The organism is Kitasatospora sp. NPDC048407 (assembly GCF_043200475.1).
Classification (GTDB): domain Bacteria; phylum Actinomycetota; class Actinomycetes; order Streptomycetales; family Streptomycetaceae; genus Kitasatospora.
Genome location: NZ_JBICXW010000025.1, coordinates 57,672 through 100,908, shown reverse-complemented (window position 1 = coordinate 100,908; position 43,237 = coordinate 57,672). Strand labels below are relative to the sequence as shown.

37 protein-coding genes, 1 rRNA gene and 1 pseudogene (1 of these 39 running past the window's edge) are annotated in these 43,237 nt (G+C 73.8%); 29 read left to right on the top strand and 10 right to left on the bottom strand.

The window, feature by feature from the left end; genetic code table 11:
• From rrf to ACGFWJ_RS31730, 3 genes and pseudogenes are all read left to right on the top strand, one after another.
• Positions 1–87 (top strand): 5S ribosomal RNA (rrf, locus tag ACGFWJ_RS31740); the annotation flags it as partial.
• A 267-nt stretch (positions 88–354) separates the two neighbouring features.
• A pseudogene (locus ACGFWJ_RS31735) lies at positions 355–1,734 on the top strand (hypothetical protein); the annotation flags it as partial.
• Positions 1,735–1,767: 33 nt separating this feature from the next.
• Positions 1,768–2,640, top strand: coding sequence for a tetratricopeptide repeat protein (locus ACGFWJ_RS31730; RefSeq protein WP_387636896.1), 873 nt, complete (start codon positions 1,768–1,770; stop codon positions 2,638–2,640).
• Between the two features lie 74 nt (positions 2,641–2,714).
• On the opposite strand, the gene ACGFWJ_RS31725 is transcribed toward ACGFWJ_RS31730, so the two are convergent.
• Positions 2,715–4,070, bottom strand: coding sequence for a DUF1015 family protein (locus ACGFWJ_RS31725; protein WP_392955619.1), 1,356 nt, complete (start codon positions 4,068–4,070; stop codon positions 2,715–2,717).
• A gap of 41 nt (positions 4,071–4,111) precedes the next feature.
• Between ACGFWJ_RS31725 and ACGFWJ_RS31720 the strand changes: the two genes are divergently transcribed.
• The 4 genes from ACGFWJ_RS31720 to ACGFWJ_RS31705 all read left to right on the top strand — a co-directional run bounded on the left by ACGFWJ_RS31720 (position 4,112) and on the right by ACGFWJ_RS31705 (position 7,127).
• Complete coding sequence (locus tag ACGFWJ_RS31720; RefSeq protein ID WP_387636746.1) at positions 4,112–4,684, top strand: tetratricopeptide repeat protein; 573 nt, start codon at positions 4,112–4,114, stop codon at positions 4,682–4,684.
• A gap of 42 nt (positions 4,685–4,726) precedes the next feature.
• Complete coding sequence (locus tag ACGFWJ_RS31715) at positions 4,727–5,740, top strand: HAD-IIA family hydrolase (RefSeq protein WP_392955617.1); 1,014 nt, start codon at positions 4,727–4,729, stop codon at positions 5,738–5,740.
• Positions 5,741–5,800: 60 nt separating this feature from the next.
• Entirely contained in the window at positions 5,801–6,412 is a 612-nt protein-coding gene (locus tag ACGFWJ_RS31710) for a hypothetical protein (RefSeq protein ID WP_392955615.1), read from the top strand.
• A 226-nt stretch (positions 6,413–6,638) separates the two neighbouring features.
• Positions 6,639–7,127 (top strand): hypothetical protein, encoded by a 489-nt coding sequence (locus tag ACGFWJ_RS31705; RefSeq protein WP_392955613.1) that lies wholly within the window; start codon positions 6,639–6,641, stop codon positions 7,125–7,127.
• Between the two features lie 9 nt (positions 7,128–7,136).
• Here ACGFWJ_RS31705 and ACGFWJ_RS31700 read toward each other — a convergent pair whose 3' ends face one another.
• Positions 7,137–7,484, bottom strand: coding sequence for an SCP2 sterol-binding domain-containing protein (locus ACGFWJ_RS31700; RefSeq protein ID WP_392955611.1), 348 nt, complete (start codon positions 7,482–7,484; stop codon positions 7,137–7,139).
• A gap of 187 nt (positions 7,485–7,671) precedes the next feature.
• Between ACGFWJ_RS31700 and ACGFWJ_RS31695 the strand changes: the two genes are divergently transcribed.
• The 4 genes from ACGFWJ_RS31695 to ACGFWJ_RS31680 all read left to right on the top strand — a co-directional run bounded on the left by ACGFWJ_RS31695 (position 7,672) and on the right by ACGFWJ_RS31680 (position 10,577).
• Positions 7,672–8,592, top strand: a complete 921-nt coding sequence (locus ACGFWJ_RS31695; RefSeq protein ID WP_392955609.1) for a hypothetical protein — start codon at positions 7,672–7,674, stop codon at positions 8,590–8,592.
• Positions 8,585–8,740 (top strand): hypothetical protein, encoded by a 156-nt coding sequence (locus ACGFWJ_RS31690; RefSeq protein ID WP_387868380.1) that lies wholly within the window; start codon positions 8,585–8,587, stop codon positions 8,738–8,740. The genes ACGFWJ_RS31695 and ACGFWJ_RS31690 overlap by 8 nt, the downstream gene beginning before the upstream one ends.
• Positions 8,741–8,776: 36 nt before the next feature.
• Entirely contained in the window at positions 8,777–9,583 is an 807-nt protein-coding gene (locus tag ACGFWJ_RS31685) for a TlyA family RNA methyltransferase (protein ID WP_392955606.1), read from the top strand.
• Between the two features lie 91 nt (positions 9,584–9,674).
• Positions 9,675–10,577, top strand: a complete 903-nt coding sequence (locus ACGFWJ_RS31680; protein WP_100586040.1) for an NAD kinase — start codon at positions 9,675–9,677, stop codon at positions 10,575–10,577.
• Between the two features lie 226 nt (positions 10,578–10,803).
• Here the strand turns inward: ACGFWJ_RS31680 and ACGFWJ_RS31675 are convergent, their stop codons facing one another.
• Positions 10,804–12,279 carry a PLP-dependent aminotransferase family protein gene (locus tag ACGFWJ_RS31675; RefSeq protein WP_392955604.1) on the bottom strand — a complete coding sequence of 492 codons (1,476 nt, stop codon included), beginning with the start codon at positions 12,277–12,279 and terminating at the stop codon, positions 10,804–10,806.
• A gap of 113 nt (positions 12,280–12,392) precedes the next feature.
• Here ACGFWJ_RS31675 and ACGFWJ_RS31670 point away from each other — a divergent pair, with 113 nt between their 5' ends.
• From ACGFWJ_RS31670 to ACGFWJ_RS31660, 3 genes are all read left to right on the top strand, one after another.
• On the top strand, positions 12,393–13,025 hold the full coding sequence (locus tag ACGFWJ_RS31670; protein WP_387636722.1) for a YitT family protein: 633 nt from the start codon (positions 12,393–12,395) through the stop codon (positions 13,023–13,025).
• 64 nt (positions 13,026–13,089) lie between these two features.
• Positions 13,090–14,820, top strand: coding sequence for a DNA repair protein RecN (gene recN, locus ACGFWJ_RS31665; RefSeq protein ID WP_392955628.1), 1,731 nt, complete (start codon positions 13,090–13,092; stop codon positions 14,818–14,820).
• 140 nt (positions 14,821–14,960) lie between these two features.
• Positions 14,961–16,121 (top strand): glycosyltransferase family 4 protein, encoded by a 1,161-nt coding sequence (locus tag ACGFWJ_RS31660; protein WP_392955602.1) that lies wholly within the window; start codon positions 14,961–14,963, stop codon positions 16,119–16,121.
• Positions 16,122–16,128: 7 nt separating this feature from the next.
• Here ACGFWJ_RS31660 and ACGFWJ_RS31655 read toward each other — a convergent pair whose 3' ends face one another.
• On the bottom strand, positions 16,129–18,057 hold the full coding sequence (locus tag ACGFWJ_RS31655) for a glycoside hydrolase family 15 protein (protein WP_392955600.1): 1,929 nt from the start codon (positions 18,055–18,057) through the stop codon (positions 16,129–16,131).
• Positions 18,058–18,409: 352 nt separating this feature from the next.
• On the opposite strand from ACGFWJ_RS31655, the gene ACGFWJ_RS31650 reads away from it, so the two are divergent.
• The 10 genes from ACGFWJ_RS31650 (at position 18,410) to ACGFWJ_RS31605 (ending at position 30,964) form a co-directional block, all read left to right on the top strand.
• On the top strand, positions 18,410–20,080 hold the full coding sequence (locus tag ACGFWJ_RS31650; protein ID WP_392955598.1) for a CTP synthase: 1,671 nt from the start codon (positions 18,410–18,412) through the stop codon (positions 20,078–20,080).
• 149 nt (positions 20,081–20,229) lie between these two features.
• Positions 20,230–20,844 (top strand): NUDIX domain-containing protein, encoded by a 615-nt coding sequence (locus ACGFWJ_RS31645; RefSeq protein ID WP_387636891.1) that lies wholly within the window; start codon positions 20,230–20,232, stop codon positions 20,842–20,844.
• A gap of 749 nt (positions 20,845–21,593) precedes the next feature.
• Positions 21,594–23,480 carry a tetratricopeptide repeat protein gene (locus ACGFWJ_RS31640; RefSeq protein WP_392955596.1) on the top strand — a complete coding sequence of 629 codons (1,887 nt, stop codon included), beginning with the start codon at positions 21,594–21,596 and terminating at the stop codon, positions 23,478–23,480.
• Positions 23,481–23,722: 242 nt separating this feature from the next.
• Positions 23,723–24,838, top strand: a complete 1,116-nt coding sequence (gene ald / locus ACGFWJ_RS31635; protein ID WP_100586047.1) for an alanine dehydrogenase — start codon at positions 23,723–23,725, stop codon at positions 24,836–24,838.
• A 480-nt stretch (positions 24,839–25,318) separates the two neighbouring features.
• Positions 25,319–26,380: a ParA family protein gene (locus ACGFWJ_RS31630; RefSeq protein WP_387636889.1), complete on the top strand. Its 1,062-nt coding sequence runs from the start codon at positions 25,319–25,321 to the stop codon at positions 26,378–26,380.
• A 41-nt stretch (positions 26,381–26,421) separates the two neighbouring features.
• Entirely contained in the window at positions 26,422–26,895 is a 474-nt protein-coding gene (locus tag ACGFWJ_RS31625; protein ID WP_392955594.1) for a hypothetical protein, read from the top strand.
• A 166-nt stretch (positions 26,896–27,061) separates the two neighbouring features.
• Positions 27,062–27,856 carry a segregation and condensation protein A gene (locus ACGFWJ_RS31620; RefSeq protein WP_392955592.1) on the top strand — a complete coding sequence of 265 codons (795 nt, stop codon included), beginning with the start codon at positions 27,062–27,064 and terminating at the stop codon, positions 27,854–27,856.
• Entirely contained in the window at positions 27,853–28,590 is a 738-nt protein-coding gene (gene scpB, locus ACGFWJ_RS31615; protein ID WP_392955590.1) for an SMC-Scp complex subunit ScpB, read from the top strand. The genes ACGFWJ_RS31620 and scpB overlap by 4 nt, the downstream gene beginning before the upstream one ends.
• Positions 28,583–29,779 carry a pseudouridine synthase gene (locus ACGFWJ_RS31610; protein ID WP_392955588.1) on the top strand — a complete coding sequence of 399 codons (1,197 nt, stop codon included), beginning with the start codon at positions 28,583–28,585 and terminating at the stop codon, positions 29,777–29,779. Before scpB ends, ACGFWJ_RS31610 begins: the two co-directional genes overlap by 8 nt.
• Positions 29,780–29,986: 207 nt before the next feature.
• Positions 29,987–30,964, top strand: coding sequence for a helix-turn-helix domain-containing protein (locus ACGFWJ_RS31605; RefSeq protein ID WP_387636700.1), 978 nt, complete (start codon positions 29,987–29,989; stop codon positions 30,962–30,964).
• A 202-nt stretch (positions 30,965–31,166) separates the two neighbouring features.
• Here the strand turns inward: ACGFWJ_RS31605 and ACGFWJ_RS31600 are convergent, their stop codons facing one another.
• The 3 genes from ACGFWJ_RS31600 to ACGFWJ_RS31590 are packed head-to-tail and all read right to left on the bottom strand — an operon-like array spanning position 31,167 to position 35,198.
• Complete coding sequence (locus tag ACGFWJ_RS31600) at positions 31,167–31,529, bottom strand: DUF952 domain-containing protein (RefSeq protein ID WP_392955586.1); 363 nt, start codon at positions 31,527–31,529, stop codon at positions 31,167–31,169.
• Positions 31,530–31,572: 43 nt separating this feature from the next.
• Positions 31,573–33,150, bottom strand: coding sequence for a mucoidy inhibitor MuiA family protein (locus ACGFWJ_RS31595; RefSeq protein WP_392955584.1), 1,578 nt, complete (start codon positions 33,148–33,150; stop codon positions 31,573–31,575).
• Positions 33,147–35,198 carry a DUF4139 domain-containing protein gene (locus ACGFWJ_RS31590; RefSeq protein ID WP_392955582.1) on the bottom strand — a complete coding sequence of 684 codons (2,052 nt, stop codon included), beginning with the start codon at positions 35,196–35,198 and terminating at the stop codon, positions 33,147–33,149. The genes ACGFWJ_RS31595 and ACGFWJ_RS31590 overlap by 4 nt, the downstream gene beginning before the upstream one ends.
• A 171-nt stretch (positions 35,199–35,369) precedes the next feature.
• Here ACGFWJ_RS31590 and ACGFWJ_RS31585 point away from each other — a divergent pair, with 171 nt between their 5' ends.
• The 4 genes from ACGFWJ_RS31585 (at position 35,370) to der (ending at position 39,782) form a co-directional block, all read left to right on the top strand.
• On the top strand, positions 35,370–36,455 hold the full coding sequence (locus ACGFWJ_RS31585) for a prephenate dehydrogenase (protein ID WP_387636691.1): 1,086 nt from the start codon (positions 35,370–35,372) through the stop codon (positions 36,453–36,455).
• Positions 36,456–36,603: 148 nt separating this feature from the next.
• Entirely contained in the window at positions 36,604–37,395 is a 792-nt protein-coding gene (locus ACGFWJ_RS31580; protein WP_392955580.1) for a DUF899 family protein, read from the top strand.
• Between the two features lie 95 nt (positions 37,396–37,490).
• Entirely contained in the window at positions 37,491–38,207 is a 717-nt protein-coding gene (cmk, locus tag ACGFWJ_RS31575; protein WP_387636687.1) for a (d)CMP kinase, read from the top strand.
• Between the two features lie 123 nt (positions 38,208–38,330).
• Positions 38,331–39,782, top strand: coding sequence for a ribosome biogenesis GTPase Der (gene der / locus ACGFWJ_RS31570; protein ID WP_392955578.1), 1,452 nt, complete (start codon positions 38,331–38,333; stop codon positions 39,780–39,782).
• 81 nt (positions 39,783–39,863) lie between these two features.
• Here the strand turns inward: der and ACGFWJ_RS31565 are convergent, their stop codons facing one another.
• Together ACGFWJ_RS31565 and ACGFWJ_RS31560 are read right to left on the bottom strand one after the other, a co-directional pair.
• Positions 39,864–40,640: a hypothetical protein gene (locus ACGFWJ_RS31565; RefSeq protein ID WP_392955576.1), complete on the bottom strand. Its 777-nt coding sequence runs from the start codon at positions 40,638–40,640 to the stop codon at positions 39,864–39,866.
• A gap of 14 nt (positions 40,641–40,654) precedes the next feature.
• Positions 40,655–41,587 carry a hypothetical protein gene (locus tag ACGFWJ_RS31560; RefSeq protein WP_392955625.1) on the bottom strand — a complete coding sequence of 311 codons (933 nt, stop codon included), beginning with the start codon at positions 41,585–41,587 and terminating at the stop codon, positions 40,655–40,657.
• 632 nt (positions 41,588–42,219) lie between these two features.
• Here ACGFWJ_RS31560 and ACGFWJ_RS31555 point away from each other — a divergent pair.
• Positions 42,220–42,996 carry a transglycosylase family protein gene (locus ACGFWJ_RS31555; protein ID WP_392955574.1) on the top strand — a complete coding sequence of 259 codons (777 nt, stop codon included), beginning with the start codon at positions 42,220–42,222 and terminating at the stop codon, positions 42,994–42,996.
• Positions 42,997–43,110: 114 nt separating this feature from the next.
• Here ACGFWJ_RS31555 and ACGFWJ_RS31550 read toward each other — a convergent pair whose 3' ends face one another.
• On the bottom strand, positions 43,111–43,237 hold the 3' end of the coding sequence (locus ACGFWJ_RS31550; RefSeq protein ID WP_387636675.1) for an MBL fold metallo-hydrolase. It continues 677 nt past the right edge of the window; the window shows 127 of its 804 coding nt (coding positions 678–804); the start codon falls outside the window, past its right edge — the gene reads right to left on this strand; its stop codon occupies positions 43,111–43,113.

The following is a 43,237-nucleotide window of genomic DNA, read 5'->3' as shown; positions in this document are numbered from 1 at the left end:
GGTTACATTCCGAACCCGGAAGCTAAGCCTCACAGCGCCGATGGTACTGCAGGGGGGACCCTGTGGGAGAGTAGGACGCCGCCGAACAATTCTTCAAAAGGCCGAGGCCCCAGCGATGAGCTGGGGCCTCGGCCTTTTTTTGTTGGGCTTTTTCAGCCGAACACAGACGGCCGGCAGACGGCGGTCGGGCACCCGGACGCGGTGCTCGCTCGTGTGCCGGACAATGGACAAGACGGATGTAACGGACGGACCGGGCCCTGGTGGGGTTCGGGGGTCGTCCGGATCGCGCGCTGGTGTCGATGGATCGGCAGTGGCGCCTCTAGAGCCAGCAGTGTGCAGACAGGAGTCACCAGCATGTCGAACCCGCCCCAGGACCGGCCCGAGCGCCGTAACGACGGCGGCCGGGGCTACGAGCCCAGGTCGCGCGGGGGCTGGTCGAACGACCGCGGCCCGCGTCGTGACGACCGTGGCGAAGGCGGCGGCTACCGCGGTCGTGACGACCGCGGCGACCGTGGCGCCGACCGCGGTGGTTACCGCAGCGACCGTGGCGACCGCCCGTCGTACGGCGACCGCCCCCAGGGCGGCGGCTTCCGTCGTGACGACCGTGGCGACCGTCCCCAGGGCGGCGGCTTCCGCCGTGACGACCGTGGTGACCGTCCCCAGGGTGGCGGTTACCGCAGTGACCGTGGCGACCGTCCGTCGTATGGCGACCGTCCGCAGGGCGGCTTCCGTCGTGACGACCGTGGCGACCGCCCCCAGGGCGGCGGCTTCCGCGGCCGTGACGAGCGTCCGCAGGGCGACCGTGGCGGCTTCCGTCGGGATGACCGTCCGCAGGGTGGCTTCCGCCGTGATGACCGTGGTGACCGTCCCCAGGGTGGCGGCTACCGCAGCGACCGTGGCGACCGTCCGTCGTACGGCGACCGCCCGCAGGGTGGCTTCCGGCGCGATGACCGTGGCGACCGTCCCCAGGGCGGCGGTTACCGCAGCGACCGTGGCGACCGTCCGTCGTACGGCGACCGTCCGCAGGGTGGCTTCCGTCGTGACGACCGTGGGGACCGCCCGCAGGGTGGGTTCCGTCCGCGTGAGGACCGTCCGTCGTACGGGCGGGACCGGGACGAGCGTGGCGGCTACGACCGTCCGCAGCGCACCGGCGGGTTCGAACGCCGTGACGACCGTGGCGACCGTCCGCAGGGCGGGTTCCGTCGTGACGACCGTGGTGACCGTCCGCAGGGTGGCTTCCGTCGTGACGACCGTGGCGACCGTCCCCAGGGCGGCGGCTACCGCAGCGACCGTGGCGACCGTCCGTCGTACGGCGACCGTCCGCAGGGTGGCTTCCGCCGTGACGACCGCGGCGACCGTCCCCAGGGTGGGTTCCGTCCGCGTGAGGACCGTCCGTCGTACGGGCGGGACCGGGACGAGCGTGGCGGCTACGACCGTCCGCAGCGCACCGGTGGGTTCGAGCGCCGTGACGACCGTGGCGACCGTCCGCAGGGCGGGTTCCGTCGCGACGACCGTGGCGACCGCCCCCAGGGCGGCTTCCGCCGTGACGACCGTGGCGACCGCCCCCAGGGCGGCTTCCGCCGTGACGACCGTGGCGACCGCCCGCAGGGCGACCGTGGCGGCTTCCGTCGGGACGACCGCGGTGACCGTGGCGGGTTCCGTTCCCGTGACGACCGCGGCGACCGCGGTGGCTACCGGGGTGGCCGGGACGACCGTGGCGGGTTCAACCGCGACCAGGACGAGCGTCGGATGGAGCCGGTGCGCCGGCTGCCGATCCCGGACGACGTGACCGGGTTCGAGATCGACGCGGATGTCCGTCAGGACCTGAAGAGCCTGCCGAAGACCCTCGCCGACGACGTGGCGCGCAACCTGGTGATGGTCGCGCGGCTGCTCGACAGTGAGCCGGAGGAGGCCTACAACTACTCGCGCGTCGCGCTGCGGCTGGCGTCGCGTGTGGCGAGCGTCCGTGAGGCGGCCGGTTTCGCGTCGTACATGACGCAGCGGTACTCCGAGGCGCTGACCGAGTTCCGTGCGGCGCGGCGGATGACCGGCCGGGTGGACCTGTGGCCGGTGATGGCGGACTGCGAGCGTGGTCTGGGCCGTCCGGAGCGGGCGCTGGCGATGGCCGGCGAGCCCGAGACGAAGCAGCTGGACAAGGCCGGTCAGGTCGAGATGCGCCTGGTCGCGGCGGGTGCCCGCGCGGACCTGGAGCAGTTCGACGCGGCCGTGGTGACGCTGCAGAGCCCGGAGCTGGCGTCCTCGGCGATCCACCCGTGGACGGCGCGCCTGCGCTACGCGTACGCCGACGCGCTGATCGCGGCGGGTCGGGCCGACGAGGCCCGCGAGTGGTTCGTGAAGGCCGTGGAGGCCGACTCGGACGGTTCGACCAACGCGTCCGAGCGGCTGGCGGAGATCGACGGCGTGGAGTTCACCGACGCGCTGGACGAGGACGCCGAGGCCGAGGCCGTGGAGTCCGAGGAGCCGGCCCGCAAGCCGGTCAACAAGGACGACATCGGCGACGACCGGATGATCTTCGAGGACGAGGAGGACGTCGAGGAGTTCTACGACGACGACGACCTCGAGATCGACGAGGAGTACGACGAGGACTCCTTCGAGGAGAAGAAGCCGAAGCAGGCCTGATTCTCAACTGGCAGTCAGACGGCCCCCGTTCCGGGTAGGAGCGGGGGCCGTTCTGCGTGCTGCGCGGGTTCGGGTCAGCCGAGTTCGAGGGAGCGCAGAACCAGTCCGGTGGCCGGTTTGGGGCCGAAGGAGGTGGACTTGCGGGGCATCGTGACGCCCTGCTCGGCGAGGCGGCGGACCACGCGTTCCTCGACGGGGTGGAGCAGTACGGCGGTGCCACCGGTGCGGGCGGCCTCGCGGACGGCGGCCTCGGGGGAGTGCAGGTAGCCGATGTGCTCGGGGCTGTCGGGGACGTGCCAGGTGCGGTCGAGCAGGGTGGCGTGCAGGACGGTGGCGTCGAGGTGGCGCCATTCCTCGGGGCGGTCGGTGCGGACGGTGGCGTCGAGGGTGCGTTCGTCGGGGCCGGTGAGCAGCAGGTAGCGGTCGTCGCCGGCGGTGAGGACGAAGGCGTTGCGGGCGTCCGTGCGGGCCTCACCGAGGGCCTTGAGGGCGTCGTCGAGGGAGCCGGGGAGTTCGGTGAGCTGCCAGACGTCGGGGTCGAGGGCGGCGATCGCGGCGTGCAGCGGCAGGCGGTGCAGGACGCGGTGGATGGCGCGGACCCGCAGCGGGTAGCGGTCGGTGTCGACGAGCAGGACCAGGCCGCGGTCCCAGGGGCTGCGGGGCAGGTGGCGGTGTTCGCGCTGGAGCCGCAGGTACATCTCCCAGCGGTGGTGGCCGTCGGCGATGAGGGCGCGGCAGGTGGCGAGGTCGCGGCTGACGGCGGCCAGGTCGGCGGGGGCGGTGACGGCCCACAGCCGGTGGTGGGTGCCGTCGCTGGTGGTGACGTGCAGCAGTGGTTCGCCGGCGGCGGTGCGTTCGACGACCTCGGCGGCGCGGCCGTGGCCGCGGTAGGTGAGCAGCAGGGGCTCGAGGTTGGCGCGGGTGGTGCGCATCAGGCCGACCCGGTCGGCGACGGGCTTGGGCATGACGTCCTCGTGGGGGAGGACGACGCCCGCTTCGGCGCCGCTGACGGCGAGGGCGCCGATCAGGCCGCGTTGCAGGTCGCCGGTGGGGGAGTGCTGCTCGTAGACGTACAGGGCGGGCCGGGGGTCGGCGGTGAGGATGCCCTGTTCGCGCCAGTCGCGCAGCAGGCGGGCTGCGTGCCGGTAGCGGGTGTCGCGGTCGGGGCGGAGGCCGGAGTCCTCCGGTTCGGGGCGCGGCAGGATGAGTCGGACGATGTTGTGCGGGTCCGAGGTCTCCAGGTCCTGGCGCCGTCCGGGGTCCACCACGTCATAGGGGGGTGAGGTCACCGCGGCCAGGTCGCCGACCTTCTGGGGGTCGTAGCGCAGGCCGCGGAACGGGGACAGGGACAGCCCTGCGGTGGCGACGTGCCCGGGGTCTCCGGGGCCGCCCGAGGGCTCGTTGCCGATTTCGGCACGAGGGGCGCTCATCCTGGGCATGTTAGCCGGGTACTCCTTGTTGGGAGATCGCGATGCACGCGGCCGTTCCGGTTGCGGGCGGGGCGGTGGGCGCCGACCAGGAGAGCGGGGAGTTGCGGATGAGCTACGGGAGCCACGACGGCGACGGCGCGGAGGCCTCTTCGGGAAGTGCGGCGGGGGCGCCCGGCGGCGGGGTGTACGACTGGTTCCGGCGCGGGGTGCGGCTGTTGGAGGAGCGGCACCCGGCGGCGGCGGTGCAGCTGCTGGCGCGGGCGGCGGAGGCGGAGCCCGGGTCGCGGTCGATCCGGGAGGCGCTGGCGCGGGCGCAGTTCGACGCCGGGCAGTACGCGGCGGCGCTGGCGAGTTTCCGGACGGTGGCGGAGGCGGACCCGTCGGACGACTACGCGCAGTTCGGGTGGGGCGTGGCGGCGGCCCGGCTGGGGGACTTCGAGTCCTCGGCGGAGCACCTGGCGCTGGCGGTCGCGATGCAGCCCGGCAACAAGCACTACCGGGCGGCGCTGCGGCAGACCCGGGCGACGCTGGCGGCCCGGGCGGGGGCGTTCGGTCCGCTGCGGCCGGGGGCACCGGGGTACTTGGCGCCGCCTGAGGAGCCGGACGGGTCCTAAGGTTGCGGGTGTTCGATCGTTCGAGGTGAGTGGAGAGCTGTGATGGTGCGGAGCGTGCCGCACGGTAGCGCGGTGGCGTTGACGGAGGCGTACGACACGGCGCTGCTGGACCTCGACGGGGTGGTGTACGCCGGGCCGCACGCGATCGTGCACGCGGTGGAGTCCCTGGAGCGGGCGCGGGCGGCCGGGATGCGGCTGGCGTACGTGACGAACAACGCCTCGCGGCCGCCGCGGGTGGTGGCGGAGCACCTGTCGGAGCTGGGGGTGCCGGCCGAGCCCGCCGATGTGATCAACTCGGCGCAGGCGGCGGCGCGGCTGGTGTCGGAGAAGGTTCCGGCGGGTTCGCGGGTGCTGGTGATCGGCGGAGCCGGGCTGGTGGAGGCGCTGGAGGAGCGCGGGCTGGTGCCGGTGCGTTCCCTGGACGACGACCCGGCGGCGGTGGTGCAGGGCTACGACCCGTCGGTCGGCTGGGCGGACCTCGCGGAGGCCTCGTACGCGGTGGGCCGGGGCCTGCCGTGGGTGGCGTCGAACACCGACATGTCGATTCCGACCGCGCGCGGCATCGCACCCGGCAACGGGACGCTGGTGGCGGCCGTGTCGGCGGCGACGGGCGTGACGCCGGAGGTGGCGGGCAAGCCGCTGCCGCCGATGCACCGGGAGACGGTGCTGCGGACGGGCGCGACGCGTCCGCTGGTGGTCGGCGACCGCCTCGACACCGACATCGAGGGCGCGTTCAACGGCGGCGTGGACTCGCTGCTGGTCTTCACCGGCGTCACCACCCCCGAACTGCTGCTCGCCGCCCCCGTGCAGCACCGCCCGACCTACCTGTCGGACGACCTGCGCGGCCTGCTGGAGCCGCAGCCCGAGGTGTCGGAGCCGGTCGACGGCCGGTTCGCCTGCGGCGGCTGGGAGGCGGGCGTGGACGGCGGCGCGCTGACCCTGGACGGCGGCGGCGAGCGGATCGACGCGCTGCGGGCGCTGTGCGCGGCGGCGTGGACGTGGGCGGACGCGAACGGGGCGGCCCCCGATACGTCAAAGGCGTTGGCAGCGCTGTGAGTTGACGATCAGCCGGGCGGGTATCCCGGGAGCACTGCTTCGGATCGTCCAGGGGGGATGATGCGCGGACGTGCGGTCAGGGGTGTCGGGCTGGCGGTGCTCGCGCTGGCGGTGCTGCTGGCGGGGTACACGAACCGAGTGGTCGACTGGGCACCGGACGGGAAATGGGCCCCGCCGGTGAAGATCGGCCCGTCGGTGTGGGGCCTGACCGAGCGGGACTTGGTGGCGGGTTCGTTCCGGGAAGTCGGGCGGACGGAGCAGATGCTGGTCTTCGTCTGGTTGCTGCCGAACAGCAGGTGGGGCGCCGGAGTGGCGGACCCGTCCGGCAACAGCCTGATGCAAGTGGACTTCAACCCCCGCGGGCCGAAAGCGGCCCCGCCTGCCGCCGAGGTCAAGGGCAGCGGGACGTGGTCGATCTGGACGGCGCTGTTCACCGTCGAGGGCGAGGAGCCCCTGGATCTGCGCTGCGGGAGTTGGGCGGCGGGGCTGTTCTACCTCGGCGAAGCGGACGGGGAGCGCGGGCCGTACCGGATCTACCTGGCGGCGGCCGACTACATGCCGCCGGGTGACCCGCAGTTGCGGGTGCAGCGGCCGACGGGGATGGCCGTCGAGCAGCTGTCGGGGTGGGGGAGCGCGCCGGGGCCGAATCCGCAGGACTGCTCGGCGAGCTGAGGAGCCATCAACTCGGTTGTGGCCACGGCCGGTTGCGGGATCGCCACAGCGGGTAACCCTACGGCTTCGAGTCGGCCAAGGGGAGACGATGCGTAGACGTGCTGTCGGGGTCGCCGGGCTGGTGACGGCCGCGTCGGCATTGGCGGGGTGCACGGGAGGGCCGGCCCCCAAGCCACCGGACGGGGTCGGGACGCCGACCGGGCTGCCGTCGGCGGTGCTTGTCCAGATGGTGCAGGAGCGGTTCCTGGGCGGGCGGGAGCCGGTGGCGGGTTCGTTCCAGGAGGTCGGGCGGACGGAACAGGCGGTGGCCTACCGCTGGTCGGAGCAGGGCGGGAAGTGGTGCGTCACCGTGGCCGGGCTGGACGCCACCGGCGGGTGGAGCCCGTGCTTCGCCCCCCAGGACCGGACGCCGCTCGCGGACCCGCCGGCTGCCAAGGTGCTGACGCGGAGCTGGCTGGAGACGGGCGGCTGGGCGGCCGTGCTCACCGCCGAGGGCGAGCGGCCGCTGGAGTTGCAGTGCGGGTCCTGGGCGGCGCGGCTGATCGACGTCGGCACCGCGGAGGTGCCGGGCGGGACGCGCCGGTGCTACCTGGCGCTGGCGAAGGAGATGCCGCAGGGCACCCCGCAGCTGCGGGTGGAGCGGGCGGCGGGGGCGACCGCCGAGCCGCTGCCGGTGGCGACGTCGACGACGGGGCCGCAGCAGTCCTGCGGGTGAGCGCAGGCGTCAGAGCAGGCTGCGCAGGCGCAGCAGGTCGAGGAAGCTCGCGTCCAGCTTGAGGCGGCCGGTGGCCCAGGCGGTGGGGAACGCCAGCTTGCCGTCGACCAGGGCGACCAGGTCGTCGCCGGTGGTGGTGAGCCGGATGTCGGCCTTGGCGGTGGGGGCTCCGGGGTTTTCGGTGATGCCGGTGAGCTGCCCGTCGGTGAGCCGCCCGGTGAAGGTCAGGCCGAGGTCGGTGAGGTGGCAGCTGAGCGACCGGTCGAGGGCGGTGGCCTTGCGGACGTCGCCGTTCGCGCCGGCGAGGTTGCGGCTGAGCTGCTCCAGTGCGCGGCGGCACTCCTCGATGGTGACCATGGGTGCGGCGTACTCCTGTCTCGGTGATAGGTGGGGCGTTCCACGCTAACGCGCCGGGCGGGCGGGGCGGCCGGGCGGGGGTGACCGGGGGCCGACCGTGGGGCGGGTGGTGCGGGCGGGTACGGGCCGGCGTAGGACGGGGTAGCGTCAGTGCGGGCAGTCGGTGCCCGCGGAGGAGGCGGTTCGGATGCTGCGGGATGCGGTGCGGGGTGTGGTGGTGGTCGCGACGGAGCTCGCCGAGGAGGCGAGCCGTCGGGTGCTGGGCGCGGCCGAGGGGCTGATCCAGCGGACCGGTGAACTGCCGCCCGGGGTCGAGCAGTTGCGGGTGCTGGCCGAGGAGACGGTGACGGCCGGGCGGGCCGGGGTGGACCTGGTCGCGGGCGTCGTCAAGAACGAGGCCGAGCGGGTGTTCGAGAAGGTCGGCGACCAGGTGGTGAAGGTCGGCGTGGTGCTGAGCTTCATCGAGTCGAAGCTGCGCGAGGTCGACGAGCCGGCCGTACCCGAGCCCGAGGAGAAGCCGGAGGAGCCGACGGTCCGCCCGGCCGCCCGGGCCCAGGGCCTGTTCGGCGCCGGGTGGGACGCGGAGCCCGCGCCCGCCGACGAGGCGTCGGACGGGGCGGCCGGGCAGCCGACGAACACGGCACCGGCCGCCACCCCGGCGCCCCGCAAGGCGACCGCCCGCAAGGGCGCGGCGGCCAAGCAGGCCGCGGCGAAGCGCTCGGTGCCGCGAAAGGCCCCGACGGAGGGCGGCGCGGCCGTGACGCCGAAGACGGTGGCGAAGAAGGCCGCCGCGAAGAAGACGGCCGCGAAGAAGACCGTGACCAAGAAGGCCACCGCCGACAGCCCGTCGGCCCCGCTGCCCGCCGCGGCGAACAAGGCCGCGGCGAACAAGGCCGCCGTGAAGAAGGCCGCCGCGAAGAAGACCGCCGCGAAGAAGGCCGCCGCGAAGAAGGCCGCCGCGAAGAAGACCGCCGCGAAGAAGGCCGCACCGGCCAAGAAGACCGCGACCGAGAAGAAGGCCGCACCCGGCAACGCCACGACCGCGAAGAAGGCGCCCGCGCGGAAGCCCGCCGCGAAGCCGGAGCCAGGGAGCACCGACGGTGAGTGAGGTGCGGTGGACGGGCGAGTCCGAGGTGGACGAGGCGCTGGCCCGGCTGGGGGAGACGGACGGGGTGGGGGCAGGGGAGCTGGTCGAGGTGTACGAAGATGTTCATGCGCGGCTCGCCGCGACCCTCGCGGCGCTGGACCGCGAGTGACGATTGCGGAATGTGGGAGCTGACGTAGTAGTGGCAGTGGCACGACGCCGTCTGGATGCGGAGCTGGTGCGGCGGAAGCTGGCCCGGTCGCGGGAGCATGCGAGCGAACTGATCGCGGCGGGCCGGGTGACGGTGGGCGGCACGGTGGCGACGAAGCCGGCCACGCAGGTGGAGACGGCGGCGGCCGTGGTGGTCGCGAAGGACGACGCGGACCCGGACTACGTGTCGCGGGGCGGCCACAAGCTGGCGGGCGCGTTCGCCGCGTTCGTCCCGCAGGGCCTGGTGGTGGAGGGCCGGCTCGCGCTGGACGCGGGGGCGTCCACCGGCGGCTTCACCGATGTGCTGCTGCGCGCGGGCGCGGCCCGCGTGCTGGCGGTGGACGTCGGCTACGGGCAGCTCGCGTGGTCGCTGCAGAGCGACGAGCGGGTGACGGTGATGGACCGCACCAACGTGCGGGAGCTGACGCCGGAGCTGATCGGCGGGACGCTCGTCGACCTGGTGGTGGGCGACCTGTCGTTCATCTCGCTGGGCCTGGTGCTGCCGGCGCTGGCCGGCTGCGCGGCGCCGGACGCGGACCTGGTGCTGATGGTGAAGCCGCAGTTCGAGATCGGCAAGGACCGGCTGGGCTCGGGCGGCGTGGTGCGTTCGCCGGAGCTCCGGGCCGAGACGATCCGCCAGGTGGCGTCGCAGGCCTGGCAGTTGGGCCTGGGCGTGCGGGCGGTGACGGCGTCGCCGCTGCCCGGGCCGTCGGGGAACGTGGAGTATTTCCTGTGGCTGCGCCGGGATGCGGAGCAGCTGGATCCGGCCGACGCGGACCGGGCCGTGGCGGAGGGCCCCAAGTAGGGTACTTGGCAGGCGTCCGAGCGTTGCGCAGACTGGCATGCCACGACCGGGCCAGCAAGGTCCGGCGGGCGTAGGGAGAGGGCAGCGGGCAATGAGCGATCGTCGTACGGTCTTCCTGATCGCGCACACCGGCCGGGAGGCCGCCCTGCGCAGTGTGGAAGGGCTGGTGGACGGCCTGCTGAAGGCGGGGATCCGGATCCGGCTGCTGGAGGCGGAGGCGGTGGGCCTGGATCTGCCGGACGGGGTGGAGCTGGTGCCGGGCGGCCCGGGCGCGGCCGACGGCTGCGAGTTGATCCTGGTCGCGGGCGGGGACGGCACGCTGCTGCGGGGGGCGGAACTGGCCCGCGAATCCGGGCTGCCGATGCTCGGCATCAACCTCGGCCGGGTCGGCTTCCTCGCCGAGGCCGAGCGCGACGACCTGGCGACGGTGGTCGACCGGGTGGTGGACGCCGACTACGCCGTCGAGGAGCGGATGACCATCGACGTCCTCGTCCGCACCAACGGCGATGTGCTGCACGAGGACTGGGCACTCAACGAGGCCTCGGTGGAGAAGGCGGCACGCGAGCGGATGCTGGAGGTCGTCACCGAGGTGGACGGCCGCCCGGTGTCGAACTTCGGCTGCGACGGCGTGGTGCTTTCGACGCCCACCGGCTCCACGGCGTACGCGTTCTCCGGTGGCGGGCCGGTGGTGTGGCCGGAGGTGGAGGCGCTGCTGATGGTGCCGATCAGTGCGCACGCGCTGTTCGCCCGTCCGCTGGTGACGTCGCCGGACTCGGTGCTGGCCGTCGAGGTGCAGCCGAAAACGCCTCACGGGGTGCTGTGGTGCGACGGGCGGCGCTCGGTCGAACTCCCGGCCGGCGCACGGGTGGAGGTCCGCAGGGGCAAGACGCCGGTCCGCTTGGCGCGGCTGCACCGGGCGCCGTTCACGGACCGGCTGGTCGCGAAGTTCGCGCTGCCGGTGACAGGCTGGCGCGGGCGCTCGGGAACGAGCTGAGGCGAGCACAACCAGGGGCGCGGGGAGAGCTGCGCGAGCTGGCGGGTGAGCAACCAGGGGCGCGGGGAACTGCGCGACAAGCGCAAAGCCTGGCCGTAAGGTCGCGAGCACGTGCAAGTCATTGTCCTGCGCCGCGATCTTGCGGTTGGGTGCCTTCCGCTTCGCGCAGTTCCCCGCGCCCCTGTTTTCGCGCCCGCCTGCGTTTCGCGCCCTTTACCCGCTGGGTTCAGAGGCTGCACGGCTCCGGATCCGCTGTCGCGAAGCGCTCCTTGCGGGCGAGTTCGGCGGCCTGGGTGATGCGGTGGAGGGCGTCGGGGACGTGGGTGGCGGGGAGGGTGAGGGGGAGGCGGAGGTACTCCTCGAACGCGCCGTCGATGCCGAAGCGGGCGCCGGAGGCGATGCGGACGCCGAGGCGTTCGCCGGCTCGGGCGAGGGCGGTGGCGGGGAGGCCGGGGGTGGCCACCCAGAGGGCGAGGCCGCCGGGTGGGAGGGTGAAGCGCCAGTGGGGGAAGTGCCGGGGCAGGGCGGCGGCGAAGGCTTCGGCGGTGGCGCGCAGGCCGGCGTGCCGGTCGGCGCGGACGGCGGGGAGGTGGTGGGTCAGCAGGCGGGTGGTGATCAGCTGGTCGAGGACCGGGGTGCCGAGGTCGAACAGGGCCCGGTCGGTGGCGAGTTGACGGACCAGGGACGGTTGGGCGCGCAGCCAGCCGATCCGTAGGCCGGGCCAGAGCAGTTTGCCGGCCGAGCCGACGGTGATCACCCGGGCGTCGCGGTCGAGTGCGGCGAGCGGGCGGGGCAGGTCGGAGTCGGCGACGCCCCAGCCGAGTTCGGCGCAGGTCTCGTCGGCGAGGACGGCGGTGCCGGCGGCGCGGGCGTGGGCGAGCAGGGCGCGGCGCTGGTCCTCGTCGATCAGGGCGCCGGTGGGGTTCTGGAAGTCGGGGATGGTGTAGGCGAGTTTGGGGGCGGCGCCGCGGAGAACGCGTTGCCACTGGGGGAGGTCCCAACCCGCTTGCCCGGCATGGTCGGTGGCGAACGGGACGGGTACCAGGCGGGCGCCGTGGCGGTCCAGGGCGCGCAGCGTGTTGGGGTAGCTGGGTGCTTCGACGGCGACCCGGTCGCCGCGGGTGAGCAGTGTGTGGTGGGCGAGGTGGAGGGCGCTCATCGCGCCGGTGGTGATCAGGATCTGGTCGGGGCCGGTGGGCAGGCCGCGTTCGGTGAAGCGGCGGGCGACGGCTTCACGCAGGACGGGCAGGCCGGTCGGGTAGGTGCCATGGCCGCAGGTGTAGGCGGGCAGCCGCTCGAGGGCGTGGGCGGCGGCCTCGGCGAGCTGGGGCGGGGCGATGGGCGCGGCGAGGCCGAGGTCGAGTTCGCTGCCTGGCCGGTCGGGGCCGAGCGGGTGCAGGGCGTCGGCGGGCGGCCGGGTGCCTTCGGGCAGGGCCGTCCAGGAGCCGGCGCCGCGCCGGGAGCGCAGGAAGCCGTCGGCGCGCAGTGCCTCGTACGCGGCGGCGACGGTGGTGCGGCTGAGCCGGAGTTCGGCGGCGAGTTCGCGTTCGGCGGGCAGCCGGGTGCCGGCCGGGAGGCGACCGTCGGCGACCAGCCGGGAGACCCGGTCGGCGAGTGCCCGGTAGGCGGGGTGGCGGCCGTCCGCCGGGGGCAGTTGGCGGGCGAGGGCGTGCGGGGTCAGGGTGCTGTGCCACTCGGCCATCGGAAATCAGTCCACTCGGATCGGATTGGCCCTGTCGGGTGCCCTTTTGGACTGCCCATAGTGGCGTTCAGTGCCGAGGAACGGCAAGCACCGTACGAGAAGAGGTCCACCCGATGGCGGTCTCCCTGCCTTTGTTCGCCCGCTCCACCGACCTGCCCCGCCGGGTTGTCCAGCTCGCCGCGGGCCTGGTGCTGTACGGCGTCTCGATGGCCCTGGTGCTGCGCTCCTCGCTGGGCGGCAACCCGTGGGACGTGTTCCACCAGGGCCTGGCCCGGCACCTCGGCCTGAGCGTCGGCACCTGGGTGACGCTGGTCGGCGTGCTGGTGCTGCTGCTGTGGATACCGCTGCGGCAGAAACCGGGCGTCGGCACGGTCGGCAACGTGGCGGTCCTCGGCGTCGCGATGGACGCCACGCTGGCGCTGCTGCCGCACCCGCACGCGCTCGCCGCCCGGATCCCGCTGCTGGTGGCAGGCATCGTGCTGAACGCCGTGGCGACCGGCCTGTACATCGGGGCGCGGCTCGGCCCCGGCCCGCGGGACGGCCTGATGACCGGCCTGCACCGGCGCACCGGCCGTTCCGTGCGGCTGATCCGCACCGGCATCGAGTTGACCGTACTGGCCGCCGGCATCGCCCTCGGCGGGACGTTCGGCGTCGGCACGGTCGCCTACGCACTGGCCATCGGCCCGCTGGTGCAGTTCTTCCTGCCGCGCCTCACGGTGCCCGTTCCGGCCGCCACCTCCGGGTGAACCGGGGGGCGGTCGTCGCGCGCCGACGGTGGAACCTCGTAAGGTCGTCTCCGTGTTGGACGAGATGCGGATACGGGATCTGGGTGTCATCGACGACGCGGTGGTCGAACTCGCCCCCGGCTTCACCGCCGTCACCGGCGAGACCGGCGCCGGCAAGACCATGGTGGTGACCAGCCTCGGGCTGCTGCTCGGCGGCCGGGCCGACCCGGCGCTGGTGCGCAACGGCTCCGAGCGGGCCGTCGTCGAGGGCCGGCTGGCGCTCGACCCGGCCTCGCCGGTGGTGGCCCGGGCCCAGGAGGCGGGCGCCGAACTCGACGACGGCGAACTGCTGATCAGCCGTACCGTCTCCGCCGAGGGCCGCTCGCGGGCGCACGTCGGCGGCCGCTCGGTGCCGGTCGGGCTGCTCGCCGAGCTCGGCGAGGACCTGATCGCCGTGCACGGCCAGACCGACCAGCAGCGGCTGCTGCGCCCGTCCCGGCAGCGCGGCGCGCTCGACCGGTACGCGGGCGAGGCCGTCGCGGAGCCGCTGGCCCGCTACCGCGAGGTGTACCGCACCCTGCGCGAGGTGTCCGCGACGCTGGAGGAGCTGACCACCCGGGCCCGGGAACGCGCCCAGGAGGCCGACCTGCTGCGCTTCGGCCTGGAGGAGATCGCCGCCGCCGAACCCGTCGCCGGGGAGGACGCCGAACTGGCCGTGGAGGCGGAGCGCCTCGGCCACGCCGACGCGCTGTCCTCCGCCGCGACGCTCGCGCACGCCGCGCTGGCGGGCGACCCCGCCGACCCGGAGGCCGTGGACGCCGGCACCCTGCTCGCCCAGGCCCGCCGCGCCGTGGACGCCGTCCGGCACCACGACGAGCGCCTCGCGCAGCTCGCCGACCGCCTCGGCGAGGTCGGCTACCTGCTCGCCGACGTGGCCGGCGACCTTGCCGGGTACGCCGACGACCTGGACGCCGACCCGGTGCGCCTGGCCGCCGTCGAGGACCGCCGCGCCGTCCTCGCCCACCTGGTCCGCAAGTACTCCGGCACCGAGGGCACCCTCGCCGAGGTGGTCGCCTGGGCCGAGGCCGGTTCGGTGCGGCTGCTGGAACTCGACGGCGACGACGAGCGGATCGACGAACTCGGCGCGCAGGAGACCGAGTTGCGCGCCCAGCTGGCCGACCTGGCGGCCGAGGTGTCGCACGCCCGGCACGCCGCCGCCGACAAGTTCGCCGCCGCCGTCTCCGGCGAGCTCGCCGAACTCGCCATGCCGCACGCCCGGGTGACGTTCGCGATCAGCCAGGTCGACGACCTGTCCGGCATCGAGATCGAGGGCCGCACCGTCTCCTACGGCGCGCACGGCGTGGACGAGGTCGAGGTGCTGCTCGCCCCGCACCCCGGCGCGCAGCCCCGCCCGATCGCCAAGGGCGCCTCCGGCGGCGAGCTGTCCCGCGTCATGCTGGCCGTCGAGGTGGTGTTCGCCGGCGCCGACCCGGTGCCGACCTACCTGTTCGACGAGGTCGACGCGGGCGTCGGCGGCAAGGCCGCCGTGGAGATCGGCCGCCGCCTGGCCAAGCTCGCCCGCAGCGCCCAGGTGGTGGTGGTGACCCACCTGCCGCAGGTCGCCGCGTTCGCCGACCGGCACCTGGTGGTGGAGAAGACCAACGACGGCACCGTCACCCGCAGCGGCGTGAAGACCCTCAACGACGAGGAACGGGTGCGCGAGCTGTCCCGGATGCTGGCCGGCCTGGAGGACTCCGAGCTCGGCCGGGCACACGCCGAGGAACTGCTGGCGGCCGCCCGCACCGCCCGGGGCTGACCCCGCCCCGCCCCCGCACGCGTCGCCCGGCCCGTACGGCCGGGCGACGCGCCGCAGCGGTGCCGACTGTCCAAGAGGGCGAGAGACCTGGCATCGTGGCGAGCGGAAACCAGCTGACTACGAGTCGGAGCGAAGACGACGTGGACCATTCCGCCGCCCGGGCCACCGCGGCCCCCCAGTTGCATGTGGTGCTCGTCCTGGCCGCCGCGACGGGCGGGATCGGCGCGCACGTACGCTCCCTGACGCAGGGTCTGGTCGCCCACGGGGTGACGGTCACGGTCTGCGCGCCCGAGGGCGCCGACCGCCGCTACGGGTTCTCCGCGGCCGGCGCCCGCCTGCACACCGTGGACATCACCCCCACCTCCGGGGCCCGCTCCGACACCGTCGCGATCGGCGAGCTGCGCCGCGCCTTCACCGGCGCCGACGTCGTCCACGCGCACGGCCTGCGGGCCGGCCTGCTGTCCGACCTGGCGCTGCGCACCGCGGGCCGGTTCCCCGGCATCCGCCCGGAGACCCCGCTGGTGGTCACCTCGCACCACGCTCTGCTCTCCACCGGCCTGGACCGCCGGCTGCAACGCCTGATGGAACGCCGTGTGGTGCGGGCCGCCGACCTGGTGCTCGGCGCCTCCTCCGACCTGGTCGCCCGGGCCCGTGAACTCGGCGCCACCGACGCCCGGCTCGGCCCGGTCGCCGCCCCGCCGCTGCCGCCCGCCGACCTCGACCGCGCCGCGGCCCGGGCCGCGCTGCCCGGCATCGACGACGGGCGCCCCGTGGTGCTGGCGATCGGCCGCCTGGTCCCGCAGAAGTGCTTCTCGCTGCTGCTGGACGCCGTCCCGCACTTCGCCGCCCCCGGCGAACCGATGCCGCACGTGCTGCTGGCCGGCGACGGCCCCGAACGGCAGGCGCTGGCCGAGCGGGTGCGCGCCGAGAAGCTGCCCGTGGAGGTGCTCGGCCACCGCACCGACATCCCCGACCTGCTGGCCGCCGCCGACCTGGTGGTGCTCTCCTCCCGCTGGGAGGCCCGTTCGCTGGTCGCCCAGGAGGCGATGCGGGCCGGCGTCCCGGTGGTCGCCACCGCCGTCGGCGGCATCCCCGAACTCGTCGGCGACGCCGCCGTGCTGGTCCCGTTCGCCGACCCGCAGGCGCTCGGCGGCGCCGTCCGTGAGCTGCTCGCCGACGACAAGCGGTGCGCCGAACTCGCGGACGCCGGCCATGCCCAGGCCCGCACCTGGCCGGACGAGGCGGCCACCGTCGCCCAGGTGCTGTCCATCTACGACGAACTGGTGCAGCGTCAGCAATGACGGGGCGTCAGTGCGACGACAGGTCCAGCCCGCCCGCGGCGGTCAGTCGCAGCGCCGTGTCGATCAGCGGTACGTGGCTGAACGCCTGCGGGAAGTTGCCGACCTGACGGCGCGTCCGCGAATCCCATTCCTCGGCGAGCAGTCCCAGGTCGTTGCGCAGCGCCAGCAGCCGTTCGAACAGCTCGCGGGCCTCGCCGACCCGGCCGATCATCGCCAGGTCGTCGGCCAGCCAGAACGAGCAGGCCAGGAACGCCCCTTCGTGTCCGGACAGGCCATCGACGTTGTTGCCCTGTTCGTCGTGTGTCGGGTAGCGCAGCACGAAGCCGTCCTCGGTGGACAGTTCGCGCTGGATCGCCTCGATGGTGCCGATCACCCGCTTGTCGTCCGGCGGCAGGAAGCCGACCTGCGGGATCAGCAGCAGTGAGGCGTCCAGCTCCTTGCCGCCGTAGTACTGGGTGAAGGTGTTGCGGTCCGGGTCGTAGCCCTTGGCGCACACGTCCGCGTGGATCTCGGCGCGCAGCTTCTGCCAGCGCTCCGCCAGGCCCGGCGGCACGTTCTCCAGCTGCTCCAGCAGCTTGAGGGTGCGGTCGACGGCGACCCAGGCCATCACCTTGGAGTGCACGAAGTGCCGGCGCGGGCCGCGGACCTCCCAGATGCCCTCGTCGGGGTTGCGCCAGTGGTCCTCGAGGTACTCGATCAGGCGCAGCTGGAGCTGGTGGGCGTGGTCGTGCCGGGCCAGGCCCGACATGGTGGCCAGGTGCAGTGCCTCGACGACCTCGCCGTACACGTCGAGCTGGAGCTGCCCGGCGGCGCCGTTGCCGACCCGGACCGGGCGGGAGTCCTCGTAGCCGGGCAGCCAGTCGAGCGAGGACTCGGTGAGTTCGCGCTCCCCGGCGATGCCGTACATGATCTGCAGGTTCTCCGGGTCGCCGGCCACCGCGCGCAGCAGCCACTCGCGCCAGGCCCGGGCCTCCTCGCGGTAGCCGGTGCGCAGCAGCGAGGACAGCGTGATCGCGGCGTCCCGCAGCCAGGTGTAGCGGTAGTCCCAGTTGCGTTCGCCGCCGAGGTCCTCGGGCAGCGAGGTGGTGGGGGCGGCGACGATGCCGCCGGTCGGGGCGTAGGTGAGCGCCTTCAGGGTGATCAGCGAGCGGACCACGGCCTCCCGGTAGGGGCCCCGGTAGCGGCACTGCTCGACCCACTCGCGCCAGAACCGTTCGGTGGACTTCAGCGCGTCCTCGGCGTCCGGCGGCGTCGGGGCCGGCTCGTGCGAGGCCTTCCAGGTCAGCCCGAAGGCGATCCGCTCACCCTCGGTGACGGTGAAGTCGGCGTACGTGGTCAGGTCGCGGCCGTAGGTCTCGGCCCGGCCGTCCAGCCACACCGAGTCGGGGCCGGCCACCGCGACGGTGCGGTGCCCGCCGCCGGGCTGCTCCACCCGGTGCACCCAGGGCACGATCCGGCCGTAGCTGAACCGCATCCGCACCGCCGAGCGCATCCGGACGGTGCCGGCCAGGCCCTCCACGATGCGGATCATCTGCGGCACGTCGGGGGTGCCGAGCAGGTGGCGCGGCGGCATGAAATCGATCACCCGGACGGTGCCGCCCTGGGTGTCCCACTCCTGCTCCAGGATCAGCGAGTCGCCCCGGTAGCGGCGCCGGTCGCAGGGCAGCGCGGGTGCGGCGGCGGTCACCGGCGGGACGGGCGGCTCGGCGGCGTCCAGCAGGCCCCGGCTCGGCGGGGTGGCGGCGGGCGGCGGCTCGACGGGCAGCGCCGGGCCGATCCGCCAGAACCCGTGCTCGTCGGTGCCGAGCAGCCCCGCGAACACCGCGGGCGAGTCGAACCGCGGCAGGCACAGCCAGTCGACGGCGCCGTCGTGGCGGACCAGCGCGGCCGTCTGCATGTCCCCGATGAGCGCGTAGTCCTCGATGCGACCGGCCATGGCTCTCCGTTCCCAGCGGCCCAGCGTGCCCCGGCGGCGGCGGTGCGCATGGGTCGGGGGTCGGGCGAGGATGTCGACGTTTGAGCAGAATACGATGATTCGGGTGTTTCGGGCGCGTCCGGATTCCCCCGCCCGCCTGCCCGCACCCCGTGCGCCGCATGCCCTCCAGGCCCTTTCCCGCCCCCCCGGACGACCCGTCCGGACGACCCGCCGGGGCCCCGCCCACCCGGACGCGGGCGAGCACTCGCCGGGGCACTGATACGCTGGTATCCCGTGGAACTGGTGGGAACGAGGGCCGGGTAGCCCCTCCACCGGCGTCACTCTCCGACACGACACCCACGGGAGCCCCCTCTTGGCACAGCCCCATTCCGGCAAGTCGGCCAACGGCCGCGCCGTGACGACCAAGCACCTCTTCGTCACCGGGGGTGTCGCCTCTTCGCTCGGCAAGGGCCTCACCGCCTCGAGCCTCGGCGCGCTTCTCAAGGCCCGCGGCCTGCGCGTGACGATGCAGAAGCTCGACCCCTACCTCAACGTGGACCCGGGCACCATGAACCCGTTCCAGCACGGTGAGGTCTTCGTCACCGACGACGGCGCCGAGACCGACCTCGACATCGGTCACTACGAGCGCTTCCTCGACACCAACCTGCACGGCTCGGCGAACGTCACCACCGGCCAGGTCTACTCCACCGTGATCGCCAAGGAGCGGCGCGGCGAGTACCTCGGCGACACCGTCCAGGTCATCCCGCACATCACCAACGAGATCAAGTCCCGGATCCGCCGCATGGCGACCGAGGACGTCGACGTGGTCATCACCGAGGTCGGCGGCACCGTCGGCGACATCGAGTCGCTGCCGTTCCTGGAGGCCGTCCGCCAGGTCCGCCACGAGGTCGGCCGCGACAACGTCTTCTTCGTGCACGTGTCGCTGCTGCCCTACATCGGCCCGTCCGGCGAGCTCAAGACCAAGCCCACCCAGCACTCGGTGGCCGCGCTGCGCAACATCGGCATCCAGCCCGACGCGATCGTGCTGCGCGCCGACCGCGAGGTGCCGCAGGCCATCAAGCGCAAGATCTCGCTGATGTGCGACGTCGACGAAGAGGCCGTGGTCGCCGCGATCGACGCCAAGTCGATCTACGACATCCCCAAGGTGCTGCACGCCGAGAACCTGGACGCCTACGTGGTGCGCCGCCTCGACCTGCCGTTCCGCGACGTCGACTGGACCACCTGGGACGACCTGCTGCGCCGCGTCCACGAGCCGCAGCACGTGGTCAAGGTCGCCCTGGTCGGCAAGTACATCGACCTGCCGGACGCCTACCTGTCGGTGACCGAGGCGCTGCGCGCCGGCGGCTTCGCCAACAACGCCCGGGTCGAGATCAAGTGGGTCACCTCCGACGACTGCGAGACCCCCGAGGGTGCGCAGCAGCAGCTCGGTGACGTCGACGCGATCTGCATCCCCGGCGGGTTCGGCGACCGCGGTGTCACCGGCAAGGTCGGCGCGATCACCTTCGCCCGCGAGAACAAGATCCCGCTGCTCGGCCTCTGCCTGGGCCTGCAGTGCGTGGTCATCGAGGCCGCCCGCAACCTGGCCGGCCTGCCCGAGGCGAACTCCACCGAGTTCGACCCGGCCGCCAAGCACCCGGTCGTCTCCACCATGGCCGAGCAGCTCGCCATCGTCGACGGCAAGGGCGACCTGGGCGGCACCATGCGCCTGGGCCTGTACCCGGCGAAGCTCGCCGAGGGCTCCATCGTGCGCGAGGTGTACGGCGGCGAGCAGTACGTCGAGGAGCGCCACCGCCACCGCTACGAGGTCAACAACGCCTACCGCGCGGACCTGGAGAAGACCGGCCTGCAGTTCTCCGGCCTCTCCCCGAAGGGCGACCTGGTCGAGTACGTCGAGTACCCGCGCGAGGTCCACCCCTACCTGGTCGCCACCCAGGCCCACCCCGAGCTGAAGTCCCGCCCGACCCGGCCGCACCCGCTGTTCGCGGGTCTGGTCGCCGCGGCGATCGACCGCAAGGTCGGCTGACGCTCTCTCGGTTTTCGAGGCCGTGCTGTTCTGAGGCCGCCCGTCCCGGAGTTCGCTCCGGGACGGGCGGCCTCGGCGTGTCGGGGCCTCGGCTCCGCTAGATTGGTCCTTTGTGTCTGACTGACGAGAAGGGGTGCCCGGTGACCGGAATGCGCGACGTGGCCGAGGAATGGGACGTCCGGGACGGGCACACGCCCTTCCAGGGCCGGATGACGGGCATGCGCTCCGAGCAGGTGCGGATGCCCGACGGCAAATGGGCCCAGCGCGACTACCAGCTCCACCCCGGCTCGGTGGCCGTCCTCGCCGTCGACGAACAGGCCCGCGTCCTCGTCCTGCGCCAGTACCGGCACCCCGTCCGGCACCGGCTCTGGGAACTCCCCGCCGGGCTGCTGGACGTTCCCGGCGAGAACCCGCTGCACGCGGCGCAGCGGGAGCTGTTCGAGGAGGCGTACTGCAAGGCGGGGAACTGGCGGCTACTGGTCGACTTCTACACCTCGCCCGGCGGCAGCAACGAGGCGCTGCGGCTGTTCCTCGCCACCGACCTCTCCGAGGCCGAAGGGGACCGCTACGCGGCCCACGGCGAGGAGCTGGAACTCGAGTCCGCGTGGGTCCCGCTGGAGCAGCTGCTCGACCTGGTCCTGGCCGGCGAACTTCACAACCCGACCCTGGTCACCGGCACCCTCGCCCTCCACACGGCCCTGACGCGCGGCGGCATCGACGCCCTCCGTCCGGCGGATGCGCCCTGGCCGGCTCGGCCGTTCTGAGACGCCGCTTCGCGAGGGTGGGGGCTTCAAGGGGATGTCGGGTCGCCCTCCTGCGCCCGCCCCGCTTCGCGGGCCCACCCGGCACCCGGCAGAACTAAAGGGGTGCGGGGTCGCTTGCCGGTGCCCTGGGCCCTGTCGGCGCCCGGCAGGACCCCGCGGGGCGGGGGCGCTTGCCGGTGCCCTGGGCCCTGTCGGCGCCCGGCAGAACCCCACGATGCGGGGTCGCTTGCCGGCGCCCTGGGCCCTGTCGGCGCCCGGCAGAACTAAAGGGGTGCGGGGTCGCTTGCCGGCGTCCCGGGCCCTGTCGGCACCCGGCAGGACCCCGCGGGGCGGGGTCGCTTGCCGGTGCCCTGGGCCCTGTCGGTGCCCGGCAGAACTAAAGGGGTGCGGGGTCGCTTGCCGGCGTCCCGGGCCCTGTCGGCGCCCGGCAGGACCTCACGATGCGGGGGCGCTTGCCGGCGCCCTGGGCCCTGTCGGCACCCGGCAGAACCCCACGATGCGGGGCGTTCTGAGTGCGCGCCCCGGGCCAGCCGGCACCCGGCAGGACCCCACGGGGCGGGGGTCGGGAGCGTGTCCACACTGCCCGTTGCGTTCTGTGCGGCTTGTGTGGGCGGGTTGGGCCGGGGGGGTGGTGTGGGGGTTGGTGGGACCGGGGTGTCCGGGTAGGGCGGGGTGGTCGAACTACGCTTCGCGGACAGGGCCCGGTGTGCGGGTCCGGGGGGCTGGGCGACGGGTCGGGAGTGGCGCGGGTGGCGAGGGATGCGGCGGCGGTGGCCGAGGCGACCGGAATCTTCGACGCGTTGCCTGCGGGCGCCCGGCCGTTCGGGGGGCGTACGGCGGAACTCGCGGCGCTGAGGGTGGCCGCGGGCCGGCCCGCGTCGGGGCGGGGGCGGTTGCTGGTGCTGGCGGGGCGGCCGGGGTCGGGCCGGACCGCGTTGGCCGTGGAGTGGGCGCGAAGCGTGGCGGGGGAGTACCCGGACGGGTTGCTCTACGCGCGGATGTCGGCGCCGGACGGGACGCGGGTGGGGGCGGGGCGGGCCGCGAGAAGGCTGCTGGAGCAGCTCGGTGAGCGGCCGGGTCTGGCGTTGCTGCCGGGGGCGGCCGAGGAGGATCCGGCGTGCGAGGCGCTGCGCGAGGCGCTGACGTCGCGGCGGGCGTTGCTGTTGCTGGACGACGTGCGGGACACCGGGCAGGTGTGGCCGCTGCTCGCGGAGAAGACCGAGTCGGTGGTGCTGGCCACCACCTCGGGGCCGTTGACCGGTATCGAGGGTATCGATCCGGTGATCCTGGGCGGCCTGGAGCACCGGGTCACGCTCGAGTTGCTGTCCGAGCTGGTCGGCGGTACCCGGATCTCCTGCGACCCGGTGGGCGCGGCCGATCTCGCGGAGGCGTGTGCGAATCGTCCGGCCGCGCTGCGGCTGGCCGCGGGCTGGTTGCGGACGGAGCCGAGGCTGGCCGTCACGGAGGCGGCGGCCCGGTTGCGTCGTCCGCCGGAGCAGGTGCGGGAGCGCTCCCGCGCGGACGGGGCGGAGCAGTCGGACACCGTGCCGGTGGTGGAGGGCGATCCGCTGCGGGGGGCGTTCGAGCCCGCGTACCGGCGCCTTCCGGCTGCCCGGGCCAGGCTGTTGCGGCTGTGCACGCTGGCGCCCGGCCAGCAGGTCGATCTGCGGACCGCGTCGGCGTTGGTGGGCTGCCCGGCGCCGGAGGCCGGGACGCATCTGGCGGCGCTGGCCGAGCTGGAACTGATGGAGCGGGAGCCGGCGGCCGCGGACGGCACGGAGCGCTACCGCGTGCCGGGGCGGCTGTACGGGCGGCTGGTGGAGCTGCGGACCGAGATCGATCGGCCGTCCGAGCTGGAGCTGGCCCGGGCCCGGCTGCTGGAGCGGCTGGTGCGGCTGGTCGATTCGGCGCGGCTGCTGCTGGATCCGGCGGCCGGGCCGAACCCGGACCCGCTGCCGGGGCCGCTGCGGCTGCGTTCGGCCGCGCACGCCGGGCAGTGGCTGCTGGGGGAGCGTGAGCAACTTCTCACCGCCGTCGCGGACGCCGTCGGCCAGGGCGACCTGGACGGCAGCGCGGGCCGGCTGGTGGCGGCGCTGCTGCGCGCGCTGCCGCTGACCGGGGAGGCCGCGCCGGCCGATCTGCACGCGCTGCACGAGTCGGTGCTGAAGGTCGCCGAGCGGCAGCGTGCCCCGCGCCGGGCCGCCGCCGCGCTGCTCAACCTCGCCGAGCTGCAGGCGGAGGCGGACCGCTGGGAGCAGGCCGCGGAGCGCTACCGCCGGGCCGTGGAGCTGTCCCGGGGCGCCGGGGACGAGGACGGCTGTGCCCGCGCGCTGGAGGGCGTCGGCCACTGCCACCGGGCGCTCGGCGATCCGCTGCGGGCCGCCGACGCGTACGGGCGGGCGCTGGTGCTGCGGCAGGCGGTCGGCGACCCGGTCGCGGAGGCGCGGCTGCTGGTGCGGCTGGCGGAGGCGCACACCGCGCTGCGGCGCTTCGAGGAGGCGCTGCGCGAGTACCGCTCGGCGGCGGCGGTGCTGCGCCGGACCGGCGACGCGCAGGGCGAGGAGCGGGTCGCGGCGCTGGCCGATCGCCTGCGGCGGCACCTGGGCCGGGAGGGGTTTCGTCCGCTTTCGGAGTAGTGTCTTGAGTGCGGAGTTCATCCCGCAATGTGGCCCCAGAAGGCACGGAAGCCTACGAATCTGCCAACGAGTCGAGCTGATTTGTTCGCTTTGGAAGGCTGACACGCTGCCTGGGCTTCATTACACTCGAACTCAGTCGCGCATGGATCTATGCACCGGTTGCCCCCGTTGTGCTCATCGTGTGCGGCAACCCGCCGGTCTTCCCCCGGTAGGAATCCCCATGCAAGAGGACGTGTTAGCCCGTGAAGGTCGGCATCCCCCGCGAGGTCAAGAACCACGAGTACCGCGTGGCCATCACGCCTGCCGGTGTGCATGAGCTGGTCCGCAACGGACACGAGGTCGTCATCGAGGACAACGCCGGTGTCGGCTCCTCGATCCCCAACGAGGAGTACGTGGCCGCCGGTGCGACCATCCTCCCCACCGCCGACGAGGTGTGGGCCGCGGCCGACATGATCCTCAAGGTGAAGGAGCCCATCGCGTCGGAGTACCACCGACTGCGCAAGGGCCAGACCCTCTTCACCTACCTGCACCTGGCGGCCGACCGCCCGGGCACGGACGCGCTGCTCGCCTCCGGCACCACCGCCATCGCGTACGAGACCGTGCAGCTGGCGAACGGCGCCCTGCCGCTGCTGGCCCCGATGTCCGAGGTCGCGGGCCGCCTGGCCCCGCAGGTCGGCTCGTACCACCTGATGCGTCCGGCCGGCGGCCGCGGCACCCTGCCCGGTGGCGTGCCCGGCACCCACTCGGCCAAGGCCGTCGTCATCGGCGGTGGCGTCTCCGGCTGGCACGCGGCCACCATCGCCATCGGCATGGGCTACGACGTGACCCTGCTGGACCGCGACATCAACAAGCTGCGCGAGGCCGACAAGATCTTCGGCAACAAGATCAAGGCCATCGTCTCCAACTCGTTCGAGCTGGAGAAGGCCGTCGTCGAGGCCGACCTGGTCATCGGCGCCGTGCTGATCCCGGGCGCCAAGGCCCCGAAGCTGGTCACCAACGAGCTGGTCTCCCGCATGAAGCCGGGCTCCGTGCTCGTCGACATCGCCATCGACCAGGGCGGCTGCTTCGAGGACTCGCACGCCACCACGCACGCCGAGCCGACCTTCCAGGTCCACAACTCGGTCTTCTACTGCGTGGCGAACATGCCGGGCGCCGTCCCGAACACCTCCACCTACGCCCTCACCAACGCCACCCTGCCGTACGTGGTGGAGCTGGCGAACCGTGGCTGGAAGGACGCGCTGCGCCGCGACGCCGCGCTCGCCAAGGGCCTGAACGTGCACGAGGGCCAGATCACCTTCCCGGCCGTCGCCGAGGCCTTCGGCCTGGAGTCGGTCTCGCTGGAGAGCGTCCTCGCCTGACGTCCCGCACCTGCTGTCGCCCCCGGCCGTTCTTCCTTTCGGTCCGGGGGCTTCGGCATGCCCGCGGCCGGCCCGGGGGGTTCCGCCGAGGTGTTCGGCGGTGTCCAGAGGTGTCCGGGCGTGTCCACGGTCGGTCAATTCCGGTGCGGTTTGTCACCCGCTCTGTCGACAAGACCACCTGACGGCCCCTCATGGCCCCCCGCCTGCGCGGAAACGTTAGGCTCGTCTCTTGACACGGGGTGGGTGGGTGGCCGACACAACGTGCCCACTACCGTGGATTGTGTTGCTGCGAATGCCCGAAACGGCCTAGAGTCGCAAACCGTTGGCATGCTGCCACGCTGACGAATCGACATAGAGTCCTGGATGGCCAAGGAGGTAAGACGACTTGTGAATGAGTCGACATTTGCTCCCGGGGGTGGTCAGCCAGGACTGGCGGAGCTCTCCGCCGGGCAGCCGAACGAGGAAGCCCGGCACGCCACGGTGGGTGCGCAGGAGGTCGGCTCGGTCGCGGTCCGCACCTTCGAGGCCCGCCAGAGCGCGGCGACTGCCGTCACCGACTACGACGCCGACTTCGCGGCGTACGGACTCGCGTACAACGAGCTCGGCTACGGGCCCTACGACGACCCCGACGCCGAGTACGAGCCCGACCCCGAGTACGCGGCCACCCTGGCCCCCGACGCGGCCCGCCAGCGCCGCGAGCGGGTCGGACCGACCGGCCGCCCGCTGCCGTACTTCCCGATCCCCGCGCCGGTCGCCGAGCACGGCCCCGCGCAGATCATCGCGATGTGCAACCAGAAGGGCGGAGTCGGCAAGACCACCTCCACCATCAACCTGGGCGCCGCACTCGCCGAGTACGGCCGCCGGGTCCTGTTGGTGGACTTCGACCCGCAGGGCGCGCTCTCCGTCGGCCTCGGCGTCAACCCGATGGAACTCGACGTCACGGTCTACAACCTGCTCATGGAGCGGGGCCTGACGGCCGATGAGGTCCTGCTGAAGACCGCCATCCCCGGCATGGACCTGCTGCCGTCCAACATCGACCTGTCCGCCGCCGAGGTGCAGCTGGTCAGCGAGGTCGCCCGCGAGTCCGCGCTGGCCCGCGCGCTCAAGCCGCTGCTGCCCGACTACGACTACGTCATCATCGACTGCCAGCCCTCGCTGGGCCTGCTGACGGTCAATGCCCTGACGGCCGCTCACAGCGTCATCGTGCCGCTGGAGTGCGAGTTCTTCGCGCTGCGCGGCGTCGCGCTGCTCACCGAGACCATCGAGAAGGTCTGCGAGCGGCTCAACCCCGAACTGCGCCTGGACGGCATCCTCGCCACCATGTACGACTCCCGCACCGTGCACTCGCGCGAGGTGCTGGCCCGGGTCGTCGAGGCGTTCGGCGAGCACGTCTTCCACACCGTCATCGGACGGACCGTCAGGTTCCCCGAGACCACCGTGGCCGGTGAGCCGATCACCACCTACGCCACCAACTCGGTCGGCGCGGCCGCGTACCGTCAGCTCGCCAGGGAGGTGCTCGACCGGTGCCGCCCCGTCGAGTGAGCCTCCCGGGGGCCGACGAACTGTTCCGGTCCACGGGCGGAATGGCCCTGTCGCCCTCGCTCGCGCGGAACGGTTCCGGCGGCGGGCCTGCCAACGGCGGGCCCTCCAAGGGCGGGCCTGCCGGGGCGCAGGAGCCCTCGAAGGACGGTCAGGGCGCTCCCGGGGCGGGCCGCACCGCGGACGTCCCGGGCGCCCGGCCGGAGCCCCCTGCCGGCCCTGCGGGGCGCGCGGAGGACCCCGCCGAGGCGGCGCGGCGGGCGGCGACCACGACGGTGCGCGGACGCGGACGGGCCCGGCGCCCGTCCGGGCGGGAACGGCACGACGAGAAGATCACCGTGTACGTCTCCGCCGAGGAACTGATGGACCTGGAGCACGCGCGACTGGTGCTGCGCGGCGAGCACGGCCTGGCGGTCGATCGCGGACGGGTGGTGCGCGAGGCGATTTCGGTGGTGCTCGCGGATCTGGAGCAGCGGGGCGAGGCGTCGATTCTGGTTCGGCGGCTTCGGGGGCGTTAGCTGCCGCTCGGGGCGCGTCCACGTGCAGGTCATTTGTCGTGGGACGCGATCTTGCCGGTGGGCGCCTTCCGATTCGCGCAGTTCCCCGCGCCCCGGTTTTGCACTCGCTCGCCCGCCCGGTTTCACGCTCGGATGCCTCAAAGGCTTTCTGCCAGAATGGGACGTTATGTTCCAGGTCCGGTTGGAGAACTTCGAGGGGCCGTTCGACCTGCTGCTCGGGCTGATCGCGAAGCACAGGATGGACGTCACCGAGGTGGCGTTGTCGAAGGTCACGGACGAGTTCGTGGCGCACATCCGGGCGATGGGGCCGGAGTGGGACCTGGATGCGGCGACCGAGTTCCTGGTGGTGGCGTCGACGCTGCTGGATCTGAAGGCGGCGCGGTTGTTGCCGGCGGCGGAGGTCGAGGACGAGGAGGACCTGGCGCTGCTGGAGGCGCGGGACCTGCTGTTCGCGCGGCTGTTGCAGTACCGGGCGTACAAGGAAGTGGCGGGGCTGTTCGCGGAGCGGTGGGCGGCGGAGGCGTCGCGGCGGCCGCGGGCGGTGGGGCTGGAGCCGCACCATGCGCAGCTGTTGCCCGAGGTGGTGCTGACGGTCGGGCTGGAGCGGTTCGCGCAGCTGGCCGCGAAGGCGTTCCTGCCGAAGCCGAAGCCGGTGGTGTACGTGGATCACATCCACATGCCGCCGGTGAGCGTGCGGGAGCAGGCGGCGCTGGTGGTGGAGCGGCTGAGCGCGCTGGGGGAGGCGACGTTCGGGCGGCTGGTCGAGGACGCGGACAACGAGCTGGTGGTGGTGGCCCGGTTCCTGGCGCTGCTGGAGCTGTACCGGGAGAAGGTGCTGGCGTTCGAGCAGCCGCAGGCTCTGGAGGAGCTGGTGGTGCGCTGGGTCGCCGAGGGGGACCGGACGGTCGAGGTGACCGACGAGTTCGACCGCCCGGCGGGCGGGGAAGGCGGCGTTCGATGACGGAGCGGCGGCCGCGGCGGGCGCTCGGCCTGCCCGGGCAGGCCCGGCCGGGCGAGTGGCAGGAGCCGGTGCACCGGGACGGCGGGCCCGCGGCCGGGGTGCCGTTGCGGGCCGCGCTGGAGGCGGTGCTGATGGTCGCCGACGAGCCGGTGGCGGAGGCGCACCTGGCCTCGGTTCTGGACGCGTCCAGCGGTGAAGTGGCCGCTGTGCTGCGGGAGTTGGCGGCAGAGTACACGGTACAGGGGCGCGGTTTCGAGCTGCGGCAGGTGGCCGGCGGGTGGCGGTTCTACAGCCGTGCGGAGTGCGCGGCGGCGGTGGACCGGTTCGTTCTGGACGGGCAGCAGGCCCGGCTGACGCAGGCCGCGCTGGAGACGCTGGCGGTGGTGGCGTACCGGCAGCCGGTGTCGCGCGGGCGGGTTTCCGCGGTCCGTGGTGTGAACTGCGACGGCGTGATGCGTACCCTGGTACAGCGAGGACTGGTCGAAGAAGCCGGCACCGAGCCCGAAACCGGAGCGATCCTGTATCGGACGACGAACTACTTCCTGGAACGGATGGGGCTGCGCGGCCTGGACGAGCTGCCGGAGCTCGCGCCCTTCCTGCCCGAGGTCGACGACGTGGAAGCGGAGTCCCTGGAGGGCACGATGATCGCGCAGGCGGTCGCCGCCGCACAGGAGGGGCCGAACCAGGCCGACCGGACCCAGACGGATACGACGTACGGACATTTTGATGCGTAGCAGTGGCAACGGCAGGAACAGCGGCGGCGGTCAGGGCCGGGGCGGACAGGGCGGCCGGGGCGGCCAGCAGGGCGGCGGCCGCGGCGGGTCGTCCTACGGCCAGGGCGGCGGCCAGGGCCGCGGCGGGCAGTCCCGCGGCGGCTCGGGCTCCTACGGTGGCGGCTCGGGCTCGTACGGGGGCTCGTCGCGCGGTGGCAGCGGGCGCGAGGAGCGTCGCTACCCGGACCGGCCGCTGCGGCCGGAGGAGCGCAAGTACGACCGCCCCGAGTACGGCGGCGGCCCGAACGCGACGCCCTCGTACAGCGCCTACGGTTCGCGCAAGCCCGGGGCGGCGCCCCGGCCGCGCCGGGACGGGCAGGGCGCGCCCGGCGACCCGCGGCGTCAGCCGCAGCGTTCGCGCGAGCTGCAGGGCCGGATCGAGGACCGGGTGCTGGCCCGGCACGAGGGCCCCGGCAAGCAGGTCGGCGAAGAGGGCGAGCGCCTGCAGAAGGTGCTGGCGCGGGCCGGGATGGGCAGCCGTCGGGCCTGCGAGGAGCTGATCGCGCAGGGCCGGGTCGAGGTCAACGGCAAGCTCGTCGTCGAGCAGGGCCTGCGGGTCGACCCGATGAAGGACGAGATCAAGGTCGACGGCCTGACCGTCGCCACCCAGTCCTACCTGTTCTTCGCGCTGAACAAGCCGGCCGGCGTCGTCTCCACCATGGAGGACCCGGAGGGCCGGCAGTGCCTGGGCGACTACGTGACCAACCGGGAGACCCGGCTGTTCCACGTCGGCCGCCTGGACACCGAGACCGAGGGCCTCATCCTGCTCACCAACCACGGTGAGCTGGCCCACCGCCTGACCCACCCCAAGTACGGCGTCACCAAGACGTACCTGGCGGCCATCCAGGGCCCGATCCCGCGCGACCTGGGCAAGCAGCTCGCCAAGGGTGTGGAGCTGGAGGACGGCTGGGCGCGGGCCGACAGCTTCAAGGTGATCTCCAACGTCGGCAAGAACTACCTGGTCGAGGTGACCCTGCACGAGGGCCGCAAGCACATCGTGCGTCGCCTGCTGGCCGAGGTCGGCTTCCCGGTGGAGAAGCTGGTGCGCACCGCCTTCGGGCCGATCTCGCTCGGCGACCAGAAGTCGGGCTGGCTGCGCCGGCTGACCAACCCCGAGGTGGGTGCCCTGATGAACGAGGTCGGGCTGTAGCAGCTCGCTCCGGGAGCCCGTTCGCCGTACGGCGGGCGGGCTCCCGGCGTGTGCGGAGGGCTTTGCCGGGTCTTGACCGGTGAGGCGGGCCGTGCAGCCTTGCTATCGTTCGACCCGTTGGCAGAAGATTGCCACCGAAGTTCGCCCCGACGCGTGGCGGAAGTGCGCCACCGCGTCAGGGGACGGGGCGGCGGGGGAAGGAAGCACATGCTCGACGCATTCACCGTGCTGGGCCTCGGGCGGCCCGACGGTCAGGTGTACGCCGCGCTGGTCGTCGCGCCGCAGTCGACCGCCCAGGAGTTGGCCGAACACTGCGGCCTGACCCTGGACCAGTGCCGGCAGGCGCTGGACCGGCTGGCCGAACAGGGCATGGCGACCCGCGCCCCGGTCGACCGGGAGCGCTACCTGGCGGTCGCCCCGGACGTCGCCATCGGCACCCTGATAGGCCACCGCGAGGCCGAACTGCGTTCCGCCCGCGCCGAGATGCACCGTCTGATGGACGCCTTCCGGGAGGCGTCCAGGTACACCGACCCCGCGCACTCGGTGGAGGTGCTCACCGGCAGCGAGGCGATCGCCCAGCGGCTGGAGCACCTGGTGGAGTCCGGCCAGTACCAGATCCGCGGCTTCGACTGCCCGCCGTACGTGCAGGACCCGACCGTGCAGCAGCCCCGGCAGCGGGCCAAGCTCAAGGCCGGGGTGCGGATCCGTACCGTCTTCGACAAGGAGGCGATCGCCTGGCCCGGGCGGCTCGAGCAGGAGATCCTCACCGGCGTCGAGGACGGCGAGGAGGCCCGGGTGCGGCCGGTGCTGCCGATGAAGATGATGATGGCCGACGACAAGATGGCGATCATCCCGATCAGCGTCGGTGACAGCGTCCTGGACGCCGCGTACGTCATCCACCCGTCCGCCCTGCTCCAGGCCCTGGACGCGCTGTTCGAGGCCGAGTGGGAGCGGGCCGTGCCGCTGCAGACCGTGATCGGCGACGGCGACGGCCCCGGGCCGGACTCCGACCACCTGAAGCTGCTCGGGCTGCTCGCCGCCGGCCTCACCGACGAGTCGATCGCCCGCTCGCTCGGCTGGAGCGCCCGCACCACCCAGCGCCGCCTGCAGGGCCTGATGCGCGAACTCGGGGCCACCACCCGGTTCCAGGCCGGGATGGCGGCCCGCGAGCGCGGCTGGCTGTAGTCCGCTAGGGCCTGTCCGGCCGATCTTGTCGGATCAGCGCGCGGCTCCCCCAGCCCTTGCGGGCTGGGAGGTGCCCCCATTTCGCGCCCGGCTGGGCGTGCCGCCGGAACGTCCTCGTACTGGGTGTACTTGGATGTTTCGGCGGTGCGTCCAGGCGGGATGATCCGGCGTCGCGCGCCCGGCAAGATCGGCCGGACAGGCCCTAGCTCCAGGGGAGCAGCGCGGCCCAGCGGCCGTCCGGGCCGCGCTCCAGCTTCTCCAGGCCCACCACGGCCGTCCGGTTCAGCCGGCCGTAGATGTGCGGGAACAGCACCCCCTCGGTGCTTCCGGGAGGCGGCCCGCCGGTGGCCGCCTCCCACTTCACCATCGGCTCGACGAGCTTCTCCTCGATCAGCAGCGCCATCAGTGGGTCCGGGGCCTGGGGGAAGAACAGGTTGGCGACCGCCAGCACCGTGGTCTCGTCCGGCGAGCAGTGCAGGAAGCCCTCGGTGAGCAGCGAGGCGGCGGTGTACGGCCGGCCCGGGTCGCGCAGCCAGTCGTCCAGCGGGGCGAGATGGTAGATCATGTCTCTTTTGTACCGGAGTTGACGCCGCGTCGGGCGCGACCGCTCACAGCCCCGCCACCTTCGCCGACGCCGACACCTCGTACACCAGCGTGACGGTGCGCCGGCCGCCCGGCGGCATCGGCACCTCCCAGCGGGCGATGCCGTCGGCGTCCAGCTCCTCCGGCGGCGGCGAGCAGCGCTCCTTGCGCAGCCGCACCTCCACCGCCGACACCTCGGAGACCGGGATCCGCTCGCGGACCGTCACCACCTGCTCGGCGTCCTCGCCCGGCGCGGAGAACCGCGACAGGTGCAGGCGCACGGTGCGGGTCAGCAGGGTGCGCTGGCCGCCCAGCCCGGCGCCCTCGCGGCGCTCCTCGGCCTCCCGGACCACCCGCAGGCCGTCCGTGGCGCCGAACGCCAGGCGCACCGGCGCGCCCGCCGCGGCGAACTCCAGCGTGCCCCGGCCCGTGTAGCCGGAGCCGCGCACCAGGTCCACCGGGCCGGCCAGCAGCGCGTGGCCCGAGGCGTTGCGGAACGACACCACCTCCGTCACCAGCTCCGACAGCTCCGGCGCCGCCGAGAACTCGCTGCGCGCCCCCGTCTCGAACACGCTCACCGGCACCCGGTGCGCCCGCCCGTCCGAGGGCACCGTGACCGGCTCCGCGGCCCGCAGCACCCGGACCTCGCCGCCGTCGTCCACGCCCGGCAGGCCCGGCTCCAGCGGGCCCGCGTCGGCGATCGCCTGCTCGCGCAGCTCCACCTCGACGGTCTTCTTCTCCTGCGCGGAGCGCTCCCGCAGCACCAGCCGGTCCTCCACCAGCTCCGGCGGCTCGCCCGCCAGTGCCGAACGCGCCGTGGACAGCGTCAGGGCGACGTTCGACCAGTCCTCGCCGGTGCGCTGCCACACCATCGCCTCGGTCTCCAACCGCAGTGTGCCGCCCACCAGTTCGGCCCGGTACGCCGGACGCCACAGCGCGCACGGCGTCAGATGCCCCACCCGGGCCAGGAACCGGCCCGGCTCGGCGCACTCCACCGACAGCTCCACGAACGCCAGCAGCTCGGCCGGCTCCTGCTCGGCCCGGGCCAGCGCCAGCTCGGCGTGCCCCTGGGCCGCCATCAGCTCCGACGCGCGCAGCCGCGAGGCCCGCAACTGCTCGCCGTACGACTCCCTTTCGGCGTCCACCCGGTCCAGCTCGCGCGACCAGCGGGCCTGCTCCAGTTCGCCGCTGCCCGCGCCCTCGCCGATCTCCCGCAGCAGGTCCGCCGCAAGCTGGCCGAGCAGCGCCAGGCGCGCCTCCAGCCGCTCCTGGCGGCGCGACTCCGCCAGATACTCGCGCTCCAACTGATGCACCCGGCGGCGCAGCGCCGAATCGTCCGGCCCCGGCTCCAGCGGCGGCCGCGGCTGCCAGGACCGCACCAGGCGGACGTCCAGCACCTTCGCCGCGCCGGTCGGCGCGCCGTCCCCGGCCAGCACCGCCGCGTGCAGCGAACGGTCCACCGCCAGCGCCGTCACCGGGCCCAGCCGCAGCCGGTGCACGCCCGGCCGGAGCTCCAGCTCCGCCGTCCGCTCCAGCTGCGCCCGGTCCTCCAGGCACGTCACCGCGGTCACCGGAAGGGGAAAAGTTTCCTCGTGCACGTTCAACTCCTCCGATTTCCGCCGACCACGGCCTTACCGGCCGGGATGCGGATCACATAACCGCCCGTCAGCTCCACCGAACCTCCCGGCGGCACCACCACCCGGCGGATCCGCGCCGAGGCGGGCACCCCGGCGGACGGCTCCGCGGGCGGCGACCAGCCCGGACGCTCCTCGATCCGCACCTCCGCGTCGCCCGACACCGGGACCCGCTCGCGGACCTCCACCGACGCCTCGTGCGGCAGCCGGTTCACCAACTCGATCCGCACACCGTGGTCCAGCACCGTCGTCGAGTTCAGCACCCCCGACGTCGACTCGCGCACCTCGCTGTGCCGCGCCACCCGCAGCTCCTCCGCCCGGCCCAGGCCCAACTCCCGCACCCCGCCCGGCGCCAGCGTCGGCAGCCCCGCCGTCAGCAGGAACTCGCCGTCCACCGACACCTCCACCGGGCCGGCCAGCAGCGCGTGCGCCGTCGCGTTCGACAGCTCCAGCACCGCGTACACCGCCTCCTCCACCGACGGCACGCACACGTAACCCGTGCGCACCCCCACCGGGAGCTCCGCCACCGCCACCGTGTGCCACACCCCGTCCGAGGGGACGTGCGCCGGGGCCTGCGCGTCGAAACGGTGGCCGAACGACCCCGCCGACAGGCGCGGTGGCGCACCGAACCGCGGCAGCGGCAACCGGCCCACCTCCTCCGCCCCGCGCAGCGCGCCGCCCGACCCGGGCCGCGATGGCTCCGGGAACAGCCGGCCCCGGCGCAACGGCTCCTGCTCCGGGCCCGCCAGCACCAGCGCCGCGTAGTCCAGTTGGTCGGACGACGGGCGGAGGGCTGGTTCGGTGTCCGCCAGTGGGGCGGGGGCCGTGCCGTACGGCGCGGGTGGTGGGGGAGCGGCGGCAGCCATCGGCATCGGGGCGGGCGGCGGGGCGAAACCCGGGGCGGCGGGAGCGGGTGCGGTGTCCGCGCCACCTGCCGGGCCGCCTGCCGCGCCGCCTGCCGCTCCACCTGCCGCTCCGCCGAAGCGCGGACGACCCGCCAGCGTGCCACCCGGGCGGGGGGCCCGCTTCGCGGACGGCCCCGGCCCCGGCATCGGCGCGGACGCCGCGACCGGCGCCGCTCCCGGCGCCCTGGGCGGCTCCGGTTTCGACCGCTGCGCGTCCTGCCAGCCGTCGAACAGGCCCGCCAGGCCCGCCGGTTGCGTCCGCCACCCCGACGGCGCGGGCGCCGCCTGGCTGCGGCCGATCCGCAGCGAGCTCAGCCGCGGCAGCCCGCCCGGCCCGGCGAGGTCCGCCGTCGACAGCGCCAGCCGCACCCCCGACCAGTCCTCGCCCGTCCGCTGCGCCACCGACGCCCGCAGCACCAGCCGTGCCGAACGCTCGCCCCGGCGGTGCGCCAGTTGGTACGTCGGCACCCAGACCGCCCCCGGGACGGTGTACTCCACCTCCAGCTCGACCGGGCCCTCGCCGCGCACCGTCAGGTCCGCGCACGCCCCCGACTCCACCCCGCCGGGCTGTTCGGCGCTGGAACGGGTGCTCGCGGCCGCCGCCGCCGTCCGGAAGGCGTGCTCCGCCAGTTGAAGCTCCAGGGCCAGCTCCACCGCGCGCTCCTGGAGTACCTCCAGCCGGGCGTCCACGAAGTCCGCCAGCGCCAGCACCGCTTCCGCCGGGGCCCGGCGGTGCCCCTCGTCCCGGCGGCGCTGCGGCGGCACCACGCGCAGTGCCGAGACCTCGGCGATTCGCTTGTCCAGCCGCTCCTGACGCTCCTGCAGCAGCTCGGCGCGCTGCCGGAGGTCCGTCAACTCCCGTTCCCAAGCCGGGAGTTCGTCCTCGCCGCGGACGCGCGCCGGATACGCCGTGCGGGCCTCGGCGACCCGGCCGGCGCCCGACAGCACCCGCACCCGCAGCGACCCCTCCGCCGCCAGCAGCGGCAGCCCCGCCACCCGCACCCGGCCGTCCGCCGGCAGCACACCCGACGCGCGGCGCCGGCACACCGCACCCACCGCGTGCACCACCACCGAGTCCAAGCTCGACTCCCACACCGCCAGCTGCCCCGCCACCCCGCCCCCTTCGACCGCCGGCCCGAACCCCGGACCCGGGCGCCCAGTCTGCACCCAACCCCCGTCACAGCGCCCGGATTTCCGCTGCGCGTCGGCCAACCCGCGCCCGGCACAGGCCCGTGCGGGACAATGGCCCGACCAGCACCGCGACCAGGGAAACGGGACCCCGCCATGCGAACAGCCGCCGTCATCGGCACCGGACTGATCGGCACCTCCGCCGCGCTCGCCCTCACCCGTCGCGGCATAAGCGTGTATCTGGAGGACGCCGACCAGGACGCCGCCCGCACGGCCGCCTCGCTCGGCGCCGGCACCACCGAACTCCCCGACGGGCCCGTCGACCTGGCGATCATCGCCGTCCCCCCGACGCTCGTCGGCAAGGTCCTCGCGGACTGCCAGCGACGCGGCCTCGCCCGCTGCTACACCGACGTCGCCAGCGTCAAGGCCGGTCCGCGCGGCGAGATCACCGCGCTCGGCCTCGACACCGTCCACTACATCGGCTCGCACCCGATGGCCGGCCGCGAACGCTCCGGGCCGCTCGCCGCCACCGCCGACCTCTTCGAAGGCCGGCCCTGGGTGCTCACCCCCACCCCCGACACCGACACCGAGACGCTCAACGCCGCCCTCGAACTCGTCGCGCTGTGCGGGGCGATGCCCATCGTCATGGACGCCGCCGACCACGACCGGGCCGTCGCGCTCGTCTCGCACGCGCCGCAACTGCTGTCCTCGCTGGTCGCCGCGAGGCTGGAGCACGCCGAAGAGACCGCGGTGCGGCTGTCCGGGCAGGGCGTGCGCGACGTCACCCGGATCGCCGCCTCCAACCCCGCGATGTGGATCGACATCCTCTCCGCCAACGCGGGCGTCGTCGCCGACATCCTCGACGACCTCGCCACCGACCTCGCCACCACCGTCACCGCGCTCCGTGCCCTCCAGGGCACCGACGAGAACGCCCGCCGCGAGGGCGCCGCCGGCATCGAAGCCGTCATGCGACGCGGCAACACCGGCCAGGCCCGCATCCCCGGCAAGCACGGCGCACCGCCCACCCGCTACGAGACCGTCACCGTCGTCCTCGGCGACCAGCCCGGCGAACTCGGCCGCCTCTTCGGCGAGGTCGGCGCCCTCGGCGTCAACATCGAGGACGTCACCATCGAACACTCGACGGGCCAGCAGGTCGGCCACGTGCAACTGTCCGTCGCGCCGTCGGTGGTGCGGGCGCTGGTGGCGGGGCTGCGGGAGCGGGGGTGGGGGGTGCGGGACTGACGGGCTTCGCCGCGGCCCGGGGCTTGGGCGAGGGGGGCTCGGGCTGCGGAGAACTCGCTGTGGGGGGAGCGATGAGTTTCGGGGGTGGGGGTCGTCTGTAGGGGTGGGCGCCGGTGGGGCGTCTGTTCTGTGGACGGAGGGCTCTGCGATGAGTGGGACTGGCGGGCGGCCGGCAGTGGTGGACATGGCGGCGTGGGAGGCGGCGCGGCAGGAGTTGCTGGTGCGGGAGAAGGCGCACACGCGGGAGGCGGACGCGTTGGCGGCGGCGCGGCGGGGGTTGCCGATGGTGGAGGTGGACGGGGCGGCCGAGGTGGTGGGCGCCGGTGGGGCGGTCGCGTTCCGGGACTTGTTCGAGGGGCGTGACGAGCTGGTGGTGTACCAGCACATGTGGTACGACGGGGCGCCGTTCCAGGGGCAGTGCGAGGGCTGCACGATGGTGGCGTGGCACCTGCGGGACGCCGCGTACCTGAACGCCCGGGGGGTCTCGTTCGCGGTGCTGACCAGCGGCCCGTGGGCGGAGGTCGCCCCGTACGTGGAGTTCATGGGCTACACGCAGCCCTGGTACTCGGTGCGTGACGTGCCCGCGCCGATCGGCGGCGACATGGGCAAGGTGACGAGTTTCCTGCGAGACGGCGACCGGGTGTTCCTCACGTACAGCACCACCGGCCGCGGCACCGAGCGGATCAACAGCTCGCTCGCGCTGCTCGACCAGACGCCGTACGGCCGCCGGGAGGGCTGGGAGGTCGTCCCGGAGGGGTGGCCGGAGGTGCCGGACGCGGGGTCGCCGGTGGGTGGGCACGGCGCGCCGATCGGCTGGTTCTGGCGGACGGACGCCGACGGGGTGGCGACCTGGGGCCCGACCGGGCGGCCGGTGCCGCAGTGGACCCGTCCGGGGGCGTCGCCGGTGGAGACCCTCGGTCGGGGCGGCCACTGCCACTGACGACGGTCGAGCCGGGGACGGGGCCGGGACGGGGCGGGGCGGGAGTCCATTAACCTTGAGGTGAGTTCTTGTGCCGTGAGAGAGAGGTTCGCCCCGTGGACAGTGTCGACCGAGCGTCGAACAGCCCGGTCGTCGTCGCCATCGACGGACCTTCGGGTTCCGGGAAGTCGACGGTGTCGCGGGCGGTGGCCGCACGGCTGGGCCTGAGCTTCCTCGACACCGGCGCGATGTACCGGGCGATGACCTGGTGGATGCTCGCCAACGAGGTGGACGTGGACGACCCGGAGGCGGTCGCGATCGCCTGCGCGAAGCCCGTCATCGTCTCCGGCACCGACGCCGCCGGGCCGACCATAACCGTGGACGGCCAGGACGTCTCGGCCCCGATCCGCGGCCCCGAGGTGACCGCCAAGGTCAGCGCGGTGGCCGCGGTTCCCGCGGTGCGGGCCCGGCTGGTGGAGCTGCAGCGCGGCTGCGCCTCGCACGCCGCCCGGGGCATCGTCGCCGAGGGCCGTGACATGGGCAGCGTGGTGTTCCCGGACGCCACCGTGAAGGTTTTCCTGACCGCCTCCGAGCAGGCCCGTTCGGCCCGCCGGGCCGCCGAGCTGCGCGCCAAGGGCCTGGACGAGGCGACCATCACCGCGATGGCCGCCGACCTGGCCCGCCGGGACGCCGCCGACTCCTCCCGCGAGACCGCCCCGCTGACCCGGGCCGCGGACGCGGAGCTGGTGGACACCAGCGAACTCACCCTGGACCAGGTGATCGGCGCGATCATCGCCCTGGTCGAGGACCGGGCCGGCCTGACCGCCGCCTGATCCCCAAACACCCCCTTTTAACGATCCGACCGCGCGAGATCCGCGCGGTTCGCGCTGCCCGTCGGGCAGGTACGCACGGTCCGCCCCTGGGAAGGGCCGGGCCGGGAAATGGAAGACGGAAACATGAGCAACGACACGACCGCCCAGCACGGCGAGCTCGGCGACGCCGAGTACGCCGAGTTCATGGCGCTCGCCGCCGAAGAGGGCTTCGACATCGGCGAGGTCGACGCCGACTTGGACGGCCACGGCCCGCTGCCGGTGCTGGCGATCGTCGGCCGCCCGAACGTCGGCAAGTCCACCCTGGTCAACCGCATCATCGGCCGCCGCGAGGCGGTCGTCGAGGACCGCCCCGGCGTGACCCGTGACCGGGTCAGCTACGAGGCGATGTGGGCCGGCCGCCGGTTCAAGGTGCTGGACACCGGTGGCTGGGAGATCGACGTCCTCGGCATCGACGCGATGGTCGCGGGGCAGGCCGAGCTCGGCATCGAGCAGGCCGACGCGGTGCTGTTCGTGGTGGACGCCACCGTCGGCGCCACCGACACCGACGACGCGCTGGTCAAGCTGATCCGCCGGGCCGGCAAGCCCGTGGTGCTGTGCGCCAACAAGGTCGACGGCCCGTCCACCGAGGCCGAGGCCGCGTACCTGTGGTCGCTGGGCCTGGGTGAGCCGTACCCCGTCTCCGCCCTGCACGGCCGCGGCTCCGGCGACCTGCTGGACGCCGTGCTGAAGGTGCTCCCGGAGGCCCCGCCGCAGCTGTTCGGCGACGGCCAGGCCCCCGGCGGCCCGCGCCGCGTCGCGCTGATCGGCCGGCCCAACGTCGGCAAGTCCAGCCTGCTGAACAAGGTCGCCGGCGAGGACCGCGTGGTCGTCAACGAGCTGGCCGGCACCACCCGTGACCCGGTCGACGAGATGATCGAACTCGGCGGCAAGACCTGGAAGTTCATCGACACCGCCGGTATCCGCCGCCGTGTCCACCTGACCTCGGGCGCGGACTTCTACGCCTCGCTGCGGACCTCCGCCGCGCTGGACAAGGCCGAGGTCGCGGTCGTCCTGGTCGACGCCAGCGAGACCCTCACCGAGCAGGACACCCGGATCATCTCGATGGCCGTCGAGGCCGGGCGCGCCGTCGTCGTCGCCTACAACAAGTGGGACCAGCTCGACGAGGAGCGCCGCTTCTACCTGGAGCGCGAGATCGAGCGCGACCTGGTGCAGGTCCAGTGGGCGCCCCGGGTGAACGTTTCGGCGAAGACCGGACGCCACATGGAGAAGCTCGTCCCCGCGATCGAGACCGCGCTGGCCGGCTGGGAGACCCGCATCACGACCGCCCGCCTGAACGCCTTCCTGGGCGAGCTGGTCGCCGCGCACCCGCACCCGATCCGCGGCGGCAAGCAGCCGCGCGTGCTGTTCGGCACCCAGGCGGGCACCCGCCCGCCGCGGTTCGTGCTGTTCGCCTCCGGCTTCCTGGAGGCCGGCTACCGCCGCTTCATCGAGCGCCGCCTGCGCGAGGAGTTCGGCTTCGAGGGCACCCCGATCTCGATCTCGGTCCGGGTGCGCGAGAAGCGCAAGAAGAAGTAGTAGTAGCGGACGCCGACACGGCTGTGGGCCGCGGACACCGGTGAGGTGTTTCGCGGCCCACAGCCGTTTTTCGTGCGCCCGTCAGGCGTCCCGGCCCGGGGGCAGTGACAGCACCGAGCGGTGCCGCCCGCCCGCCGGGCCGGCCGCCGGGCCGGCCGCCGGGCCGGCCGCCGTCGGGGCCGCGGGGACGGCGGCGGGGGCCGGGGGCGCGGCGGGCTGCGGGGACGGGGGCGCGGGGGGCTGCGGGGACGGGCCGAGGTAGCCGGACGCCACCCAGCCCTGGCCGTTCCCCTGCGCGCCGGACGGCTGCGCGGGCACGAACTGCGGCGCGGCCTGGGCCTGGGGCCCGGCGTACGGCTCGAAGGACTGGTGCTGCTGCGGGTACGCGGCGGGCTCGCGCCGCTCGGCCGCCACCTCGCGCGGCGGCTGCTGGTCGCGGACCGCGAAGCCGGCGAAGCGCAGCCCCTCCTCGCCGGAGCGGTCGCCCGGCAGGGCACGGAACATCCGCCGGTACTCGGAGTACAGCGAGTCGTAGATCGGGGTGGCCGACACCGGGTGCTCCGCGTCGTACGACGGGCGCATGCCGGGGATCGACCGGCTGGCGGGGGAGGACGGACGGCCGGCGGAGGCGAGGTCGTAGCTGTACACGTAGGAGCCAACGAGCGAGACCGGCTTGGGATGCGGGGGCGCCGCCCCCAGTCCCAGTCGCAGGGCGGCCTGTCCGGTCGGCAGGACCGGCCGAACAGGTTCTATGGCCGGACGGCCGCCCCGGGCGTGCTCAACCTCGGCCGTGGTGGCCGGGGTTGACACGCGGTCGGACGATCCGGTGGCGGCCGGGTCGTTCACGGGGTCGGTCATCGGTGCGCCCCCGCTCAGGTGCCGGCCAGCGGCAGCATGCCCGCGGCCAGCACGCCGCGGGCGGCGGCGCGGTCCAGGGCGATGCGCAGCAGGTCCTCGCGGGGCTGGCGGCCGACCGCGCCGGCCGGCACCGCGAACATGATCACCTCGGACTTGCGGGCCGCCGCGGCCCGCCACGCCGGGGTGACCTGCAGCGCCTGGTGGGCCTGCCACCAGGCGGCCGAGCCGCCGGTCGCCGAGGGCTGCAGGATCGCGTGCAGCTGCCCCATCGCCATCAGCACCGACCAGCCGGCCCGCGGCCGGGCGGGTGCCCGGTTGACGTCCGGGATCAGCTGGAAGCCGTGCTCGGTCAGCAGCGTCAGAAACTCGTCCTTGCCGCTGGTGCTGCCCGGCCGTCCGACCGGCCCGGTCGGCTCGATCACCAGCGCGGCCTGCTGGGTGTCGCCGCACAGCACGATTCCGCAGGTCACGCCGAGCACGGCGGGCTGCGACCGGCCGACCGTCGCGGTGTTGATCGGCTCCGGGACGGTCACCAGGGCGACCGGCTGGGGCTGGGAGAGGTGGGGCTGGGAGAGCTGGGGCTGGGAGAGGTGGGGCTGGGAGAGCTGGGGCTGGGAGAGGTGGGGATGCGAGGGCTGTGGCGGTACGGGCGCCGTCGGCTGGGGGGTGGGGGCCGCCCCGCCCTGGCTGATCGAGGCGACGGCGCCGCGCAGCTGCTGCTCGTCCACCGGCACCACCTGGGACGGGATGCAGCGGGCGTGCGCGAAGGCCAGCACCGCGGTCTCGTCGCCGACGAACAGGACCGTGCTGGTGGGTTCGCGCAGCGAGTCGCCCGGTTGTCGGCAGGAGGTGCAGTCGTAGGCGTCCGGGGCGTGCGCTCCGGCCAGCAGGCCCTCGGCCTCTTCGTCGCCGATTTCGGCGCGTACGTCCTCGCTCACCTGAAGCATGCGCGGCACAAAGACTCCTCGTTTCGCCCTGACGTTCTGTGTGCGCCCGGTGGGACATTCCGGGTGCGCGGCGCGGGGCGCGCCGACCGCCATTACCAACGGGAGGTTGTGGCTGGGGTCACGGGTCGGCGTGCGGACGACGAGATTTGCGTGGCTTCTGACTGCCCTGTGTGCGCCGGACGTCGCTATCTGTCGACGCTGTGCCCGACCTCACACCGGTCAAACTGTGACCGGGACCATATCCGCATATGGAATGACCTTCGAAAAAGCGGACAAAGCGGACATTTCGCCTTCGTTTGCTTGATCAATACCCCCGGTAACCCCTCATTGACCTGGGAGAACCCGAAACTGTTTGGCGCGCCGTGAAGCGGCTCGTAGGTTCATGGCCGGTGCAACGAGCACCTCCCGGGTTCACCCCCGACGCAACGGTCCGCCCCGGCTCACCCCGGAACCGGACCCTGCGCCACCGGCGCGACGGCAGCCAGCCGCCGCCGGGGATGCGGACAGGTGGCCGGGGCGGCAAGCGGCACGTCCGACACGTGCACGGCCGCCCACCGGACTTGGCGAGCGAACACGGCCCTGCACAGGGCCTGGTTCCGCCTGCCCATCCCGGGGATGTCGAGAGGGATCTCATGACTTTCCGTAACGAGACTGCCGCTGCCACCACCACCGTCTCCAAGCGCAACCGCGTCCGCGCGGCTGTCGTCGGTGGCGCGCTGCTCGCCGCGCCGGTGGCCGGCCTCGTCACGGCCAACTCGGCCTCCGCCGCCGACGTTGCCACCTGGGACAAGGTCGCTCAGTGCGAGTCCAGTGGCAACTGGTCGATCAACACCGGCAACGGCTTCTACGGTGGCCTGCAGTTCACCTCCTCCACCTGGGCCGCGTTCGGTGGCACCGCGTACGCCGCGCAGGCCAACCTGGCCACCAAGGCGCAGCAGATCTCCGTCGCCGAGAAGGTGCTCGCCTCCCAGGGCCCCGGCGCCTGGCCGGTGTGCTCCGTCAAGGCCGGTCTGACCAAGGGCGGCGCGCCGGCCCAGGTCGACACCTCTGCCGGTTCCTCCTCGACCTCGACCTCCACCTCGTCGAACACCGCGAAGTCGACCTCGTCGAACACCGCGAAGTCGAACACCGCCGCCGCGGACAACTCCGCGCAGGCCTCCCGCTCCGAGACCCGCGCCCAGGCCCCCAAGGCCCAGCAGAGCGCCCCCGCGAAGCAGGACGCCCCGAAGCAGACCTGGAAGAACAAGTCCGGCGCTGCTGCCAACACCTACACCGTCAAGTCCGGTGACACCCTGTCCAAGATCGCCGCCGGCCTCGGCGTCGACTGGCACGCGCTGTACAACAACAACACCGGTGTCGTCGGCGGCAACCCGGACCTGATCCTCCCCGGCCAGGTCCTGTCCGTCTGAGACACCCCCGGAAGCCCCTCCGCTTCCACCGGGATCCGCTGATCCCCTCCTGTCGGCGTGAAGCCGCCACCCTGCCTGTCGCGGGGTGGCGGCTTCCGCCGTTCGCGGATGCTGTTACGGGTGGGCGATGGCCGCGAGGACGCCCGGTGCCACCGTGTCGGGAAGCGCGGCGGACGGGAAGCGGCGCAGCAGCGCGGCCCGCACCGCGTCCGGGGGGACGGGTTTGCCGAGTTCGGTCTCG

Coding starts and splice junctions, on each gene's coding strand:
- ACGFWJ_RS31705 (WP_392955613.1), top strand. CDS start 6,639: ATGGTGCAGGAGCGGTTCCTGGGCGGGCGGGAGCCGGTGGCGGGTTCG.
- ACGFWJ_RS31655 (WP_392955600.1), bottom strand. CDS start 18,057: ATGGCCGGTCGCATCGAGGACTACGCGCTCATCGGGGACATGCAGACG.
- ACGFWJ_RS31645 (WP_387636891.1), top strand. CDS start 20,230: ATGCGCGACGTGGCCGAGGAATGGGACGTCCGGGACGGGCACACGCCC.
- ACGFWJ_RS31605 (WP_387636700.1), top strand. CDS start 29,987: ATGCTCGACGCATTCACCGTGCTGGGCCTCGGGCGGCCCGACGGTCAG.
- ACGFWJ_RS31610 (WP_392955588.1), top strand. CDS start 28,583: ATGCGTAGCAGTGGCAACGGCAGGAACAGCGGCGGCGGTCAGGGCCGG.
- der (WP_392955578.1), top strand. CDS start 38,331: ATGAGCAACGACACGACCGCCCAGCACGGCGAGCTCGGCGACGCCGAG.
- ACGFWJ_RS31680 (WP_100586040.1), top strand. CDS start 9,675: ATGAGCGATCGTCGTACGGTCTTCCTGATCGCGCACACCGGCCGGGAG.
- ACGFWJ_RS31560 (WP_392955625.1), bottom strand. CDS start 41,587: ATGCTTCAGGTGAGCGAGGACGTACGCGCCGAAATCGGCGACGAAGAG.
- recN (WP_392955628.1), top strand. CDS start 13,090: ATGCGGATACGGGATCTGGGTGTCATCGACGACGCGGTGGTCGAACTC.
- ACGFWJ_RS31715 (WP_392955617.1), top strand. CDS start 4,727: ATGGTGCGGAGCGTGCCGCACGGTAGCGCGGTGGCGTTGACGGAGGCG.
- ACGFWJ_RS31720 (WP_387636746.1), top strand. CDS start 4,112: ATGCACGCGGCCGTTCCGGTTGCGGGCGGGGCGGTGGGCGCCGACCAG.
- ACGFWJ_RS31600 (WP_392955586.1), bottom strand. CDS start 31,529: ATGATCTACCATCTCGCCCCGCTGGACGACTGGCTGCGCGACCCGGGC.
- ACGFWJ_RS31710 (WP_392955615.1), top strand. CDS start 5,801: ATGCGCGGACGTGCGGTCAGGGGTGTCGGGCTGGCGGTGCTCGCGCTG.
- ACGFWJ_RS31700 (WP_392955611.1), bottom strand. CDS start 7,484: ATGGTCACCATCGAGGAGTGCCGCCGCGCACTGGAGCAGCTCAGCCGC.
- ACGFWJ_RS31555 (WP_392955574.1), top strand. CDS start 42,220: ATGACTTTCCGTAACGAGACTGCCGCTGCCACCACCACCGTCTCCAAG.
- ACGFWJ_RS31725 (WP_392955619.1), bottom strand. CDS start 4,070: ATGAGCGCCCCTCGTGCCGAAATCGGCAACGAGCCCTCGGGCGGCCCC.
- ACGFWJ_RS31670 (WP_387636722.1), top strand. CDS start 12,393: ATGGCGGTCTCCCTGCCTTTGTTCGCCCGCTCCACCGACCTGCCCCGC.
- ACGFWJ_RS31565 (WP_392955576.1), bottom strand. CDS start 40,640: ATGACCGACCCCGTGAACGACCCGGCCGCCACCGGATCGTCCGACCGC.
- ACGFWJ_RS31675 (WP_392955604.1), bottom strand. CDS start 12,279: ATGGCCGAGTGGCACAGCACCCTGACCCCGCACGCCCTCGCCCGCCAA.
- ACGFWJ_RS31625 (WP_392955594.1), top strand. CDS start 26,422: ATGGCCCTGTCGCCCTCGCTCGCGCGGAACGGTTCCGGCGGCGGGCCT.
- ACGFWJ_RS31585 (WP_387636691.1), top strand. CDS start 35,370: ATGCGAACAGCCGCCGTCATCGGCACCGGACTGATCGGCACCTCCGCC.
- ACGFWJ_RS31695 (WP_392955609.1), top strand. CDS start 7,672: ATGCTGCGGGATGCGGTGCGGGGTGTGGTGGTGGTCGCGACGGAGCTC.
- ACGFWJ_RS31620 (WP_392955592.1), top strand. CDS start 27,062: ATGTTCCAGGTCCGGTTGGAGAACTTCGAGGGGCCGTTCGACCTGCTG.
- scpB (WP_392955590.1), top strand. CDS start 27,853: ATGACGGAGCGGCGGCCGCGGCGGGCGCTCGGCCTGCCCGGGCAGGCC.
- ACGFWJ_RS31580 (WP_392955580.1), top strand. CDS start 36,604: ATGAGTGGGACTGGCGGGCGGCCGGCAGTGGTGGACATGGCGGCGTGG.